Origin of the sequence: Nonomuraea sp. NPDC050153 (genome assembly GCF_044460125.1) — a bacterium.
In the GTDB taxonomy this organism is placed as follows: Bacteria; Actinomycetota; Actinomycetes; order Streptosporangiales; family Streptosporangiaceae; genus Nonomuraea.
Window position 1 is genome coordinate 1 of sequence record NZ_JBITJQ010000018.1, and the last position, 55,301, is coordinate 55,301.

Annotated in this window: 55 protein-coding genes, 2 pseudogenes and 1 riboswitch (1 of these 58 running past the window's edge); of the genes and pseudogenes, 24 read left to right on the plus strand and 33 right to left on the minus strand. The window is 68.0% G+C overall.

Annotated elements, in window-relative coordinates:
• Positions 1-374: 374 nt before the first annotated feature.
• On the minus strand, positions 375-1,121 hold the full coding sequence (locus ACIBQ1_RS35395; RefSeq protein WP_397283670.1) for a BTAD domain-containing putative transcriptional regulator: 747 nt from the start codon (positions 1,119-1,121) through the stop codon (positions 375-377).
• 243 nt (positions 1,122-1,364) lie between these two features.
• Positions 1,365-4,541 carry a BTAD domain-containing putative transcriptional regulator gene (locus tag ACIBQ1_RS35400; protein ID WP_397283671.1) on the minus strand — a complete coding sequence of 1,059 codons (3,177 nt, stop codon included), beginning with the start codon at positions 4,539-4,541 and terminating at the stop codon, positions 1,365-1,367.
• A 237-nt stretch (positions 4,542-4,778) separates the two neighbouring features.
• Between ACIBQ1_RS35400 and ACIBQ1_RS35405 the strand changes: the two genes are divergently transcribed.
• Both ACIBQ1_RS35405 and ACIBQ1_RS35410 read left to right on the plus strand, forming a co-directional pair.
• Positions 4,779-5,840, plus strand: coding sequence for a LuxR family transcriptional regulator (locus ACIBQ1_RS35405; RefSeq protein WP_397283672.1), 1,062 nt, complete (start codon positions 4,779-4,781; stop codon positions 5,838-5,840).
• Between the two features lie 108 nt (positions 5,841-5,948).
• On the plus strand, positions 5,949-7,037 hold the full coding sequence (locus ACIBQ1_RS35410; protein WP_397283673.1) for a phosphotransferase family protein: 1,089 nt from the start codon (positions 5,949-5,951) through the stop codon (positions 7,035-7,037).
• Here the strand turns inward: ACIBQ1_RS35410 and ACIBQ1_RS35415 are convergent.
• The 8 genes from ACIBQ1_RS35415 to ACIBQ1_RS35450 form a co-directional block, all read right to left on the minus strand.
• Positions 6,979-7,980, minus strand: a complete 1,002-nt coding sequence (locus ACIBQ1_RS35415; protein WP_397283674.1) for a hypothetical protein — start codon at positions 7,978-7,980, stop codon at positions 6,979-6,981. The genes ACIBQ1_RS35410 and ACIBQ1_RS35415 overlap by 59 nt on opposite strands.
• Before the next feature lie 10 nt (positions 7,981-7,990).
• Positions 7,991-8,650 (minus strand): transaldolase family protein, encoded by a 660-nt coding sequence (locus ACIBQ1_RS35420; protein ID WP_397283675.1) that lies wholly within the window; start codon positions 8,648-8,650, stop codon positions 7,991-7,993.
• A 205-nt stretch (positions 8,651-8,855) separates the two neighbouring features.
• Complete coding sequence (locus ACIBQ1_RS35425; protein ID WP_397283676.1) at positions 8,856-10,232, minus strand: condensation domain-containing protein; 1,377 nt, start codon at positions 10,230-10,232, stop codon at positions 8,856-8,858.
• Positions 10,233-10,271: 39 nt separating this feature from the next.
• Positions 10,272-11,066, minus strand: coding sequence for an ABC transporter permease (locus tag ACIBQ1_RS35430; RefSeq protein WP_397283677.1), 795 nt, complete (start codon positions 11,064-11,066; stop codon positions 10,272-10,274).
• On the minus strand, positions 11,063-11,866 hold the full coding sequence (locus tag ACIBQ1_RS35435) for an ABC transporter permease (RefSeq protein WP_397283678.1): 804 nt from the start codon (positions 11,864-11,866) through the stop codon (positions 11,063-11,065). Before ACIBQ1_RS35435 ends, ACIBQ1_RS35430 begins: the two co-directional genes overlap by 4 nt.
• Positions 11,863-12,846: an ATP-binding cassette domain-containing protein gene (locus ACIBQ1_RS35440; RefSeq protein ID WP_397283679.1), complete on the minus strand. Its 984-nt coding sequence runs from the start codon at positions 12,844-12,846 to the stop codon at positions 11,863-11,865. Before ACIBQ1_RS35440 ends, ACIBQ1_RS35435 begins: the two co-directional genes overlap by 4 nt.
• A gap of 61 nt (positions 12,847-12,907) precedes the next feature.
• Positions 12,908-13,900, minus strand: a complete 993-nt coding sequence (locus ACIBQ1_RS35445; protein WP_397283680.1) for a glycosyltransferase family 2 protein — start codon at positions 13,898-13,900, stop codon at positions 12,908-12,910.
• 27 nt (positions 13,901-13,927) lie between these two features.
• Complete coding sequence (locus ACIBQ1_RS35450; protein WP_397283681.1) at positions 13,928-15,070, minus strand: nucleotidyltransferase family protein; 1,143 nt, start codon at positions 15,068-15,070, stop codon at positions 13,928-13,930.
• Between the two features lie 282 nt (positions 15,071-15,352).
• On the opposite strand from ACIBQ1_RS35450, the gene ACIBQ1_RS35455 reads away from it, so the two are divergent.
• From ACIBQ1_RS35455 to ACIBQ1_RS35490, 8 genes are all read left to right on the plus strand, one after another.
• The gene (locus ACIBQ1_RS35455; protein ID WP_397283682.1) at positions 15,353-15,610 is read left to right on the plus strand and encodes a phosphopantetheine-binding protein; all 258 of its coding nucleotides are present in this window, start codon (positions 15,353-15,355) and stop codon (positions 15,608-15,610) included.
• The gene (locus tag ACIBQ1_RS35460; RefSeq protein WP_397283683.1) at positions 15,607-16,710 is read left to right on the plus strand and encodes an acyl-CoA dehydrogenase family protein; all 1,104 of its coding nucleotides are present in this window, start codon (positions 15,607-15,609) and stop codon (positions 16,708-16,710) included. The genes ACIBQ1_RS35455 and ACIBQ1_RS35460 overlap by 4 nt, the downstream gene beginning before the upstream one ends.
• Complete coding sequence (locus tag ACIBQ1_RS35465; protein WP_397283684.1) at positions 16,707-17,465, plus strand: hypothetical protein; 759 nt, start codon at positions 16,707-16,709, stop codon at positions 17,463-17,465. Before ACIBQ1_RS35460 ends, ACIBQ1_RS35465 begins: the two co-directional genes overlap by 4 nt.
• Positions 17,466-18,363: 898 nt before the next feature.
• A complete protein-coding gene (locus ACIBQ1_RS35470) occupies positions 18,364-18,654 on the plus strand; it encodes a hypothetical protein (RefSeq protein ID WP_397283685.1) in 291 nt (96 codons plus the stop codon).
• Between the two features lie 652 nt (positions 18,655-19,306).
• Positions 19,307-20,431: a serine hydrolase domain-containing protein gene (locus ACIBQ1_RS35475; RefSeq protein ID WP_397283686.1), complete on the plus strand. Its 1,125-nt coding sequence runs from the start codon at positions 19,307-19,309 to the stop codon at positions 20,429-20,431.
• Between the two features lie 55 nt (positions 20,432-20,486).
• Positions 20,487-20,789, plus strand: a complete 303-nt coding sequence (locus tag ACIBQ1_RS35480) for a hypothetical protein (RefSeq protein ID WP_397283687.1) — start codon at positions 20,487-20,489, stop codon at positions 20,787-20,789.
• A gap of 108 nt (positions 20,790-20,897) precedes the next feature.
• Positions 20,898-22,313 carry an MFS transporter gene (locus ACIBQ1_RS35485; protein WP_397283688.1) on the plus strand — a complete coding sequence of 472 codons (1,416 nt, stop codon included), beginning with the start codon at positions 20,898-20,900 and terminating at the stop codon, positions 22,311-22,313.
• An 84-nt stretch (positions 22,314-22,397) separates the two neighbouring features.
• Positions 22,398-23,402 (plus strand): saccharopine dehydrogenase NADP-binding domain-containing protein, encoded by a 1,005-nt coding sequence (locus ACIBQ1_RS35490; RefSeq protein ID WP_397283689.1) that lies wholly within the window; start codon positions 22,398-22,400, stop codon positions 23,400-23,402.
• Positions 23,403-23,822: 420 nt separating this feature from the next.
• Here the strand turns inward: ACIBQ1_RS35490 and ACIBQ1_RS35495 are convergent, their stop codons facing one another.
• A complete protein-coding gene (locus ACIBQ1_RS35495; RefSeq protein ID WP_397283690.1) occupies positions 23,823-24,764 on the minus strand; it encodes an NlpC/P60 family protein in 942 nt (313 codons plus the stop codon).
• 207 nt (positions 24,765-24,971) lie between these two features.
• Positions 24,972-25,205, minus strand: coding sequence for a hypothetical protein (locus tag ACIBQ1_RS35500; RefSeq protein ID WP_397283691.1), 234 nt, complete (start codon positions 25,203-25,205; stop codon positions 24,972-24,974).
• Between the two features lie 101 nt (positions 25,206-25,306).
• Between ACIBQ1_RS35500 and ACIBQ1_RS35505 the strand changes: the two genes are divergently transcribed.
• Genes ACIBQ1_RS35505 through ACIBQ1_RS35520 form a run of 4 tightly spaced genes read left to right on the plus strand, consistent with a single transcriptional unit; the run spans position 25,307 to position 29,016 of the window.
• Positions 25,307-25,588, plus strand: a complete 282-nt coding sequence (locus tag ACIBQ1_RS35505) for a metal-sensitive transcriptional regulator (RefSeq protein ID WP_397283692.1) — start codon at positions 25,307-25,309, stop codon at positions 25,586-25,588.
• Positions 25,589-25,612: 24 nt separating this feature from the next.
• Positions 25,613-25,822, plus strand: a complete 210-nt coding sequence (locus ACIBQ1_RS35510; protein WP_397283693.1) for a heavy-metal-associated domain-containing protein — start codon at positions 25,613-25,615, stop codon at positions 25,820-25,822.
• Complete coding sequence (locus ACIBQ1_RS35515) at positions 25,819-26,760, plus strand: hypothetical protein (protein WP_397283694.1); 942 nt, start codon at positions 25,819-25,821, stop codon at positions 26,758-26,760. Before ACIBQ1_RS35510 ends, ACIBQ1_RS35515 begins: the two co-directional genes overlap by 4 nt.
• A gap of 21 nt (positions 26,761-26,781) precedes the next feature.
• Positions 26,782-29,016 carry a heavy metal translocating P-type ATPase gene (locus ACIBQ1_RS35520; protein WP_397283695.1) on the plus strand — a complete coding sequence of 745 codons (2,235 nt, stop codon included), beginning with the start codon at positions 26,782-26,784 and terminating at the stop codon, positions 29,014-29,016.
• Positions 29,017-29,494: 478 nt separating this feature from the next.
• Here the strand turns inward: ACIBQ1_RS35520 and ACIBQ1_RS35525 are convergent, their stop codons facing one another.
• Genes ACIBQ1_RS35525 through ACIBQ1_RS35535 form a run of 3 tightly spaced genes read right to left on the minus strand, consistent with a single transcriptional unit; the run spans position 29,495 to position 31,014 of the window.
• Positions 29,495-30,445, minus strand: a complete 951-nt coding sequence (locus tag ACIBQ1_RS35525) for a M56 family metallopeptidase (RefSeq protein ID WP_397283696.1) — start codon at positions 30,443-30,445, stop codon at positions 29,495-29,497.
• Positions 30,442-30,816: a BlaI/MecI/CopY family transcriptional regulator gene (locus ACIBQ1_RS35530; protein ID WP_397283697.1), complete on the minus strand. Its 375-nt coding sequence runs from the start codon at positions 30,814-30,816 to the stop codon at positions 30,442-30,444. Before ACIBQ1_RS35530 ends, ACIBQ1_RS35525 begins: the two co-directional genes overlap by 4 nt.
• Positions 30,817-30,876: 60 nt before the next feature.
• Positions 30,877-31,014 (minus strand): hypothetical protein, encoded by a 138-nt coding sequence (locus ACIBQ1_RS35535; RefSeq protein ID WP_397283698.1) that lies wholly within the window; start codon positions 31,012-31,014, stop codon positions 30,877-30,879.
• A 425-nt stretch (positions 31,015-31,439) separates the two neighbouring features.
• Between ACIBQ1_RS35535 and ACIBQ1_RS35540 the strand changes: the two genes are divergently transcribed.
• From ACIBQ1_RS35540 to ACIBQ1_RS35550, 3 genes are all read left to right on the plus strand, one after another.
• Complete coding sequence (locus ACIBQ1_RS35540; RefSeq protein WP_397283699.1) at positions 31,440-31,850, plus strand: hypothetical protein; 411 nt, start codon at positions 31,440-31,442, stop codon at positions 31,848-31,850.
• 80 nt (positions 31,851-31,930) lie between these two features.
• Positions 31,931-32,539, plus strand: coding sequence for a DUF305 domain-containing protein (locus ACIBQ1_RS35545; RefSeq protein ID WP_397283700.1), 609 nt, complete (start codon positions 31,931-31,933; stop codon positions 32,537-32,539).
• 205 nt (positions 32,540-32,744) lie between these two features.
• Positions 32,745-32,900 (plus strand): hypothetical protein, encoded by a 156-nt coding sequence (locus tag ACIBQ1_RS35550; RefSeq protein ID WP_397283879.1) that lies wholly within the window; start codon positions 32,745-32,747, stop codon positions 32,898-32,900.
• 349 nt (positions 32,901-33,249) lie between these two features.
• Here the strand turns inward: ACIBQ1_RS35550 and ACIBQ1_RS35555 are convergent.
• The 7 genes and pseudogenes from ACIBQ1_RS35555 to ACIBQ1_RS35585 all read right to left on the minus strand — a co-directional run.
• Positions 33,250-33,471 (minus strand): annotated as a pseudogene (locus ACIBQ1_RS35555) (hypothetical protein); the annotation flags it as partial.
• Positions 33,387-34,142, minus strand: coding sequence for a (2Fe-2S)-binding protein (locus tag ACIBQ1_RS35560; RefSeq protein WP_397283701.1), 756 nt, complete (start codon positions 34,140-34,142; stop codon positions 33,387-33,389). The gene ACIBQ1_RS35560 and the pseudogene ACIBQ1_RS35555, both read right to left, overlap by 85 nt.
• 2 nt (positions 34,143-34,144) lie before the next feature.
• Complete coding sequence (locus tag ACIBQ1_RS35565; RefSeq protein ID WP_397283702.1) at positions 34,145-35,854, minus strand: ABC transporter ATP-binding protein; 1,710 nt, start codon at positions 35,852-35,854, stop codon at positions 34,145-34,147.
• Complete coding sequence (locus ACIBQ1_RS35570; protein WP_397283703.1) at positions 35,851-36,702, minus strand: ABC transporter permease; 852 nt, start codon at positions 36,700-36,702, stop codon at positions 35,851-35,853. Before ACIBQ1_RS35570 ends, ACIBQ1_RS35565 begins: the two co-directional genes overlap by 4 nt.
• Positions 36,699-37,670: an ABC transporter permease gene (locus ACIBQ1_RS35575; protein ID WP_397283704.1), complete on the minus strand. Its 972-nt coding sequence runs from the start codon at positions 37,668-37,670 to the stop codon at positions 36,699-36,701. Before ACIBQ1_RS35575 ends, ACIBQ1_RS35570 begins: the two co-directional genes overlap by 4 nt.
• Entirely contained in the window at positions 37,667-39,262 is a 1,596-nt protein-coding gene (locus ACIBQ1_RS35580) for an ABC transporter substrate-binding protein (RefSeq protein WP_397283705.1), read from the minus strand. Before ACIBQ1_RS35580 ends, ACIBQ1_RS35575 begins: the two co-directional genes overlap by 4 nt.
• Positions 39,263-39,580: 318 nt before the next feature.
• Positions 39,581-40,342: an AraC family transcriptional regulator gene (locus tag ACIBQ1_RS35585; RefSeq protein ID WP_397283706.1), complete on the minus strand. Its 762-nt coding sequence runs from the start codon at positions 40,340-40,342 to the stop codon at positions 39,581-39,583.
• A gap of 232 nt (positions 40,343-40,574) precedes the next feature.
• Between ACIBQ1_RS35585 and ACIBQ1_RS35590 the strand changes: the two genes are divergently transcribed.
• Positions 40,575-40,802 carry a hypothetical protein gene (locus ACIBQ1_RS35590; RefSeq protein WP_397283707.1) on the plus strand — a complete coding sequence of 76 codons (228 nt, stop codon included), beginning with the start codon at positions 40,575-40,577 and terminating at the stop codon, positions 40,800-40,802.
• Between the two features lie 272 nt (positions 40,803-41,074).
• On the opposite strand, the gene ACIBQ1_RS35595 is transcribed toward ACIBQ1_RS35590, so the two are convergent.
• Both ACIBQ1_RS35595 and ACIBQ1_RS35600 read right to left on the minus strand, forming a co-directional pair.
• Positions 41,075-41,767: a DUF305 domain-containing protein gene (locus ACIBQ1_RS35595; protein WP_397283708.1), complete on the minus strand. Its 693-nt coding sequence runs from the start codon at positions 41,765-41,767 to the stop codon at positions 41,075-41,077.
• Between the two features lie 84 nt (positions 41,768-41,851).
• Complete coding sequence (locus ACIBQ1_RS35600) at positions 41,852-42,202, minus strand: hypothetical protein (protein WP_397283709.1); 351 nt, start codon at positions 42,200-42,202, stop codon at positions 41,852-41,854.
• Between the two features lie 146 nt (positions 42,203-42,348).
• Between ACIBQ1_RS35600 and ACIBQ1_RS35605 the strand changes: the two genes are divergently transcribed.
• Positions 42,349-43,551 (plus strand): GNAT family N-acetyltransferase, encoded by a 1,203-nt coding sequence (locus ACIBQ1_RS35605; RefSeq protein WP_397283710.1) that lies wholly within the window; start codon positions 42,349-42,351, stop codon positions 43,549-43,551.
• A gap of 479 nt (positions 43,552-44,030) precedes the next feature.
• Here the strand turns inward: ACIBQ1_RS35605 and ACIBQ1_RS35610 are convergent, their stop codons facing one another.
• The 3 genes from ACIBQ1_RS35610 to ACIBQ1_RS35620 are packed head-to-tail and all read right to left on the minus strand — an operon-like array spanning position 44,031 to position 45,825.
• Complete coding sequence (locus tag ACIBQ1_RS35610; protein WP_397283711.1) at positions 44,031-44,474, minus strand: hypothetical protein; 444 nt, start codon at positions 44,472-44,474, stop codon at positions 44,031-44,033.
• Positions 44,475-44,503: 29 nt separating this feature from the next.
• Complete coding sequence (locus ACIBQ1_RS35615; protein WP_397283712.1) at positions 44,504-45,457, minus strand: M56 family metallopeptidase; 954 nt, start codon at positions 45,455-45,457, stop codon at positions 44,504-44,506.
• Positions 45,454-45,825, minus strand: coding sequence for a BlaI/MecI/CopY family transcriptional regulator (locus tag ACIBQ1_RS35620; RefSeq protein WP_397283713.1), 372 nt, complete (start codon positions 45,823-45,825; stop codon positions 45,454-45,456). The genes ACIBQ1_RS35615 and ACIBQ1_RS35620 overlap by 4 nt, the downstream gene beginning before the upstream one ends.
• A gap of 197 nt (positions 45,826-46,022) precedes the next feature.
• On the opposite strand from ACIBQ1_RS35620, the gene ACIBQ1_RS35625 reads away from it, so the two are divergent.
• Entirely contained in the window at positions 46,023-46,577 is a 555-nt protein-coding gene (locus tag ACIBQ1_RS35625; RefSeq protein WP_397283865.1) for a methyltransferase domain-containing protein, read from the plus strand.
• Between the two features lie 53 nt (positions 46,578-46,630).
• On the opposite strand, the gene ACIBQ1_RS35630 is transcribed toward ACIBQ1_RS35625, so the two are convergent.
• The 4 genes from ACIBQ1_RS35630 to ACIBQ1_RS35645 all read right to left on the minus strand — a co-directional run bounded on the left by ACIBQ1_RS35630 (position 46,631) and on the right by ACIBQ1_RS35645 (position 49,800).
• A complete protein-coding gene (locus tag ACIBQ1_RS35630; protein ID WP_397283714.1) occupies positions 46,631-47,452 on the minus strand; it encodes a M56 family metallopeptidase in 822 nt (273 codons plus the stop codon).
• On the minus strand, positions 47,449-47,805 hold the full coding sequence (locus ACIBQ1_RS35635; protein WP_397283715.1) for a BlaI/MecI/CopY family transcriptional regulator: 357 nt from the start codon (positions 47,803-47,805) through the stop codon (positions 47,449-47,451). The genes ACIBQ1_RS35630 and ACIBQ1_RS35635 overlap by 4 nt, the downstream gene beginning before the upstream one ends.
• 46 nt (positions 47,806-47,851) lie before the next feature.
• Positions 47,852-49,375, minus strand: coding sequence for a multicopper oxidase family protein (locus ACIBQ1_RS35640; protein ID WP_397283716.1), 1,524 nt, complete (start codon positions 49,373-49,375; stop codon positions 47,852-47,854).
• Between the two features lie 68 nt (positions 49,376-49,443).
• Entirely contained in the window at positions 49,444-49,800 is a 357-nt protein-coding gene (locus ACIBQ1_RS35645) for a hypothetical protein (RefSeq protein ID WP_397283717.1), read from the minus strand.
• A 188-nt stretch (positions 49,801-49,988) separates the two neighbouring features.
• Between ACIBQ1_RS35645 and ACIBQ1_RS35650 the strand changes: the two genes are divergently transcribed.
• The 4 genes and pseudogenes from ACIBQ1_RS35650 to ACIBQ1_RS35665 form a co-directional block, all read left to right on the plus strand.
• Positions 49,989-51,158 (plus strand): DegT/DnrJ/EryC1/StrS family aminotransferase, encoded by a 1,170-nt coding sequence (locus ACIBQ1_RS35650; RefSeq protein ID WP_397283718.1) that lies wholly within the window; start codon positions 49,989-49,991, stop codon positions 51,156-51,158.
• A gap of 208 nt (positions 51,159-51,366) precedes the next feature.
• Positions 51,367-51,512, plus strand: a riboswitch (cyclic di-AMP (ydaO/yuaA leader).
• A 14-nt stretch (positions 51,513-51,526) separates the two neighbouring features.
• Positions 51,527-52,207 carry a CHAP domain-containing protein gene (locus ACIBQ1_RS35655; protein WP_397283719.1) on the plus strand — a complete coding sequence of 227 codons (681 nt, stop codon included), beginning with the start codon at positions 51,527-51,529 and terminating at the stop codon, positions 52,205-52,207.
• A 938-nt stretch (positions 52,208-53,145) separates the two neighbouring features.
• A complete protein-coding gene (locus ACIBQ1_RS35660; RefSeq protein ID WP_397283720.1) occupies positions 53,146-53,679 on the plus strand; it encodes a carboxymuconolactone decarboxylase family protein in 534 nt (177 codons plus the stop codon).
• An 87-nt stretch (positions 53,680-53,766) separates the two neighbouring features.
• Positions 53,767-54,515 (plus strand): annotated as a pseudogene (locus tag ACIBQ1_RS35665) (serine hydrolase domain-containing protein); the annotation flags it as partial.
• Here the strand turns inward: ACIBQ1_RS35665 and tvaA are convergent.
• Positions 54,515-54,754 (minus strand): thioviridamide family RiPP peptide, encoded by a 240-nt coding sequence (tvaA, locus tag ACIBQ1_RS35670; protein WP_397283867.1) that lies wholly within the window; start codon positions 54,752-54,754, stop codon positions 54,515-54,517. The pseudogene ACIBQ1_RS35665 and the gene tvaA sit on opposite strands and share 1 nt — an antisense overlap.
• Before the next feature lie 74 nt (positions 54,755-54,828).
• On the minus strand, positions 54,829-55,301 hold the 3' portion of the coding sequence (locus ACIBQ1_RS35675; RefSeq protein ID WP_397283721.1) for a LysR substrate-binding domain-containing protein. Its footprint extends 454 nt past the window's final position; only the last 473 of its 927 coding nucleotides appear in the window; the start codon falls outside the window, past its right edge — the gene reads right to left on this strand; the stop codon is at positions 54,829-54,831.

A 55,301-nucleotide genomic window follows, 5' to 3' on the forward strand; every position in this document is an offset into this window, starting at 1 on the left:
CTACCAGGAGCTCTGCTACGTCATGGGGCTAACACCGGACTTGCGATCATGCTGTGACCAGGGCACTCGCTGGGAAGCCTGAAATGGGTTCAGTGTCGACTCTGGCGAGAAGACACGATCGTGCGAAGGCCGCGTCCCGGCTCGCGGGCCGGCTTCTCCTTCTCCTTGCGCAGCTTTCGGCGTGGAGTCTGATGTCAGCCGCTGGCCGGACGGCCGACGAAGCCCAGGACTAGGAAGATCAGGCCGCGTGACCTGCTGGAATCGGGTGTCGAGCAGGTTGCTGTCCTCGATGAGGAACGCGTCGAATGCGCGGGATTGTCATTGCGTCAGGAGTGAATCAGGCGGCTCAACGGCCCCTTGAGCGATAGCTGTGGTCACAGCTCCCGGAGCGTGTGGTCGTCGTGGAGAATGCGGAGATGCAGGCGCCTCAGCGCGGCGCCGGGCTCGTTGCCCAGGCTTTCCACGAGGCCGGTGCGGATCCGGGTGTACCAGGTGAGGGCCTCGGCGCGCTGTCCGTTGAGGTAGAGAGCGAGCATCAGCATGGCCGCGATGCGCTCATCGCGCGGATACTCGTGCATCAGGCTGATGAGCGCAGGCGCCACCTCAGCGTGACGGCCGAGGCGCAGATCCACCTCGATGGCGGCGATGCGCGCGGTGAGCCACTCGACAGTCATGCTCTCGCGGGCGCCGCGGGACCAGGCGCAGTCCACGTCGGCCAGCGGAGTTCCCGACCACAGCCGTATCGCCTGTTTGTACAGGCCCGACCGCCGGTCGTCCCGCTCGGCGGCGCGGGCGGCGGCGGTAAGGCGGCGGAATCGGTGCAGGTCGATGCGGTCGGGTTCGGTGCGCAGCAGGTATCCGCCACGCCTGCGCACCAGGCAGTCCGTGGCGGAGATCTCCCTGATGCTGCCGCGGAGCCGCTTGGCAGAGGTGTAGAGGGCGTCGCGTGGATCACTGGGCACGGACGGCCCCCAGATCCGCTGGATGAGGACCTCGTCGGCGACGAACCCGTTCGGCTCCCAGGCCAGCACCGCCAGCAGGCTCCTGGCGCGGCCGGAGGCGGGGCGCACGGTGCTGTTCCTGCTCTGCAAGCAGACGGGCCCCAGCAGTCGCACGCGCATGGCGATCACTCCCCGACAGTCCCGGACGATGTCAGCGGCCACAGGTCAGCTTCCGATCAAGGCGCATACGGGACGCATACACACCGGCCGGCGAACATGCCGCGAGATGCGGCGCCGGGATCCGGTCGGCGTGGCGGTGCCCTCGTGGCCTCACGGCTCGCGGGCCGTGGGTCCCGGGCGGGGCGCGGTCATCTCTCGGCCGGGACCATCGCGGGGCGCGGTCATCTCGGCCGGTGCGGTCGCTCAGAGCCCCGCGAGAACGCCGTGCTGCGCCGGCGCGCCGATCTCTGCCAGCACGGTCTGAGCCCGCCGCCGGGCGGAGCGAGCGCCACGCTCATTTCCCATCCGCTCACGTGCCCGGCCCAGAACGATCAGCGCACGGGCGTGGCCGAGCCGCTGGCCGGTGCGGGCGAACGTGCGCAGGGCCCGCTCGCACTGTCCGGCGCACTGGTCGTATTCGCGCTCGCCGAGGTCGGCGATGGCCAGCGCGACCCGCGCCCTTCCCGTGCCCAGGGCGCACCCCTGAGCCGCCAGGCGCAGCGCGGACTCGGCGTGAACGCGGGCCTCCTGGTAGTGGCCTTCGCGGGCGGCCAGCGCCGACAGCGCGAGCGCGGCCTCCATGCTGCCCTGGCGGTGGCCGATGCCTTCGGCCTGGCTCAAGGCAGCCCGAAGCCGGTCGCTCCCCGGCCGCCCGAGGCCGATCTCCGCCCGTGCCAGGCCGATGAGCGCGAGGACCTCGTAACCGTGGTCCTCGATCTGCCTGGCGAGGTCGAGCATCTCCCTTCTGGCCCGCAACGCCTGCACGTGCCGATCGGTGTCGGCGTGCACGGCGGCGATCGCGTCCAGCGCGCTCACCTGCCCGTACGCCATTCCGGCCGATCTGCCAAGGCGCAGCGCGCGCCGCAAGATGCGCAAGGCGTCGCCAAGCCGCCCCTGCTCATGCCAGACCCCGCCGAGCCCCGTCAGCGTCAGGACCTCCAGCTCCCTGGGGCCGATCTCCTCGGCCATGGAGATCGCGCGTTCCAGGCAGTCCTCAGCATCCGCAAGTTTGCCCAGGTTGCGTAGCATCGCTCCGAGATTGTTAATGCTGGAGGCCTGGCGGCTCCGGTCGCCGATCGACTCGTAGATCCGCAGGGCCCGGAGGGCCTTGGTCACGGCCTGCCGGGGTGAGCCGGCCACGGTGAGCGCCACACTGGCGGCTCGCAGAGCGTCAGCCTCACCGCTGCGCCATCCGGCGCTGCGGCAGAGCGCCGTCGCCCGGTCCAACTCCTGGACCGAGAGCCGGTAGTCGCCGGTGCACACGTGCGCCAGACCGAGTGACAGGCGCATCGCGGCCTGGCCCAGCACGTCGCGGTCCCGCTGCGCGCTCGCCAGCCCGAGCCTGGCCAGGCGCAGCCAGACGGGAAGCCAGCGCCTCCGATAGAGCACGGTGCGCATGGCATGCGCCAGCCGCCAGACGATTCCGTCCAAGCCGAGCTCGGCGGCGTGCTCGATGGCCGCGGTGACGTTTGCCCATTCGCTCCCGAGCCACGCGTCCCCCTCTTCGGGGGATCCGAAGTGTACGGGGGGCGGGTCGCCGAGCAGGTCGACCGGGCGGGAGTAGACCACGTCCGCCACCGCGGCGACGTGGTGCAGGTAGAACTCCAGCAGGCGGAGGACGGCGGCGCACTCGTCCCCTGCCGACGTGCGCCCGTTCTCCGGGCCGCCCGTCTCGCGGGCGAACTCCGCCACCAGGTCGTGGCAGGCGTAGCGGCCCGCGCCCGTCTCCGTGGCCAGGTGAACCCGGGTCAGGGCGTTCAGCAAGGTTTCCGCCTCGGCGGCGCCAACGCCTGCGAGGGCCGCGGCGGCGCCGGTGGCGATGCCGTCGCCGGCGACCAGGTTCATCAGGAGGAACATTCTGCGGGCCGCTGGGGAGAGCGCCCGGTACGACAGCTCGAGCGCCCGCCGCATGGCCGCCCCGTCGTCTCCCTCGATGCGGAGCCCCGCCAGCCGCCCGCGCTCGATCAGCTGTGTCACGTAGCCGGCGATCGTCAGGTGTGGATGATCGGCGAGCCGGGCGCCGGCGATCCGGAGAGCGAGTGGCAGCTGCCCGCACAGGCGGACGAGCTCGATGGCGGCGTCCGGCTCCGCGTCGATCCTGCGCTGGCCGGCGGTGCTCGCGAGGAGCATCAGGGAGGACTTGGAAGTCAGGCAGTCCAGCGCGATGCGTTGCGCCCCCTCCAGCGCCACCAGGCCGCTGAGCCGGTCGCGGCTCGTTACGAGGGTCATGCAGCGCGGCTCACCGGGCAGCAAAGGACGGACCTGAGCCGAGCCTGCGGCGTTGTCCAGCACGATGAGCATCCGCAGCCCGGACAGTGAGGACCGGTAGAGGGAGAGCTGCGCCTGCGGGTCCACCGGCACGTCCCGAATGGAGTGGCCCAGGGCGATGAGAAGCCGCGCGAGCGGGTCCGCGGTGGCCGGGCTCTTGTCGAAGCCATGCAGGTCCAGGTAAAGCTGCCCGTCGGGGAACAGGGTCGCGTGCTCGTGCGCCCAGTGCAGTGCCAGGCTCGTCTTGCCGACTCCCGCGGCTCCGACGATCGTCACCGTTCTGGCCGGGCCCCGGCTGATGGCGGTGAGCTGGTCGAGCTCGGTCCGGCGGTCGAGCAGAAGGCCGGGGGCGAGCGGCAGCTGGCGAGGCCTCACAGTCACTGCCGGCCGCACCACGCGAAGCAGCCGGTCGTACAGCTCTCGGAGCGGAGGGGCCGGCTCCACGCCGAGATCCTCGCGCAGATGGTCGCGCAGCCGGTGGTAGACGTCCAGGGCCTCGGCAGTCCTCCCGGTCGCGGCCAGGGCCACCATGAGCTGGCCGTGCGGGCGCTCTCTCGAAGGGTGTGCGACGACGACGGGACGCAGGTCCGTGACGACCTCGGCCGTCCGCCCCAGGGCCAGCATCAGTTCGGCCCGTTCCTCGACGGCGGCGGCGTGCAGCTCCAAGAGCCGCGCGACCTCGGCATGGGCGAACGGGTGGTCGATCCCCGGCAGCGGCGGGCCGCTCCACAGGGCCAGCGCCTTGTCATAGAGGGGCGGCGCGTCTTCCGCGGTGGCGTTCCGCGCCCGGCCGACGAGGTCGCCGAACACGTCGGCGTCGAGCTCGCCCGGCCTCACGTGCAGGACGTAGCCGGGATCGCGGGTGGTGATCAGCGTGCTGCCGCAGGCGGCCCGCACCTTGGAGATCAGCATGCGGATTCTGGATCGGTACGTGCCCGGCACGGCGTCGCCCCACAAGACGTCTGCGAGGTGATCGACCGACACGGTCGCACCGGCGTTCAGCAGCAGCACTGCCAGTACCGTCCGCTGCTGAGGCGGCAGCATGATCTCCTCGGCCTCGATGATGACCGTCACGCCGCCCAGGATCCGGAAGCCGCAGCCCGTTCCCGACATACCCGGATAGTAAACGATCATTATTCCGGTCGTAAGATCCTCACCGGATGAGATCCGTCGCGGATCGGTCCGTGATCGGTCCGCCGGAGCCACCCGTACGCTCGCCGTTCCCGTAATCACCGGTGAAATTAGGACGGCGTGGAGATTTTTGCCCTTGACGAGGTGGGGGGTGAAGTTTACCTTCCCGAAGGAGGTGGCAACGAAATCACTTCACGGAGTTGACTGCTCGGAGAAAATATGCTCGAACCTTTGGGCCTCGATCAGGCAGCCGAACGCGCGTATCTCATCCTTCTCCAGCATCCCGGATGGGGTGCGGTCGATATCGCCGCGCAATTAGGAGTTTCCGAGGAGAAAGCCCGTCTATTGCTCGACCGTCTCGTCGACCTGTCGCTCGTACGTGCGGACCGCACGGCATGCGGCGCCTTTCGCGCGGTTCGCCCGCAATTCGGCTTGCCGGCCCTCCTGGCCAGGCGTCAGGCCGAGCTACACGAACACCAGCAGCAGGTGGAGCACATGCGCGCCGCCATCGCTTCGATTTCCGACGAGTACGCCTCCATGACGCAGTCGGGCGACCATGTCATCGAACGTCTGGATGGCCTGGAGAACGTCCGGGCCAGGCTGGAGGAGATCGAACGCGAGGCGCGCCGGGAGTGCCTCTCCTTCGTGCCCGGCGGACCTCAGCCGGCCGACGCCCTGGCTGCCAGCCGGCCGCTGGACCAGTCCGCACTCGAACGCGGGGTGCGCCTGCGCAGTGTCTACCAGGACAGCTGCTCCAACGACCCGGCAACATGGAGATATCTCATGTGGCTGCGCGAGCTGGGCGCGGACACCCGGACCACGCCCACTTTGCCCACGACCATGGTCATCGTGGACCGGCGCACCGCCCTGATCCCGCTGGACCCCGCCGATGCCCGGGCAGGCGCGCTGCAGATTCACCATCGAGGGATCGTCGCGACGCTCTGCGTGCTCTTCGAGCACGTGTGGCAGACGGCGGCCGTGCTCGGCGTTCCCCAGGCGCGGGACGGAAGCGGGCTTTCGGTGCAGCAGCAGGCCCTGCTCGGCCTGCTGGGAGAGGGTTACACGGATGAACGGGCAGCTCGCAGCCTTGGCCTGTCGCTCAGGACGACCCGTCGCATGATGTCGTCGCTGATGATGAGGTTGGAGGCGCAGAGCCGGTTCCAGGCAGGAGTGCGCGCCGTGGAGGCCGGCTGGCTCGACAGGGTCTCGTCGGGTCCTGGGCGGGGACGGGTGTTCGAGATCGCGGATCTTCAGCGTCCGGCTGCGGGCGGTCGCCCTTGACGCGGGGCCGGCCACGCCGCCTGCCGATCGGGGCGAGCAGGGCGTACAGCTTGCGGTGGCCCCAAGGAGCCAGGGGCATCGGCGGTCCGCCGCTCGTAAAGGAGGCCCATGTTCGATCCGCGATCCCTGTACGAACGCGCGCTCATCGAACGGCGCGGGAAATTGTCGGGCAACTACCACAACAATGTCCCGATGGCGGTGGCGGACGTGGGCGAAGTCGTCGTCCGGGTTCCCATTGACGGGATGGACGTCCGTGATCTGCGGATATGGCCGGAGCACCAGACGCTGGCCGTGCTCGGGCCATTGCTGGCCGGGCTGCCGAGGCTGTTGCATCACTCTGAGTCGCCGCGGTTCCAGGTGCAGGCGTTCATCGGCGGGGCGGTACTGGACGAACTCGCGCCTCGCGGCACCCGCGTGCCCGCTCATGTGATCGGCGATGTCGTGGAGCTCATGGCCGGCTTGTGCCGCGTACCGCAGGACCGGCTCCCGCCCGCGCCCGACTGGTGGCCGGGCACGGGGCCGGCGTTCGGCCGCCTGGTATCGGGGGCGACGGGCCATGTGGTCGAGACTGTTCGAGCCGGCGCATACGCCGAGTTGTACGACAGGCTCGGCATCCCGGCGGCGCCGCTCGCCGTGCTGGACGGCCTCTGGTCAGGGCTGGCGGCGCGCAGGTTCGCGCCGATCCATTGCGACCTGCACAGGAAGAACATGATCGTCCGCGGAGGGCGGACCCGCTTCCTGGACTGGGAGTTGTGCCTTCTCCATGGCGACCCTGTATACGATCTCGCGATCCATCTGACGAAGATGGGATATCTCGCGGACGAGGAGGATGATCTCCTGGGGCGCTGGGCGGAGGCCGTCCCGGCCGAGTGCTCGGCCGGATGGTCGCACGATCTGCCCGTCTATCGGGCACACGAGCGCATCAAGGCCGCCGTGGTCGACAGCGTCCGCTACACCAAGCTCATCGCGGCCGGTGACACGGCGGGCCGGGGAACGATGATCGCGTCGTTGACCGGGAAACTGAACGCCGCGCACGAGGTCTGGGCAACCGGGATCTCGCTGGGGCGAGAAGCGGTCGAGAAGGCGGTGGCGGCGGTTCTGGCGTCGCCACCGCCGTTCCTGTCTGCCTGGACTCCGCTCAGACACCCAGCATCAAGCCCTCGCCGGCCAGCCATCGGCGGCGGCCCGTCTCCTTGATGAGGGTCTTGGAGCCGGCGTGGTCGTGCTGGATGTAATGGCTCGCCGCGAGCACCGGCTCCCACTCGGTGGGCGAGACGCCGGCCGCGGTGAGATCCGCCGCCCAGCTGCGCCAGTGCAGGTTCTCCCCTCGCCGCGCCCGCTGTAACGCCGCGGCCGCCCGGGTGGCCGCGGCGTTGTCCCTCGCGTGCAGAAGGGCCGTCCGCACGCCATCCACCGCGTGGTCGACGTCGAGGCTGAGCTCCGGCGTGCCCTTGTAGAGCTCCTGCGTCGTCGCCGTCAGATCGGCGGGTACGGCGGATCTCAGGGCGGCGTGGGCGATCGCGTAGATGTTCGCCAAGGTCGGCTGGTCGAAGACGACGCCCAGCTCCCTGACGATGTCCATCGGCTCGTCGGGACAGTGGACCAGCACGGCCACCCGGTTCGGCGCCCGCAGGACCTCGCGGAGCTGGAACGCGGAGCGATCCGAGGGAAAGGCGGAGCCCTTCAGCCGGATCAGCCGGGGCGCTGCGGGGATCTCCAGCGGGTCGCTCGTGTCAAGCAGAACGATCGTCATGGCCTGCGTGCGATAGAGCATGAGATCCGTGACGTCGATGCGGTCGAGGGTGGCCACGTTCCACTGGAAGCGCCACAGCTCGCGGGCCATCGCCCGGTCATACCAGAAGAGCTCCGCGTGGATCGGCACGAACCCATGTGCGGCCAGATAGTCGACACATGCCTCAGCCTTTCTCGACAGCACCGCGTCCGGTTTCACGGTCAGGATGGCCAGCCGCTGGAAAAGTGCGAGGGCTTCATCGCCGACAACGTCGACGGCGGTTTGCCAGCTCTGCCTGAACACCGTGTCCGTCTGGAAGTAGGTGAATTTGTCCCGCAGCGTGCTGAGCGCGCGCCAGGTGCCCCGCCTGTCCAGCTCGGAAATGCACGGATCGAGCGCTTCCTCCATTATCCGTCCCCTAACTGAGAGGCAGAAAGCATTCGGCGAACAGATCGACCGCCTCCGCAGTCTTGGGATGCTCGGCCAGCAGCCCGAAGAAGCGCGGGGGCACAGTCACGACATGTGCACCCGCGCTGGCGAAATCCGTCACGTCGTAGGCCCTTCTGAGGCTCCCGACGATGATCTCGGTGCCGTGTTCCTGGATGAGCGGCGCCGTGTCGGCGATGACCCGGCGCGGATCCATGCCTGCGTCGCTCATCTTGCCGGCGAAGAACGACACGTACCTGGCGCCCGCCTGGGCCGCCAGCAACCCCTGCGCGACGGTCATGCAGGCCGTGGCGTTGACCTGCGCACCGTTCGCCGTCAGGTCGTGGATGACCCGCAGAGAATCCCACTCGCAAGGGATCTTGACGATCAGCGACTTGTAACCGAGCGCGTCGGAGATGACCCGCGCATGCCGGGACATCTCATCGGGTGTCCTGGCCATCACCTGCACGGACAGCGGAAATTCTCGCCCATCCTTCTCCAGAAGGCCGACGATTTTCCGGAGGTGGGAGACGGGATCGCCTGCTGTTTCCGCCTTGAGCGTGGTCGGGTTCGTCGTCACGCCACGGACGAGCCCGCGGGTGAGAACGCTTTCGAGTTCGGCGATGTTTGCTGAGTCTGCGAAAAGTTTCACGGCTGATGCTCTTTCTCTTTTTTAGCCCCAGGTGAATCCTCGCCGGATGACCACGGTGCTCTCCATAATGTGCGGCTGTCGCTTTTCCTCTACATATTTTTCACGGCTTCGGGACCGGCGTCATCACTGATGTCTGACAGGTTCTGGCGCTGGCCGGAAGCTGCCTGGGCGCGTCCCCGGTTCGTCTTCGCCGTACCCGGGTCTCCTATGCCGGCGGGGTGAGCGGTAATGACCGAGTGTCAGGATCGGTGGCCATGAGCAGGACCACGTGCGCGATGCGCTGGAGCAGCGCCTCTGACATGGCCGGCCACCTGGTTCCGTTGCGCGACCGCAGGTTCAGCCGGACGGAATTCGCGAATTGGACCACTTCCAGATGCAGTGCCAAGCCGCGGCGGCGGGTGGGGCCCTGGCGGAATTCGGTCAGGATCGCTTGGCCCGGGGCCGGCGAGATGGTCCAGGGCGCTGTCGCTCCCGAATCCGGCGGGATGCCCTCCTCCTTGAAATTGAGATGTACTCCGGAGACGCTGGGGGCCTGGGCGTTCGGAAGCTCCTCGGCCCGGATCGTGTCGATCGCCGTGCGATCCACGTGCGAGAAACGGCCGGCAGGAAATATCTGCCGCATGCAACGCGTGGTGACCTCGGAGAGGCTGACCGGCCCGGGACGGGTGACGACTATCGGCGCCTGCATGAACATCTTGCTCACGGAGCCGCGAGAAGCCAGTGTGTACCGGTTGCCGAACAACATCATGATGCCGACGGCCGGAGTGGCGTTCGCCAGGCACAGGGAGATGCCCAAGGCGGACAGGAACACGCACGGAAGGGAGACCTCCAGTTTCGCCGAAGCCGCCCGGGCCACGTCGAGCAGGCGGTTGGAGCTCACCGAGATCGAACCGTAGCTCGCATCGTTGTCAGGCCGGGTGAAAGGCATCTCCTCGGCGCCGAAGGCCTTGCCGAGATGACCGCCGATCTCGGCGAACTGCTTGTGCCAGAAGTCGAGCCCCCTTCTCAGGTGCGCACGTCCCTTGGCTGAGAGCTCCCAGTCGCTGAGGTCGAGCGGCTGAAGGGCGGGACGGTCGATCGTGAGCGGAGCGCCGGTTCCGAGCCGTCCGGACAGCGTCACGATGTCTTCGGCGAGCACGTCCGCGCCCCATCGATCTGCGGCGAAATGGTCCAGCACCGCGGTGATGCCGACGACGTCATGGCCTGATGTGGAAAGCAGGAACTCGACAGGCCACGACCGCGTCAGATCGAACGAAGTGGCACGGATGATCTTCTCTGCCTCGCCTGCCCGGGAGACGTCGGCGACAGACGTGTGGGCTTCCAGTCGCGAAGCTATCTGGGACACCGGTGAGACCCGCTGGACGCGCTCGGGTGAGTCGGAGACAAGCGTGCGAAGTGCCTCATGGCGCTCAATCGCAGCGGCAAGGATCCGTTTGGCCTCGGCCACCCCCAGGCCGCCCATGGGGATTCGCACAGCGATATTGTCCTCGTGCGAGGTCAGCCGGTCTGCGGGCTGTCCGATCAGCCAGTCCAGCTGTGGCCAGTTGAGCTTGCCTGCGCGGCCGTCCTTGTCCATGAGCATTGCGCACTCCTTCGGATCCGCCGGTTCAGTCCGGGATGCTCAGCCGCCGACGCTCTCATAGCGGCTCAGCCGCCAGTTCCACCAGCGGCGCGCGACGAGGAAGAGCAAGAGGTTGATGCCTGGGGCGGCGACCGCCATCCAGGCAGGGAGCGGAAGCTCGTCCGCGTGCCCGGTGAGCACCGCGGCCGGCAGGTATCCCGCGAACGCGATGGGGAGGAGGAAAGTGAAGATCGCTCGGGCGAGGCCGGGAAAGATGTGCTGAGGATAGCTGCCGAAGGTCGACATCAGCTCCTCGGCCCATTCTTGCCACTGCCCCGTGCTGACCGCCCGGAGCGCGAATCCGCCGAGAAAGGTTTGCACCGCGGCCTCCAGGAACATTGCTCCGCCGAGGGCCAGGACGAGGTAAACGATCCGCCCAGGAGACCACTCCACGGTCACCTGCGAAAATGTCACACCGAAAATCAGGAAGGCGACCGCCAGGTCGCCGAGCACAGGCACATGGAAATGATTCATCAGGGCCTGGCGGTAGACGGGGAGCGGCCGAAGCAGGAACACGTCGATCTTGGCGTCCTGCACCATGGACACCATTTCTCGCATCCCTATGAAAAACGCGACCGCAAGGGCGTGACCAGTCATTCGTATGGCGGTGATGAGCAGCACGTCGCCCGGGGACCAGCCGCCCATGCCGGGGAAGTTCGCGATCAGCACCGTGGCGAAAATGATCACGGATACCTGCCATGCCGCCCCGATCCCGATCTGCGACAGGAAGTCGACGCGATACTCGGCTCGCGATTTGATCGACAAGAGCAGGTACCGGACGGTCAACATCGTCATCCCCCCTGGACCACGACGCGCTGGTCGGCCCTTGACCAAAGGAACCGCAGGGCAAGCGAGAGGAGCGCGACCCACAGGATCTGCACGAGGACGTCGTGGAGCGCGGAATCGGCGGGAATCCGGCCGACGTAGATCGAAACGGGGATGTGGAATGTGCTCTGGAAGGGCAGCCACGCGGACAGGCCCTGGAACCAGGCGGGGAAGAACCAGAGCGGCGCTATCGCCCCTGCGAACACGCTCTGCACGAAACGGATGATCGACACGATCCCGGTGTTGCTCATCGTCCAGAAACAGGCGACATCGGCGATCGCCAGAAGATGGTAGAGCACCACTTGGCCGAGGACCAGGGAGATCGTGAAGACTCCGAAGGCCGCGGGTGAGGCCGGCTTCTCGATCATTCCCAGGAGCAGGCATATCAGATATGCCGCCGCGGCCGAGGCGAAGCCGTACACCTGATCCCCGATCGCCCGCAGCCGGTGATAGCGGCGTGGACTGAGGGGGCGGAGGTACCAGTAGAGGATGGTCCCATATCGGACGTGCTGAACCGTCTGATCACGGGCCGCCATGCGGTCGGGGCCGCGGAGCCGTGTATACAGCACGCCGAGCAGCGCGTAGGTGACCGCCTGACCCCTGCTGAGCTCGGCGTTGACGGGCATCACCTGGTAGAGCGCTCGCCACAGGCACCAGGTCAAGAAGATCTGGGTCGCCGTCTGCGCGACGACACCGGCGATCCGTCCAGGTTGCAGCGTCTCGTACAGGGCGGAGATACGAGCTATCCGCCAGCCATGGGCGATCCTCATGCGAGCATCGCCCCACGCTTGCGATAGACGGTGGTCATCACCTCTTCGAGGTCGTCACCGTGAATTTGCACGTCCCGGACATCGTCCCGGTCCAGGAGCAGCCGGACCAGACGCCGTTGCTCGTCATGATCCTCCCCGCCGAAGACCATCGCCTCTCCCTCGTTGCCGAGGAACCCCGGAAGCTCGGGCAGAACCCCGTCCACAATGACTTTGACCTTCCAACCGTTGCCGTACTCACGGTGCAACTCCGCAAGCCCGCCGTCGTACACGACCCGGCCTTGGTTGATCAGTACGGCGCGCTTCGCCAGCCGGGAGACCTCGCCCATGTCGTGGGTGGTGAGGACGACTGTTCGGCCGCGCTCGGCAACCTGGTGGCGAAGAAAGCCGCGGATCTGCTCTTTCGCGATGGCGTCCATGCCGATGGTGGGTTCGTCCAGGAAGACCGTAGGCGGATCATGCAGGAGCGAGGCGGCCAGGTCGGCGCGGACCCGCTGGCCCAGTGACATGTGCCGGGGGCGGAGATTCCAGAACGAGCTCAATTGCAGGAGGCCGTCGAGCTCCTCCAGCCGGCGCTTGTACGCGCCGTCGGCGACTTCGAAGATGTCGCGCAGCACGGAGAAGGACTCCAGGGCCGGGAGGTCCCACCAGAGTTGCGTGCGCTGCCCGAAGACGGCGCCGATCAGTTTCGCGTTCGCGATCCTGTCCTGTTGCGGAACACGTCCGCCGACTCTGACCTCGCCGGCCGTGGGGGTGAGGATCCCGGTCAGCATCTTGATGGTGGTGGACTTACCCGCGCCGTTGGGACCTAGCAGCGCGACCAGCTCTCCTTCGGCGACGCCGAACGAGACCTCGTCGACGGCCACTTTGCTCTCTCGCTCAGGTGCCAGAAGGGATCGGACCGCTCCCGCGAGGCCGGGTTTGCGGACCAATGTGGTGAAGACCTTTCTGAGCCCGCGTGCTTCGATCGCCGATTCTCCCACTGCGCTCCTTCGCCGGCCGGTAGGTGCTGCTCGAATATTTGCGACGCCATTGCCTCCCGGCCTAGTCGTAGAAACTCTGGACCTGTCTGGCGGTGAGTAATTCAATGAGCTCTTCGTGATCTCGCCTCAGCACCAGCTCGTACATCTCCTGAATTTTAGGGTCCATCCGGCCGGACACGTCCCGGTCGGCGTCCCGCAGCAATCCATGGACGAAGTCGAGGACCTGCGCCCGGAGTGACGAACCCACATTCGGCAGCGCGGACAGCAGGATCACCGCGTCGTGCTCGAGCACCGCCGCGTCATAAGTCTTCTTCAGGGTGCGGCTGTGCTGCCGCAGGAATTCCGACACGAACGCAATCTGCCGCATCCGGCCGCTCAGATTCTTCGCGTTGTAGAGGTCCTGCGTGATGGATGGTGGACCTTCGTCCCGGTGGCGCCAATAGTAGACCGGCTCGGATATGAGATCCACGGCTCCGGCGAAGAAATGGGCGGGAACGGTCACGGGAGCGTCCTCGAACGGATGCTCGGGGAAGGTGAAGTCATGCTCGAGCCAGTACGAGACGCGATACACCTTGTTCCAGGCGGTACGGTCTCCGATGAGATCGGGGCGAACGGCGATGTGCGTCCTCCGCGCGTCCTCGTCGAATATGCCACGGTGCAGCGGCGAGTCTGACAGCATGCCGCCGCTCAACCTTTGCACGCGGCCGCAGGCGATATCCGATCCGGTGTCCTCGAGAGAGGCGACGAGAAGTTCGAATGCTCGTTCCGGAACCAGGTCGTCACCGTCGACGAATGCGAGATAGCTCCCATTGACGTGGCTTAGCGCGCTGTTTCTCGCGGCGCCCACGCCTCGGTTGGGCTGAGCCAGGAGCTTGAATCTGCCGTCGATCCGACAGCATTCCTCCGCGATTTTCCCGCTTCCGTCGGACGAGCCGTCATCGACCATGATGACCTCGAAATCCGCGTATGTTTGCCCGGCTATCGAGTTCAGGCAGTCCTGGAGGTAGTGCGCCACGTTGAAGAACGGAATGACTATGCTCAGGTCGCGGCCCATGGAGGGTTTCCTCACGCTCGACGATGATTACACGCGGGGCACGATCGAAGTGGCGGAGGTCTTCTTGCGATCGCCGTGGAACAGGCGCCGGAGGAGCGGCTCGTCCCATGTGCACGTTTGCCCGTCGACGGTTCCGTACTCGTTCAGGAATCCGACGTCCCGGGGCTGAACGTCGGCGACGAGCTCCACCGGCACGAACTCCGGATAGAGCGTCCGCGCGTGGTGCAGCGCATAGTAGACGCTCTCCGTGGCGTTGTACGCGCCGGCTCGCTGCCTCACCTTGCGCCACGACGACGGTGTCAGCCGGGCGGCGCTGAGCGCTATGTCGAGGAACTTCAGCACCTGAAGATCCGCGCCGGCTTCGATGTAATGCAGGCTGGTCGCCTCCTTGTGGAAATGCAGGCACAGGTCGATGAACTGGTCGTCCGGCGAAAGCGCGTAGGTGTCCTGTCCGCACAGCCGGGCCTGCCTGCGACGGTCGAGCAGCTCCTGTGTCACTCCACGATCACGCTTGTGCTGGAAGACACTGAGGCAGATGTCCACCGAGAAGACCTCCACCTCCAACCGGTCCGAGACCTTCACGAACGGCAGCTCATTGTTGATGTTCAACCGCCAGAACGCCCGGGTGGCCCGGCGGAACGGCACGACCTCCCGGCCGTCGGCGGAAAGGCGCCCCTGCGCATAGCCGTGCTGCCGGAGTATTTCCGCCAGGTGCTTCGCATCGGCGGGCGCGACCAGCAGGTCGAGATCGGCCATGCGCCGGAGGCCGGGATCGCCATACAGGTTCTCGACGAGGACCGGACCCTTGCGCACGGCGTACGGAAAACGAGCGTCGGAGAGCGCGAGAAATATCCTGCCGAACTCCTCCGCGAGGTGTTCGTTTCTCGTCTTGTTCGTGAGATAGACGCCGGTGTACAGCCAGCGGTAAGGAATGAGCGAGGTCGCCTCGGCGGAGTAGTGCAAACGGTGGCGGGCAATATTACGGCCGACCAGAGGCAGGACGCGGTGCCGCCCCGCCTGATCGATGAAGTGTCCCCAGTCGAAAGCGCCTCCGTGTTCCCGGAGAAGAGCCCGGCACTCGTCGACCTGGGCATCCGTCAGATGAGGTCGCGAAAGTGACAGAAGCAGGACGATCTCCTTGGCGAGCGCCGGGTCCCGGCCGGTCGACACAGTCAATCTTCATCCCCGATCCACAGGCTTCATTCACATCTGCGCGGGTGTGCGGACACCCTCTGCGGAAAGTCTCCACGTGGTCGGGCGCCGCGTCATCATTCTTGTTCGGCACCTTGGTGCGCTGGCCACAAGATGCCAAGGCTCCGTCCTCGGATCGACGAAGGCTTCCGCCATACTCGACACCATGCCTGCCATTCACTTCGCCGGACCGGTACGAGAAGACGCGCGGCATCGCATATCGCGGCGAGTTCAGCCGTCGATCTCTCACGGAGACCAATCGTGAACGACGTGGAAGAGCGAATCCTGGGTCTACTCGGACAGATCGACATCCTGCTGGCGGGTCCCCGGCAGCAATTGCCCCAGCAGCGACTGTGGGAAAACGGAATGACGTCGCTCTCGAGCGTTCGACTCCTGCTGCTCGTGGAGGAGGAGTTCGACGTCGAGCTTCCGGATGAGGCGTTGACCAGGACGACGTTCGAGAGTGTGGGCTCCTTGGCGGCCGTTGTTCGCCAGGCCGCGGGCGGGAGCGGGTCGTGACGCTGTCCGAGATCGACGAGCTCGTGATGCCGGTGTTGCGCAGGACCTGCGACGAGGTGGACCGCGATGCCCGCCTGCCGCTGGAAGCGCTGGCCGCCATCGAGGACATCGGCCTGTTCGATCAGGAGCCTGCCGTTACGCGTGCATGCGAGATCGCAGAGGCTCTTGCCAAGGGATGCGGTGCCACAGCCATGATCTGGGCGATGCATCAGGCACAGCGAGCCAGTATCGTTCACCATGCGGGAAGCGGCAGGCAGAGAGAGCTCATTCTGGAGCTGCTGCGCCCCTTCCCCGGCCGGGCCGGACGGCTTGTCGCATCGGTTACGAGCGAGGTCGGCACAGGGGGCGACATCGGCCGGAGCGTCGCCCAGGTCGAAGGATCCAATGGGTGCCTGGCCCTGCGTAAGAGAGCGACCACCATCTCGTACGCCAGCATTGCTTCGACGTTCCTGGTGAGCGCCGGAAGGAGTGGTGAGTCCCGCCCGACGGACCAGGTCGGCGTGGTCCTCGGCAGCCGGCAGGTGACGCTGACGGACGCGACCGGCTGGGACACCTTGGGCATGCGCGGGACATCCAGCCCGGGATATACGCTCACCGCCGAGTTCGAAAACTGGCAAATACTGCCGGCGCCTTTCGCGGAGATCGCCGCCGAGACCATGTTGCCCTGGTCTCACTTGCTCTGGTCCGCCGTGTGGGTCGGCCTCGCGACCGAGGCGCTCCATCGAGCGAGCAGGATTCTCCGGCACAACAAGACGACCGATTCGCGCCTGGCCGAGGCACACGGCCGGCTCTCCGTCGTCCGCTCGCTGTTGTACAGCGCGGCAAAAGAGGTCGAGCAGGCGAGGCAACGGGGTCACGGCCTCTCGATCCCGATGACGGTTCGTCTCAACGACCTCAAGGTGACGAGTTCCACGACGTGTGTTCGCGTGGCGCTCAGCGCGCTGGAGATCTGCGGGATGCGAGGTTATGCGGAGCGGAGCGAGTTCTCTGTTTCGCGGATCCTGCGGGATCTGCTTTCCGCGCCTCTGATGGTCAGCAACCGCCGCCTCCTCGAAGCCAACTCCCAGTTCCTCGCCGCCGGCAAGGTGTTCGTCTCATGAACCATGGGCTCCCGTCCCGGGGAAACGATTCACGAGAGGTCTTCGACCTCCTGCGCAACGGCTTGTCCAGGCTTTTTCTGGACAGCTCGCAAGAAGTGGTCCTGATGCCTCCTGTCATCCCGCTCGAGGTTGTGAGGCGGGCGGAGTACGATCAGCTGTTCCCGCACCTCCTGGGCATCGTGAGGACCGGCGCGGGCTCCAGCGGCCCCGAGCTGGCCCTCACGCCGGCAGCCTGCCATCACGTGTACCCGGAGTGGCAGGGCGCATCGGTCGACGGGCCGAAAGTCAGGGCGGTCGAGGCGGATTGCTTCCGTTTCGAAACAAGCACGGAGCTCGGTCGCCTGCGTTCCTTCCGCATGCTCGAGTTCGTGTGCCTCGGCTCTCCTGAAACCTGTGACGCCTGGCAGAAGGGCGTCCGGTCCGCAGCCCGCGACTTCTTCGCGTCCCTGGGCGTCGACGTGCGCATCGCCCTCGCGTCGGACCCGTTCTTCGGACGGGGAGGGCGGCTGCTCGCGAACAATCAAGTAGAGGAAGGTCTCAAGCAGGAGTTCGTCGCACCGGTCTCGTCGGAGCTGTACCAGGCCATCGCATCGGTCAATATGCACCGAGAGCACATGGCCAAGGTCTTCGACATTTCCGGCCCGAACGGCGAAGCCTGGCACACTTCGTGCTTGGCCTTCGGCCTGGATCGTGTCTATCTCGCCCTCGAGCACGCCCACGGTCCGGACATCCGGAAGTGGCCGCTTCGGGAGTGACCACGTCATCGCCGACCTGGGTGCGCACCCAGGTCTGGCAATCCGGTTACGAATCTACACTGTAAAGGCGTGGCGATCATCGCCCAAGGGCAATCGTGGGCGATGGCTCTCCGTCCGGATGAAGAGGAAACGGGCTTCGCCCGTGCGCTTTGGCTCGCGTCGGCCAGGTCGGAAGGGTCCTGTGCGGTGGTACCGCTGAAGGAGGAGGCGACCGGCACGCGCCCTCGGCCCGCGCGGTGGCCGTGCTGACTGAGGCAGCGGGCCGGGCTGAAAGGGCTGCCTGGCGACCGGCGCCGACGGCCCGTCGCACGGGTGCCCACCGCTGAAGGGGTAAACCGCCGCTTCACCAGGAGCGCGCCCCATGAGTTGTGGGTTACCGAGCACCCCACGCGTGAGGGCCAGGTGTGTTGCCGCGTGATACTGGACGCCTGCTCGACCGCGGTCAGTTCTCCGGTAAGCCGGGCGCGCCGGCGTTCGTCCTGCACCAGCGCCGTGGCCTGGTCCAGTCGGTCGCGGCGCGAACTTCTCGTCAAGGAAGCGCGGACGGCAGCGCTATGCCCGGTTCTTGCCCGGCCCCATCTGGAAGGGACGAGATGCCCTCCGCACTGCGAGGAGTGGCGCCGCCTCGGTTCGTGCCGAGGGACATGTCCGTTTCGGCGGCTGCAGACAGGACTGTGCTCCGGCCGCGACCAGGACCGATCGCTGGATGAGGACATCGAGGAAGCGTTCGAGGACCTTGCCCGTCGAGTGAGCCGGGGATTGGCGAGGGCGGGATGACAGGGCGGCGACAGAATGACGCGAGAGCCCTTGAATACCGTGACAGGTGAAGTGTTCAGCCTCCGGCCGGGGCGCGACATCAAGGTTTCACCCTGACTCCAGGGTTCTCGAAGGGATGTCCATGCGCAAGCTCATCCAAGCCGGTGTCCTCGCCGCCGCCTTAGGAACCGCCGTCGCCCTCGCTCCTGGAACTGCTCAGGCAGCGCAGCCGACCGCTGCGTCCGAGTGGCGCTTTGAAACTTACAGCAGCAACCTCTTCTGCAATGTGGCTCTGGCCGCCAAACGCGCGGCGGGCTATCAGACGGATCCTCCTAGCGGAGGCTGCTGGTACAGCGACACCCCGTACTGGTACTACTGGTACTGCTATCCCCAGGGTGCGGCCTGCCCCTGGGTGGCCTCGCGCGAGCCCTGACCTGCTCGCGTGTTCGCTCCCGGCCAGGCGGGCGGGAGCGAACACGCCCGCCGGCGGATGAGGCGCGGAGCCGACTGGCGTCTCCGGACAGCTTCCGGCCCAACCATGGTGCCCGGTACCTGCCACAGGCAGTATCCAGACGTCGCACGATGCCATGGTGACGGCGACCCTACTCGAGTCGACCGCTGGTTCGGTGAAAGGTCAGCGCGCTCACCCGATTACTCGAACCCATGAGCCGTATCAGAAGGCTGTTCAAGCGCCGTATCTGAGGCCGCGAGTGTCGGCTTCGTTCATCCCAAGAGGCGATGGCAAGCGACGTTGCGTAGCCGAAACTCCTGTTGGTGAAGCGGGAACAATTCATCGCACTTCATGTCGATCAGTGATCGGCTTCCGCCGCGTCGGGAAGCGTCCGGAGAGAGTGACGGTCGGCTGAGGGCTTGGCCACCAGTCGTGGCCGTACCAGTTCGCGGTGGCCTTGCGGCCCATCGATGCTCACACGATTCCTGACTACACCTCTGTGCTTGGCGTTGCCGCCGCTACCGTCCTGTTCGCCTGTCTTCCCGTGAGGGCGGGCGGGCTGCCACGCCGATAGCAGATACCCTATGTGGGTATATTTCGAGGAAAGGGAGCCAATCCACAGGAGGTATGCGAAGTGAACGAAGGATCTGAGATATCCGCTGCGGTGCAGGTGGAGGGGTTCGTCGCGGACGGATACGACAAGGTGCGCGAGGTGTTCCAGAAGCTGGTTGACGAGGGCCGGGAGACGGGGGCGGGGGTGTCGGTGTGGCGGGACGGCCGTGAGGTCGTCCGGCTGAGCGGGGGATGGGCCGACGCCGCGCGGCGCCGGTCATGGCGCACTGACACCCTCGTCCAGCCGTACTCGCTGTCGAAGTCTTTCGTGACCCTCGCCGCCCTGGTGGCGGTGCGCGAGGGCGCGCTGGCACTGGACGAGCCGGTGGCCGCGTACTGGCCTGAGTATGGTGCCAGAGGCAAGGAGCGCACCACGTTGCGCCAGGTGCTGACACACCAGGCAGGGCAGCCGCGCTTCCCGGCAGAGGCGGCGGCCCTGGACCTCCTGGACGACGACGGGCTGCGTGAGAGCCTGGCACGGGCGGCGCCGGAGTACGTTCCGGGAACGTCGCTCGGGGAGCACGCGCTGACCTACGGGCACCTGGTGGACGGCATCCTGCGCGCAGGTGCCGGCACCACGCTGGGGGAGGCGTTCAACGAGGTAGTGCGGCCCGCGCTGGGGCTGGACGCGTGGTTCGGGGTGCCGGATGACGCGCTGGACCGCGTCGCCGACCTGGAGTACGCCGATCCCAGCTGGTCGCTGCAGTTGCATGCGGCGCCGTGGCTGCAGATTCCGGACGGGACCTTGGATGTCGAGCGGGCGAACTCCACGGCCTGGCGGCAGGCGGTGTTCGGTGCGGTCAACCTGCACACGACTGCCACCGCCATGGCGCGCTTCTTTTCCGAGCTGACCGGCGAGGACGGCCCTGTGCGCGCGCTGCTCGGGCCGGAGTTGCACGCCGAACTCCTCGCTCCCCAGGTCACGGACTTCGACGAGGTTTTCGGCACCAGGATCACCTGGACACTTGGGTTCGTCCGGGACCGCGGCAAGATCGCCAAGGGCGGGATCGGTGGTTCGGCCGCCTGGTGGTCGCGCAAGCACCACCACGGGTGCGCCTACGTGACGCGACGGCTGGATGATCATTCCCGTGCTGCGGAGATCGCCGCCGCGCTGGGCGACGACCTGGCCGTGGTTGGCGAGGATTGACGCGGCCGCTCTCTTGGTGCGGCGCTGCAGCCGCCGTCTTCACTCAACGGATTCCGTGACGGCGCAGGAAGTTTCCGCCTCCCAGGGGCACGGTCACCAGTTCGAGCGGGTGCTGGCCACGGAGCGGATCAGGGAGCATCACGACAAGCCGTTGCGGCGGGTGGAGCGGCTCATCGTGCGCGGGCAGCGCGAGGGCGGCTTCCGTACGGACCTGCCGCCGGCATGGCTGGTGACGACGTTCTTCTCGATCATCCACAGTGCCGCGCAGGAGCGCGAGGCCGGGCGGCTCGCGCCCGACGAGGTCGAGCCGGTGCTGGTCAAGACGATGCTCTCGCTGCTCACGCCTGCCCGGCCGTAGTCCCACCGGCCCGCGTCGCGCGGCCCTCCCGGCGTCCATCAAGCCCTACCCCGGTATGGTTCATGCGTGCTAACTTGAACACCACTGTTCGAGTTTAGGAGATTTCGGATGAACCTTCACACGGCTCCCCCCAAAAAGCACACCGGCAGGTGGAGCCTGCTGGCGCTGCTGTGCCTGGCCCAGTTCATGCTGATCGTGGACATCACAGTCGTACAGGTGGCGTTGCCGACCATCGGCGCCGACCTCGCGCTCGACCGCGAATCCCTCACCTGGGTCGTGACCACCTACACGCTCTGCTTCGGCGGCCTCATGGTGCTCGGCGGGCGACTCGCCGACGCCCTGGGCGCCCGCCGCACACTCCTGGCGGGCCTGGGACTGTTCACCGCGGCCTCGCTGCTGTGCGGACTGGCCGGCAGCGGCACCACACTCATCACCGGGCGAGCGCTGCAGGGGACCGGCGCGGCACTGCTGTCCCCCGCGGCACTGGCCGTCATCACCACCACCTTCACGGGCGAGCGACGCGGCCGGGCACTCGGCGTCTGGGCCGCCATCGGCGGCACCGGCGCGGCCATCGGCGTACTGGCCGGCGGCCTGCTGACCGCCGGGCCGGGGTGGACATGGGCCTTCTTCGTCAACGTCCCGATCGGGCTGGCCGTGCTGGTAGCGGTGCCCGCCCTGGTGCCGCCCGCGCCCGGCAATCGCGAGCGGGTCGACGTGCCCGGCGCCCTGCTGGTCACGCTGGCCACGGCGCTGCTGATCTACGGGCTGGTGACGGCCGGCGACACCGGCTGGGGCGCGACGGACACGCTGCTGCCGCTGGCCGGGTCGGCGCTGCTGTACGTGCTGTTCGTCGTGGTCGAGCGGTCGGTACGATCCCCGCTGATGCGCCCCGAGACCCTGGCCAGGCGGCCCGTGCTCTCAGGGACGTTCGTCATGCTGGTGGCGACCGGGCTGATGCTGGGGCTGTTCTTCCTCAGCTCGCTCTACCTCCAGCACGTGCTGCGGTTCAGCCCGCTGGAGACGGGACTGCTGTTCCTGCCCGTGGCGGTCGCGATCACCATCGGGGCGCAACTCGGCGGGCATCTCATCGGCAGAATCGGCGGACGGCCGGTGGCGGTGGCCTCCTTCGCGCTGACGGCGGCCGGAGCGGCGCTGATGACCCGCATCTCACCGGAGGCGAGCGCGTACACCACGCTGCTGCCCGGCTTCGTGCTGGCGGCGCTGGGCATCGGGCCGGCGTTCGTGACGGCCACCACGACGACCATGGCCAACATCCCGCCCGGCGAGAACGGCGTGGCCTCCGGCGTCATCAACACCTTCCACGAACTCGGCGGCTCGATCGGCGTGGCCGCCGTCTCGACCGTCGCCGCGGCCGGCCTCGCACCGGGCTCACCGGGCGGCGTCGGAGGTTTCGTCGCGGGGCTCACGCTGTGCGCCGTCGTCGCGGGCGTCGCCGCGGCCGTCTCTCTCGGGCTGGTACCGCCGGGCCGACCGGCCAAGGCGTTCGTCGGCCACGGCCACTGACGTCCCGAGCCCGCCGATCGCCAACGCGATTGGACCGTGGTGCCGCGGGCGGCGCAGCGGCTCGCATGAAGGAGAAACCCAGCGATGAACACCGTCCTTGTCCTCGGCGGATACGGCGCAGTCGGCCGCGAGGCCGCGGCCGTCCTGATCGGTTACCCCGGTATCCGAGTGATCGTGGCCGGACGCAACCCGGGCCTGGCCCGGCCCGGGCCGGCCACCACGGCGATGCGCGTGGACGCCGCCGACCCCGACCAGCTGGCCAGGGCGCTCGACGGCGTCACCACCGTTCTCATGTGTGCCGAGAGCGACAACGCCGGGGTAGCCCGCACCTGCCTGGAACGCGGCATCGGGTACGTGGACGTGTCGGCCTCCCATCACGTGCTGGCCGAAATCCAGCACCTCGACGACCTGGCCCGGGCACGCGGCGCGACCGCGGCCCTCAGCGTCGGCCTCGTCCCCGGCATCACCAACCTGCTGGCCCGCATCTGCGTCGAACGCTCACCGGCCACGGAACTGCGCATCGGGGTGCTGCTCGGCTCGGGGGAGCGGCATGGCCGAGCAGCCATCGCCTGGACTCTGGACGGGCTGGGTCGGCTCGACGGATCGTGGACGATGAACTTTCCCGCGCCGCACGGCACGCGTACCGTTCACCGCTTCCCGTTCTCCGATCAGTACACGCTGCCACGCACCCTCGGCGTGCCCGCCGCGCGGACCGGGCTGTGTCTGGACTCCCGCATCACCACCGGCCTGCTGGCCGCGGCCGGGCGGCCCGCCGCCGCCCGGCTGCTACGCCGCCGGCAGGTACGCGATCTGCTGCTCACGGCGCTGGAGAAGATTCATCTCGGGAGCGAAGGGTTCGCTGTGACGGTCGACTCGGGCACGGCCCGGGCATCCCTCAGCGGACGGCTGCAGAGCCGCGCCACCGGGCGTGCCGCCGCCCTGCTCATCCGCGATCTGCCCGGGTTGCAGCCCGGCGTCCGGCACATCGAGCAACTGGTGGACCCGGTCGTTTTCCTGACCGAACTCGCCGCCGACGAGTTCGACCTCCGCATCGACCACGACGACCATCTGGAGAACGGCCGTCGATGACTGACACCAGGCGCAGGGTCTGCTCGTCGCCTTGATCACCATCCGGGTCGGCTCCGCTCCTCACCATGTCGCCATACTCCACGGCATTGCGGCGGACGCTGTGCATGGTATCGGCGCGGTCGTGGTTTCGATGGAGTCAAGCCTTCGATTGGGGCGGGTCCTCGCCCTCACAGCGCGGCGCTCGTTCGGCTGCAGCAAACGTCCGGCAAGCCGGAGATCACGGAGAGTCGGGCGAGGCCGGCGAGAGGAACATCCGGGCCAAGCAGCCCGGCGTGCCGGCCCGACGTCTTGCGGAATCACCGGATTGGCTCGGCGAAACCGACAGAGCCGGTGCATCCACCCGATGGGCTCCGCAGACCCGGTGCGCTTGCCCGCGCCGTTGCTCGTCTGGGCGGCGGGTGTGACTCGCGGTGTCGACCTTTACGGGCGGACGGCGCCCAGCAGGCGGTTACGCCAGTAGTCGTCGAGGTCGCTGACTTTGATGACGTCTCCGGTCTGGGGGGCGTGGACCATCTTGCCGTTGCCGGCATACATGCCCATGTGTCCCAGACCCTTGCTGAAGAGCAGGTCGCCGGGTTGCAGCTGGTCCAGGGGAACGCGGCGGCCGGCGCCCCAGTCCCATTGCGTGTAGGTGGTGCGAGGGAGTTCGACTCCGGCCTGGCGCCAGGCGGCCTGGGTGAGGCCGGAGCAGTCGTAGGAGCCGGGGCCGGTGCCGCCCCATCGGTAGGGCTTGCCGATCTGGGCGAAGGCGAACTGGAGGGCTGAACGGGCGTTGCCGGAGGCGGGGCCGGTGTATTGGATGCCGGGGCTGTCGGGGTCGCCGGTCTTGAAGGCGCCGAGGCTGCGCAGGAGTTTGGTCTGCTCCTTGACCAGCTTTTCGACCGCGGTCTTCTCGTCGCGGACCTTGCCGCGTGCGGTCTCGGCCGCGGCCAGGGCGCTCTTGGCCTCGTCACGTCTGTCGCGCAGCTCCTTGGTGGCCGCCTCGTAGGCGCGGATCTTCGCGGCCCTGGCCTCGGCGATCTCCTGGAGCGAGGCCATGCTGCCGAGGAACGCCTGCGGGTCGCTCTGGCCGACAAGGCGTCCCCAGAGTGGTAACGGGCCCGCCTGGTAGTCGCTGACCGCCGCCGTGACGAGGTCGCGGCGGAGCTCGTCGGCCCGGACGTTCTTGCGGCCGAGCTCGGCGTTGAGCGTGGCGTACTTCTTCTTGGCGCTCTTGAACGTCTCGCTGGCCTGGTTGAACTTCTCGACCAGTTGGTCGGCTTGCTCGTTGAGCTTCACGAGCTTGGCTCGGGCCTTGGCGGGTGACGGTTCGGCGACGGCAGCGCCCGGGGCGGCGATCGACGCGGCCAGTGCCAGGGCCACGGGTACCGCTGTTCGCCCAAGCCATGTCGGCACGGCCACTACGACGCCTCCTCGTACTTCTCCAAACCTGGAGCGAAATAGTACAGACCTTGAAGGTCTGCCGGTCTCGTTCGTGACAATTCGGTTCACGAGGCCAGGACGTACTATGACGCATAGCGGATGGTCTGACGATCCGTATGGGAGATACGCGGGCCACCTCCACGGCGTTCATACGCCCCGGCCAGGAGCCCGGGGCGCGGGTGCATCAGCGGACGACGCGATCGAATAGACGGCGACGATCAAGGCCGGCGTTGTCGGCCCGGGTTGAAACCGCTCCAGCAACGTCGGCAGCAGGGCGCCCGGCATCGCGGTGATCGCGTCATTGGCCACGTGGACGGTGGCCAGGAAGTCGGCCGAAGACGTCCCTTCCAGCACGCCTGGCCTGCGGATCACGTGTGGCATGTCGGACTCCTCAGGTTTCTCTTCGTGGTGCTCTTGACGGCAGGAATACCATAGGGGGGTATGGTGTCGGCACGGGTGACAGACCCGAGGGGAGAGCTGACATGGCCGGATACACCGACGGCAAGCAGGACCACGCGATGCGGCTACGCCGTGTGGAGGGGCAGATTCGTGGGCTGCAGCGGATGGTCGAAGAAGACAAGTACTGCATCGACGTCCTCACTCAGGTGTCCGCGGCGACCAGCGCGCTGAGGTCGTTCTCCCTGTTGTTGCTCGAGGAGCACCTGGCCCACTGCGTGGCCGAGGCCACCCTCAAGGGCGGTCCGGAGGCTGAGGCGAAGGTCAAGGAAGCCTCCGACGCCATCGCCAGACTTGTTCGTTCCTGACCCGGATGTGAAGGAGAGATTGCTATGAGCACCGCCGCCTACACCGTCAAGGGCATGACCTGCGGCCACTGCGTCAGCTCGGTCAAGGAAGAGGTCGGAGAGGTCGCCGGCGTCACGAACGTCGAAGTCGACCTGGCCACCGGGCTGCTGACCGTGGACAGCGACGGTCCCATCGACGCGGCGAAGATCGCTGCCGCGGTCGAGGCGGCCGGATACGAGGTGGCGAACCCATGAACACCGCAACGAAGCTCGGTTCCTACGTCCTGGGCCTGGCCGTCGTCTTCGGCGGTGCCTTGGGAGCGGGAAAGGCGGTCGGCCCGGTCGCAGCACCGTCGGTGGAGGACCACAGCGCCATGGCGGCACCCGCCGCGAGCGCGGGCCATGGGGAGCACGCCACCCAGCAGGCGACGAACGATACCCCTGGGGGGCTCCAAGTGTCCGAGAACGGTTACACCCTCAACCCGCTCACCGAGACGATCAAGCCGGGCGAGTCGACCGACGTCCGCTTCACCGTCACCGGACCCGATGGCCGGCCGGTCACCGACTACCAGGTCGAGCACGACAAGAAGCTGCATTTCATCGTCGTCTCCCGCGACCTGGAGAGCTTCCAGCACGTACATCCGGAGATGACGCCTGACGGGACCTGGTCGGTCAAGCTGGCGCTGCCGAAGGCGGGCCCGTACCGGGCGTTCGCTGACTTCGCCCCCACCGGTGGTGACGGGCTGACGTTGGGCGCCGATCTGTCCGTGGCAGGCGACTACAAGCCCGAGGCGCTGCCGGAGGAGAGCCGTACGGCGAACGTTGACGGATACACCGTGACCTTGGACGGGGAGCTGACGCCGGGGCAGGCGAGCAAGCTCACCCTGAAGGTCAGCAAGGACGGCAAGCCGGTCACCGACCTGCAGCCCTACCTCGGCGCCTATGGCCACCTGGTCGCCCTGCGCGCCAGGGACCTGGCCTACCTGCACGTCCACCCGGACGGCGCGCCCGGCGACGGCAAGACCAAGGCCGGGCCCGAGATCGTCTTCTACGCCGAGGTGCCCAGCACCGGCGACTACAGGCTGTTCCTGGACTTCCAGCACGAGGGCGAGGTCCGCACCGCCGACTTCACCCTCGGCGCAAGCCGGCAGCCCGCGATCCCGACGCCGACGCCCAGCGGGCACGGCCACTGAACGAGAGAAAGGAGAACGGTGATGTCCTCTGTCACTGACGACCGGCAGAACGCGGTCGAGCTCTCGATCGGCGGCATGACGTGCGCCTCGTGCGCCAATCGCATCGAGCGCAAGCTCAACAAGATGGACGGCGTGACGGCGACGGTCAACTACGCCACGGAGAAGGCCAGGGTCACTTTCCCCGAGGATGTCGACCCGCAACAGCTCATCGCCGAGGTGGAGAAGGCCGGCTACACGGCCGCTCTGCCCGCGCCGCCCAAGGCGGAAGCGGCCGAGCAGGAGCCGCAGGACGAGCTCCAGCCGCTGCGGCAGCGGCTGGTGACGTCGGTGGTGCTGGCCGTGCCGGTGATCGCGATGGCGATGATCCCGCCGTTGCAGTTCACCAACTGGCAGTGGTTGTCGCTGGTGCTGGCCGCGCCGGTGGTGGTGTACGCGGGCTGGCCCTTCCACAAGGCCGCCTGGACCAACCTGAGGCACGGCGCCGCCACCATGGACACGTTGATCTCGATCGGCACGCTCGCCGCACTCGGCTGGTCCCTGTGGGCCCTGTTCTTCGGCACGGCTGGGACACCGGGCATGACGCACCCGTTCGCGTTCACGATCGAGCGCAGCGACGGGTCGGGCAACATCTATCTGGAGGCGGCGGCAGGGGTGACGGCATTCATCCTGGCCGGCCGGTATTTCGAGGTGCGCTCCAAGCGGCGGGCGGGTGCGGCGCTGCGGGCTTTGCTGGAGCTGGGCGCCAAGGATGTCGCCGTGCTGCGCGGCGGTGTGGAGACGCGTATCCCGAGCGACCAGCTCAATGTGGGAGACCGGTTCGTGGTCCGGCCGGGCGAGAAGATCGCCACCGATGGGGTGATCGAGGATGGCACCTCGGCGGTCGACGCCTCCATGCTGACCGGCGAGTCCGTACCCGTCGAGGTCCGGCCTGGTGACACGGTCACGGGCGCCACCGTGAACGCGGGCGGGCGCTTGATCGTCCGCGCCGCGCGGGTGGGCGCCGACACGCAGCTCGCCCAGATGGCCAAGCTGGTGGAGGAGGCCCAGACCGGAAAGGCGCAGGTGCAGCGACTGGCCGACCGGATCTCCGGCATCTTCGTGCCCGTCGTGATCGCCCTGGCCATCGGCACCCTCGGGTTCTGGCTGGGCACCGGCGACGGCGTGGGCGCGGCTTTCACCGCGGCGGTCGCGGTGCTGATCATCGCCTGCCCGTGCGCGCTGGGGCTGGCCACGCCGACGGCGCTGCTGGTCGGCACCGGGCGGGGCGCCCAGCTGGGCATCTTGATCAAGGGCCCTGAGGTGCTGGAGTCCACCCGCCGGATCGACACGATCGTCCTCGACAAGACCGGCACGGTCACCGAGGGCAAGATGACCCTGACCGATGTCCACGTGGCCGAGGGTCAGGACGAGGATGAGGTGCTGCGCCTCGCCGGGGCGCTGGAGCACGCCTCCGAGCACCCGATCGCCCAGGCCATCGCCAGGGGCGCCACCGTCCGCGTCGGTGAACTCCCCACGCCGGAGGACTTCGCCAACGTCGAAGGGCTCGGCGTGCAGGGCATCGTCGATGGGCACGCCGTGCTCGTGGGTCGGCCCAGGCTGCTGGAGGAGTGGTCACAGCACCTCACGCCCGACCTCGAGCGAGAGCTGCACGCCGCTCAGGCCGCCGGCCGGACCGCGGTGGCGGTCGGCTGGGACGGCCAGGCCCGCGCGGTGCTCGTGGTGGCCGACGTGGTCAAGCCCACCAGCAAGGAGGCCATCGAGCGGTTCCGGGCGCTCGGCCTCACTCCTGTGCTGCTGACTGGCGACAACGAGGCCGTGGCCAAGACGGTGGCCGCCGAGGTGGGTATCGCCGAGGTGATCGCCGAGGTATTGCCCGCCGACAAGGTCGATGTCGTCAAGAAGCTGCAGACCGAGGGCAAGGTCGTGGCCATGGTCGGCGACGGCGTCAACGACGCCGCCGCGCTCGCCCAGGCCGACCTCGGGCTGGCGATGGGCACCGGCACCGACGCGGCCATCGAAGCCTCCGACCTCACCCTGGTCCGCGGCGACCTGCGGGTGGCCGCCGACGCCATCCGCCTGTCGCGCAGGACGCTCGGCACGATCAAGAGCAACCTGTTCTGGGCGTTCGCCTACAACGTGGCCGCCCTGCCGCTGGCCGCCCTCGGGCTGCTCAACCCGATGATCGCCGGAGCCGCGATGGCGTTCTCCAGCGTCTTCGTGGTCAGCAACAGCCTGCGGCTACGCCGCTTCAAGTAGGTCCAGGCGCAATGGCTCCGAGCCGATCGGCTCGGAGCCATTCACAGCCCCTATGTTGTGACGAACATCCATAGCCCCTGGCCGACGCACATCACGAGGCTGGTCGCGGCGGCCAGACCGGTTGGTGCTGGCCACGGGCGTGCGAGACGTGCTGCCCTCGGTTCCCGGGTTGGTGGACCGCTGGGGAGACGGCGTGGTGCACTGCCCGTACTGCCACGGCTGGGAACGCCACGGGCGGCTTGGATGGAGTGGAAGTCGGCGGAGCCGTCCGCCGAGATCGACTTCCAGGTGAGCCCAGAGTCGGACGATCGGATGAGGCCGAGGGATGTGACCTTGAACAGCCCATAGTGCCCCGCGGCGTAGAGGCCGTGGACATGGCCCACACCGAGGTCGGGCTTGCCCGTACCGCTGGGCTCCGGCGACGCCTGACCACAGCTCGCCAGAGCTAGGCCAACTACTAGCCCTCTTCGTAGAGGGGCTAAAGGGTGAGGAAGGAATGGCAGTGGTGGGCGAGGAACGCGCCCACGCCCGGGGCCACGGCAAGCGTGGCGGGACCGGCGAGCAACACCGTCACAGCCAAGAGCCCGGCGAGACGCTCTCGCCGGTCGAGCGGTTCCTGTGGATGCAGCATCCGGCGCACGCGGGTGAGCGCCGTCTCGCCGCCCGCGCCCAGCGCGAAAGCCGGAACCCGTCCCGTAGCGAGTCGGACCAGGGCCGCTGCGATGTGGACGCGCGGGTGACGGCGGGCGGCCATGTCGTCCGCCAGCAACTCGACCAGGCGGGCGATCTCGGCCCGAGCCTGCTCGAACAGCGGCACGCGAGGGAACGCCCGCGCCAGTGTCTCGGCGCCGGCCAGCACCAGGTGATGGCGCCCGCGCAGATGGGCATGCTCGTGGGCCAGCACGGCGGCGACCTGCTCCGGCGCGAGCGAGCGCAGCGCGCCGGTGGTGATGACCGTGTGCCCCTTCCGGCCGGGCAGGCAGTATGCCAGGCGCTCGTCGTAGTCGACCACGAGCGCGCCGAGATCGAGGTCGTGCTTGCCCAAAAGGGAGAGCGCCTCGCCATGCCGGCGCCGTTCACGGCGCGCGCCCAGCAGCACGACTCCACCGATATGGGCCAAACGCGCCAGGACGAGCCCGCCGACGACGAGGCCGGCCCGCGTGCTCGTCGAACTCAGTGTCGCCCCGTCGCCCAGCAAGGCGGCGCAGGCCTCGAACAGCCCGGCCAGGCCGTGCCCCACCACGGAGGCGGGTACGGCCACGGCGAACGCCGACAGCAGCACCGACACGACCACCGACACGCTTGCCGCCTGCCACATGACGATCGCCAGCCGGGGTGCGCGGTCGGCCCACCTTGCTCGCCGCAGGAGCCTCGGCAGCAGAAGGGCCGCAAGGGCGCCGTAGAGTGCGAGGGCGATGGCCACCGTCATGAACTGCGGCCTCTCGCCGGGTACACCCGGAGCGCCGCCTCCAGCGCGCTCGCCTCCTCGGGGGTGAGTCGTTCGAGGAAGTGCACCAGCGTGGCCGCCCTGTTGCCGCTGCCGGCCAAAGACTGGCGCATCACATCGGCGGTGTAGGCCTCCTTCGACGACACCGCCTCGTAGATGTAGGCCCGGCCGACCGGTCTGCGCTTGAGCAGGCCCTTGGTGTGGAGCTTGTCCATCACGGTCATCACGGTCGTGTAGGCGATGACGCGGTCTTTTCGGAGATGCTCCAGGACGTCCCTGACCGAGGCGGGCTCCTTGACGGCCCACATGCGGTCCATGATCGTGGACTCGAGCTCTCCCAGGCCACGCGCCATCTGCCAGCCTCCTCCGCCCGCCGGTCCACTCAATGCTACCGGCGATCGTAGATCTTCCCGTCATGGCAGGGCGTCCAAAGGGTCTGCGGTCACAAGGGTGCGCTTGATGCGGATCAGGTCCTTGTGGGAGTTCGCCGCGACCGCGCCGACGAGCACCCCGTCCTTGGCGAAGCGGGCGACGTCGCCGGCGGCCACCACGTCCGAGGCGCCCAGAGCGAGCAGACGCTCGTCGCCGATCAGTGTGATCGTGCTGTCGAAGCCTTCTCGTCGTAGCGCTCAGCTCAGATACCCGTAGGGGGTGGCCACCGGCAAGGTGACCGTGACGGGGAACGAGCCCATTGAGGAGGCTCTTGTGCGTGAGGCCGTTGAAGAGGCCGGATACGAGCTGACCGCCGTGTGACCGGAGCGGCTCCGCATCGCCGGACTGCGGCACGATCCCTTTTTTGGACCCGCAACGCCCGGACCGGCGTCGCCGGTCCGGTGACGGCTGTGGCGCTTCGGCTTCCTGGTGAACGTCTACGTGCCGGGGGCCGTACCCCTGTGTGGCAGCGCCCGTGAGGCACTACGAGGCTTCGTAGTAAATTGGTGGGGCTCGGGAAGTTCCGATTGCCAAGGGAGAGCCGATGGGGGTTGCGCGGCGACGCCTCGCATTGCGGGTCGTGCGCGGCTTCCTGCTCGTCTTCCTCGCCTTGGGCGTGTGTGGCATGCACACGCTGGGACATCTCGACGGCGGCCACGGCGGCACTTCGTCCGATGTCCGTGGCATGGGCGTCGCTCCGGAGCCCGTTCCCATGGCTCCGGCGGGGCTGCAGGCATTCGTTCCCGAGCATGACGCGCCCGGGTTCGACCCGACGGACGTGTGCCTGGCCGTATTGACCTCGTTCATGGTCATGATGATGCTGGCCGCCTGGATCAAAGCGCGGCGGCGAACCGGCGGCCGAGGCTGGTCCCGTCCACCCGTCCGGCAGGTCGCCAGGCCTCCTCCCAAGACCACATCCTTGCGCCTGGCAAGTCTCTCGATGTTGCGCATATAGGCCGATGTTCCGCGCGGACCTGCCCCGAGTCGGTCCGCATACAGGCCGACAGTCCCAACACATCGAGAGACCAGACAACCATGCGTATCAACCGCAAGATTTCCGTTGCCGTCGCCGCGGGCGGGCTCGCTCTGCTGACCGCGTGCGGTGGCAACAGCGACTCCATGGCCGGGCACGAGGGGATGACCAGCGCCGGCGCGCCTGCCGCCACCAGCGCGAGCGCGCAGCCGTCGGGTGCGTCCAACGACGCTGATGTCATGTTCGCGCAGATGATGATCCCGCACCACGAGCAGGCGGTCGAGATGGCCGACCTGGCCTCCACCCGGGCGAGCGACCCAGAGGTCAAGGAACTCGCGGCGAAGATCAAGGCAGCTCAGGACCCGGAGATCCAGACCATGAAGGGCTGGCTGACGGAGTGGGGCAAGCCCGCGTCCGAGGGTGGCATGGGGCATGACATGCCGGGTGTCATGTCCGAGGAGGACATGAAGAAGCTGGAGGCGGCCAAGGGCAAGGCCTTCGACAAGCTGTTCGTCCAGCAGATGATCGCCCACCACAACGGCGCGATCGGGATGGCCAAGACCGAGCAGACGGGCGGCTCGGACCCGCGGGCCAAGGAACTGGCCAAGACTATCGAGGCCACCCAGCAGGCCGAGGTGGAACAGATGCAGAAGATCCTCGACCGGCTCTGATCCAGGGATCCGCCCGGGCGCGCCGAGTGCCCGGGCGGTCTCATGTCCGCGTATGCAGGGAACGGCCAGGCGTGCGGCCGGCCCTTCATGGATCGGTTGTCGCCGGCGGACGAAGGCGACCATGATGCCCATGACGCCGTCATAGGCGGCGGGTTCGTTGTACCGGGTGTGGACCCTGATCTTGTCCCCTAAGGAGAAGGCGAGGTTGGGGTCGCAGGTGGTGAAGTCCGACACCGATCCCATGTACGCCATGAGCGGCGCGTTCGGATGGCCGTCGGAGGTCACGGTGCTGGCGCCGGCCAGGTGCCCGTCGGTCCCGGCTCCCGGTCCGGCGGGCAGGTACATGGAGTCGGGCGCGTGAAGTTGACGTTGATGACATGGTGGAGCAGGCCGCCGGTGTCCATGAAATCGGAGAGGAACTGCTTGATCCGCTGTCGGGAGTACTGGTCGGGGTGCTCCAGCCAGAAGGCCGCGATGTGCTGGTTCAGGTCGAGTACGGCCTGCGCGAGCAGGCCGGGATCCTCTTCGCGGATCGCTCCTTCGCCCATGGCCGTCTCCAGAAGGGGGCGCAGGTCGTCCGCTTGCTGCTCGAAGGCCCAGGTGGACAGCGGGCCGACGGTGGTCTCGACGTTGCCGGCGTTCCTGAAGTGCAGGCTTTCGGTGTGCTGGACGAAGAGGTCGGCCTTGTTGTCGAAGTACAGGTAGAAGGTGCCGACCGACAGCCCCGCCCGCCGGACGAGGTCGTCGATGCGCAGGGCCGGCCGTCGGCGGCGACGATCTCGCCTGCGGCATCGAGTAATCGCCGCTGGACCTCGGGGTTCTCGGTGCTTATTGGACGTCTTGTCTGTTAGTGCGGTACGACGCCGTCGGCCAGCACTCGCCGATAGTTCGCGATGCGATCGTCGACGGAGTCCAGGCAGCAGCTGGAGCACTTCACCTGCTCGGCCGAGGTGTAGTAGAGGCAGCAGGTGTTACGCAGGTAGAAGAGCCCTTCCCGATCGCCCTCCTTGAGCCGGATCACCGTGCCCAAACGCTCCAGGTCTCCGGTGGCCGCGGCCAGGAAGGTCTTGTACGCGCTCTCCAGCTGGTCGACGTCTCCTCCTCGCCGGCTCGCGATGCAGAAGGCCGCCGCGCACCCATGGGCCACACCGCCGTAGAGCTGCCGCAGGCCGGCTCGGGTGCGTACACGCATGGCCCGCGCCAGAGGCAGCAGATGCTCGTCCACCACCCATGCGACCAGCCGCTCCACGGGCGCCTGCGTGAACGCGGGCTCGCGCAGCCCGACTGCCTCGAAGCCATGATGGGGAGAGAGCCGGATGGCGACGTTGCCCGGACGCATGTCGATCACCGCGCCGTCGACGGCCCAGGCCAGCATGGCGGCCGCGGTCACCGTGCCGGCGTAAACCGCCATCACGGTCAGCGCGGTCGCGTGGTCGGAGACCTGGCCGCTGGCCCGGCGCTCGGCGTCGAGCACCCGGCCCAGTTCGTCGGACCACGGATCCAGCAGCCGATCGCAGCCGATCCAGTCGTCTCCCGGCGTGAGCCCACGCTGGAGGCGGAAGCGGTCGCCGAAAGATTCGAGCCGCGCGAAGACGTCCGTCACTCTTACCCGTCCTTGTTCGTCAATGCTGCTTCGAGGAGTTGTGCCGTATATGCGTGGGAAGGGGCGCGGGCGAGGTCCGCCGAGAGTCCGTGCTCGACCACCGTTCCGTTGCGCAGTACCACGATCCGGTCGCACGACTGCACGGCTTCACCCAGGTCGTGGGTGACGAACAGCACGGCGAGCGCCCGGTCGACGGCCAGGGTGCGCAGCGTGGTGGCGATGCCGGCGCGGGTGGAGACGTCCAACATCGAGGTGGCCTCGTCGGCGATCAGGAGGGTGGGCTCGGCCGCGAGCGCCCGGGCGATGGACACGCGTTGCCGCTGACCGCCTGAGAGCTGGCCGGGAAAACGGCGCAGGAACTCGTCGGTCACCGGCAGCCCGGCGGCGCTCGCCACCTCGCGTACCCGGCCGGCCCGCTGTTCACGCGGCGTGCCGGCCAGCACCAGGGGCTCGGACACCAGGCTCTCGACGCGCATCCCGGGGTGGAGCGCGTCGTAGGGGTCCTGGTGGACGAAGCCGATCCGCTGCTGGAGGCGGCGGAGCGCACGGCCGCGCCGCGCGGTCAGCTCCTCGCCCGCGATCTCCACCCGGCCGCTCGACGGCCGCAGCAGGCCCAGGATGATCCTGGCCAGGGTGCTCTTTCCGGAGCCGCTCTCGCCGACGAGCCCGACGATCTCGCCTGCATGGACGTCGAGGTCCACGCCGCGCAGCGCCTCCACGGTCCTCGACCGGGCGCGGTAGACGTGCCGGACGCTCCGCACGCGGGCGACCGGCGGCCCCTGCGGGTGGTCGCCCCGTGGCACCACCGGGTACGCCGGCTTGTCGTGATGGTGGCAGGCCACCTGCGCCGCGCCGTACGCGCGTAGCGGCGGAGCTTCGTCCGCGCATCGGTCGGTGGCCAGGGGGCAGCGCGGGGCGAACCTGCATCCGCTCGGCAGCAGGTCGAGCGCTGGAGCGGAGCCGGGGATGCTGCCCCACGGCACCCGCCGGTCCGCGACGGGGGTGGCGGTGAGCAGACCGGCGGTGTACGGGTGGGCATGCTCGTCGGCCAGCGTGCGGGCGGGGCGCACTTCGGCCAGGCGCCCGGCGTACATCACCGCGACCCGGTCCGCGTACGGGATCAGCCCGGCGAGGTCGTGAGAGACGATGAGCATGCTGGTGCCGAGACCGGCCAGCAGCGCGAGGATCTGCCGCTGGGTGATCACGTCCAGCCCCGTGGTGGGCTCGTCCGCGACCAGCAGCCGGGGCTCGCCCGCCAGCGCCAGGGCGATCGCGACCCGCTGGCGCTGGCCGCCCGACAGCTCGTGCGGGTAGCAGCGCAACATGGCCTGCTGGAGGCCGACGCGTTCGAGCAGCTCGGCGGGCTGAGAATGGCCGCCGTGCAGGGCGAGCATCTCGGTGAGCTGGGCGCCGATCCTGTGCACGGGGCTGAGGCCGGTCATCGCGCCCTGCGGCACGATGGCCACTCGGCTGCCCCGTACGTTCCTCCAGTCGGTACGGCCGGCCAGCTCGTCCTCGCCGAGCAGCGCCGAGCCGGTCACGGTCGCGGTGCGGGGGAGCAGCCCGAGCAGGGCGCGGGCGAGTGAGGTCTTGCCGCAGCCGCTCTCGCCCACGAGCGCCACGATCTCGCCCTCGGCGACGTCCAGACTGATGCCGTCGACCGCGCTCAGCCCGCCGTAGCCGATCGTGAGGTCGCGCAGTGACAGCGTCATCGGGTGGCCTCTCTGAGCGCGGGGTTGAGGCGTTCCTCGACGGCGATGCCGATGAGGGCGAGGGCGAGCACGGTCAGCGTGATCGCGGCGCCCGGCGGGAGCGCCCACCAGAGCCACGCGTCGGACAGGAACACGCCGTTGGTCTGCACCCAGAAGAGCGTGGTGCCCCAGCTCGGCGCGGTCGGATCGCCCAGGCCGAGGAACGACAGCGTCGCGTCGTAGATGACCGCGCGCATCGCCGTACGGACGAAGACGGGGATGAGCAGGGGGCCGATCAGGTACGAGCCGTGCCGTAGGAGCAGCCACCAGCGCGGCGCCCCCATCGCGCGGGCCACCTCCAGATGGCCGCGGGACCACGCGGTCAGGACGGCCGCGCGCAGCACCCTGGCGGGGACCGGCCAGAGGATCAGTGACAGGATCGCCACGCGCGTGCCGAAGGACTGGCCGAGGAAGGCCGCCGCGAGGATGTAGAGGATCAGCTCCGGCAGCACCAGCATGACGTCGGTGCCGCGCATCAGGGTGGCCGACAGCCAGCGCGGGCCGATGCCGGCCGCCCCGCCGACCAGCGCGGCCAGCAGCGTCGTGCAGATGGCGACGATGAACGCCAGGCTCAGGGATGTGCCCGCGCCGACGACGAGTTGGTCGAGCAGGTTGCGGCCGAGGTCGTCGGCCCCGAGGGGCAGTCCCGCGCCTGGTGGGGCGTAGGGGGCCGCCACCCTGGCGCGTCCCGCGTCGTCGGGCAGCGCCGCGCCGTACAAGGAGACCCCGATGACGACGGCAAGGATTCCAGCCCCGATCAGACCCTGGGTGCCGAGGAGGTTGCGACGAGGTGCACGCAGGAACATCATCGGCCGCCTCCGGCCCTGGCGCGGGGATCGAGCAGCGGGTACGTGGCGTCGGCCAGCGCGTTCATCAGCACGACCAGCACCGTCAGCACCAGGAACGCGCCCTGCATCAGCGGATAGTCGCGGGCCGCGATTGCGGCGAAGGTCAGCCGCCCTAGCCCCGGGTAGGCGAAGACGGTCTCGACCACGATCGAGCCCGCGGCCAGGAAGCCGATCTCCATCATCAGGATCGTGTGGACGGGCAGCAGCGCCGGTCGCAGCGCGTGCCGCCGGACGAGCCGCCCGTACGGCACCCCGCGCGCGTGCGCGTGCTCGATCGGCTCGCTGGTCAGCACGGTCAGCAGCGACGACCGGGTGTAGAGGAACAGGTAGCCCATCCCGGTCAGCGTCATGGTGCTCACCGGCAGGACCAGGTGCAACAGCACACCCGGGACGGTCACGCCCTCGACGCCCGACACGCCGAAGGTCGGCAGCAGCCGGAGCTGGACGCCGAACAGGACGATGAGCAACATCCCCAGCCAGAACTGCGGAAACGAGTCGAGCACGATGGCCGTGCCGAGCAGCCCCGAGCCCTTGCCCCGGCGCCTGCGCAGCGCGCCCAGCACGCCGAGCGTGACGCCCACCAGCGCGGTGCCCACGATGCTGGTGCCGACCAGCAGCAACGTCCACGGCAGCGCCTCGCCGAGGGCCTGCGTGACAGGCCGCCCGTCGGACAGGGAGGTGCCGAGATCGAGGGTGAACACGCCGCCGAGATAGTCGAGGAACTGCTCGTGCACGGGCTTACCGAAGCCGTACTGGGTGGCGAGCTGCGCTCGCTCGTCGGCGGTGAGCCGGGCGAGCGCCTCAGGGCTGCCGAAGAGCTTGAGCGGGCCGCCGGGCAGGGCCCGGGGCAGCGCGAAGTTCAGCGTGAGCGCGACCGCGAGCACGGCGGCGTACTCGGCGAGCCGGCCCGCTGCGTATCTCCAGGTCATTGGAGCTTGAGGTCGACGAGGGAGAACTTGTTGAGCACTGCTGAGCCGTTCTGCCAGCTCCAGCCACCGTAGACGTCCTTTCGGAAGGCGTAGGCGCCGTTGCGGTAGTAGAGCGTGAGGAAGGGCAGTTGCTCGGCGATCTGCGTCTGGAGTTGCTTGGCCGCCGCCGTCCTGGCCTCCATCGTCGGGGCCGAGGTCAGGGTTTTGACGATGGCGTCGACCTCGTCGTTCTTGAAGCCGACGATGTTCAGGGAGCCGTCGTCCGGGTCGGAGGCGAGCAGTTGGGCGATGCTGCCGCTGCTCAGCATGACGGGCGCGGACCAGCCCCACATCGACATGTCGTAGTTGCGGCCCTTGCGCACGTCGTAGTCGGGCCACACCTTCGCGTCCAGCGAGTCGGGGTCGAGCGAGGTGACCTTCACGCTCACGCCCACCGCCTTGAGCATGTCGCGGATCAGCTCGGCGCTGCGCAGCCGGTCGGTGGAGGTGCTCTGGACCAGGAGTTCGTACGACATCGGCTTGCCGTCCAGCACCCTGACCCCGTCGGGACCGGGCTTGGCGCCCAGGGCGTCGAGCTCACGCTTGGCCGCCTCGACGTCGTAGACCGGGGCGAGCCGGTCGGGCTTGACGGGGGAGTCGGCGTGGATGAACCCGGGGTTGCCTGGTGTGCCCTGGCCGAGCAGTGCGGTCTTGACCAGGTCGGTCACGTCGATCGCCTTGGCCAGGGCGCGCCGGACCTCCGGCTTGTCGAACGGCGCCCTGGTGGTGTTGAAGGCCAGCAGTGTGGAGGCGAACTCGGTGCCCTTCACGATGCCGATGTCCGGCTGGCTCTGCAGCGACTGGAGCTGCTGCGGCGGCACGATGCGGGTGGACATGTGCACCTCGCCCGTGCGCAGGGCGGCGAACTGCGTGGACTCCTCGGGGATGACCACGACCTTCACGGCCTCGACCTTCGGCTTGCCCATCGCGTAGGACGGGTTGGCGGTGAGCGTGTAGCCGCGGGCGTTGTCGTACTGGGTGAGTTTGTACGGCCCTGTGCCGACCGCCTTGTCGGCCCCGGCCTCACTGACCTTCTCCACCGACTCCCACACGTGCTTGGGCAGGATCGCCATGTCGGCCAGGATCCGCCGTGGGAACTCGGGGTCGGGAGCCTTGAGCGTCAGGGTCACCGTGTCGCCGCTCGCGCTCACCTTCTCCACCGGCCGGACGTCGATCGCGGAGTCGCCCTCCATGTTCTTCTTGTAGAAGTCGAAGCTGAAGACCACGTCGTCCGCGGTCAGCGGCTTGCCGTCGTGCCAGGTGACGCCGGACCTGAGCGGCATCGTGAAGACCTTGTTGTCGGTGGTCTCGATCTGCTTGGCCAGCAGCGGCGTGACACCGTCGCCCTGAACGATGACCAGGGTGTCGAAGATCAGCTTCACCAGGTTGTTGCCCGGGTAGCCGGTCTGGTTCGTGAAGGGGGTCAGCGTGCCCTCGTCGGACGAGATGGCGATCGTGACGCTCTTGGCGGCGGCCTTGGTCTGCTGCTGCGTCTGCGGAGGCTGAGTACCTGCGCCGCATCCGGCCAGACCTAAACAGAGTGCGGCTGCCATCGCGATGGATCTGACGGGTCGCCGGTACACGGAACCTCCCGGGGGTATAAGAGGTCGAGACTGCCGCCGCGCGGAGCGGGCGGTGTTGCATGCGACTCTATAGAGGTTTTCCGTAGATACAAGAGCTCAATATGTAAACTCCGTAATTCGCCTACGTGCAACGGTCGATGGCGCACACATGCCTGTGACCTGTGAATATGGAGATCGCTGGATTGCTGGATCGGCTCTCCGGGCGGTGCGAGGCCGGGCATCCGAAACCGCCGGAAAGCCATAAGCACTATGGATCATAGGAGTACGTTCGCGCCGCCAGGGGTGGGCTCAACCGCTGTTGAGGTAGCGTCCGGGAGAGGTGCCGACGGTCCGGCGGAACGCCGCGAGGAACGCGCTCGGTGTCGCGTAGCCCACGGTGTGTGCGACGCGGGACACGGGCCGGCCCTCGGCGAGGAGGGCAAGGGCGGCCCGCAGCCGCACATGGGTGCGCCAGCGATCGAAGCTCATGCCGGTGTCATGGGCGAACAGCCGAGTCAAGGTACGTCGGCTCACCCCCACGGCTCGCGCGTGCGCTTCGAGGCTCCGCGGGTCCGCCGGGTCGGCGAGCAGGGCGTCGGCCACGGCGCGCACGCGTTCGTCCACGGGATCCGGAACGTCGATGGGCATGGCGGGCAGAGGCCGCAACAGGTCCAGCACCACGGCCTCGGCCCGCAGTCGCGCGTCATCGGCGAGATCCTCGCGAGCGAGGTAGGCGATCAGATGAGCCAGCAGCCCGTCGACGCCGACCGCGGTGGGCTCGGTCCAGTTCACGGCGCACCGCTCTGGCTTGAGGTAGAGGCTGCACAGCACGGCGTCGCGGGTCGCGCCGGTCCGGTGGACGACTCCCGCCGGCAACCACAGGGCCCGCGTCGGCGGCAGGACCCAGTAGGTGTCGGCCACGGCGACGCTGAGCACACCACGCCGCGTCCAGGCCAGTTGGTGGTGGGTGTGGCTGTGCGGGGAGATCCACTGCCCTGATGCCAGCGGGAAGTGCCCGACAACGATCACCCCCACCCCGGGTGGCACGGCGGTTTCGACGGCCTCGATCACGCATTCCACGGTATGTCCTCAAAGCGATATGCCTCGGCCTTATCCCGGACTGTGGCCAATGTAGGCGGTGAACAGCGTCGTCGGGTGTCGATCAATCCTTTGCTCCACTGCCGAACATCGGTGCCGTCCACTCCAGCGGGACACCTGTCATGACGCCGGTGTCTGCCGATGTCACAGGCCGCCGCTGGGCGGCCGGCCGGGCCGGCGGCGCGTCTTCCTCGTCGGAGTGGCGTTGGGCCAGGTTCAGCTCGACAACGGCTCCGGAGAGGACTTCCTGTTAGGGGCCAAGAGCGCGGCAGCACTCGTGCGGCTGCGCCAGGACGATGCCGAGGCCGCCGATCCGGCGAGGTTGCGGGGAATGCCGCTCGATCTCCTGCGGGCAGCAGTCCACGGAAGTGGTGCCGGCCTGGGCAGGGCAGGCCAGACGGCCGGTTTCCTCGCGGTCGAACGAGGATCTTGACCTCTTCAAGCTCCTGAACTCATCGATGCCTGCGAAACGCCTATGGGATATGGCCGCCGTCTCGAAACTGATCGCGTCCGGCGGGCTCGCGGCCCGCGGGATCCTCGCGATCCCCTCGGCCGCCGTCGCCGCGGACTGCGTGCAGCCTCCTCCGCCGTCCCTTGATGTCTTCACCGGCACTGTTGTCGCCGTCGGGTCGTTGGGACCCATCCCCGTACGGCGGTCTCGGTGTCGTACGGGGATCGAGTCGTACGGGGATCGATCGGCGCGGTTCAGAGCGTCGGAAGCAACTGCTTCATCTGGGCGAGTTCCGTTTGCAGGCTCGTCCGAATGGTCTTGGCCATGGACTTGACCTTGGAGTTGCCGCCTTTGGCGATCTCGTCCTGGGTCACCTTGAGGGCTCCCTGATGATGGGTGATCATCGTCCGGGCGAACATGCGGTCGAACGCAGAGCCCTTCATCTTCTTCATCTTGGCCATCTCGGCCTCTGACATCATGCCGGGCATCGATGTCATCATCGGGTCGTCGTCCGCCAGTGGCTGTTTGTCCCAGGCGGTCAGCCAGCCGTTGAGCTTGCTGAGCTGCGGCTGCCCCTGCATCTGGATCTTCATGGCGAGATCCTTGACCTCGGCGTTGGCGGCGTTGGTCTGGGCCCACCTGGCCATCTGCAGGGCCTCCTGGTGATGCGGGAGCATCATCTGGACGAACATCACGTCGCCGTCGTTGAAGCCTGCGGCGGGCTTCGAGGACGACATGTCCATGCCGTCCATGTCATCGTCGGTGGGCGCAGACGTCGACTCGTCCGTGGTGCCGTAGTCCGAGTCGCCCGGCTTTGACGGCATGTCCATGCCCTTCATGTCGCTGCTGGCAGGTGCCGCGGCCCCCGCGCCCGCGGTCGTCGTGCCTGACGCGCCGCCGCAGCCGGTGAGCAGGGTGGTGGCGCCTATTCCGGCGATCGTGGCCATGGTGAGGCGGTGAACAATGGTCATGGTGAATCTCTCCTTCGGAATCTGGAATCGGATAAGGCAGGCCGGATGTGACCGGCCGGCCTAGATCCGCAGAACCGAAAGGACGGACAGATCGGGAGCCGACCACGACGGCGGCCCTCTCCCGTGCCAGGGCAGCAGCGCGCCCCGCCTCTCGCCGGTGTCACTCCGCCGCCCGGCCCACAGGCCCAGGGCCAACAGCAGAACGAGCACCGAGGTCAGTACGGCGGGACACGAAAGAGACGGATTGAACGCCATCACGCAGGACACGGTGTCGTCGGCGGCGATAGGCGTCGTCTCGTACTGGGAAATGGGTGCGAAGTGCAGGGCCGGGTCACCTGACGGGCCATGACAGCGCAAAGTGTGCACGGCCCCTGCCCCGAGTGCGAGGGCGACGAGGAGCAGCCAGATCATCCGTTGCCGGTTGCTCCCGCGCATGTCACCCCCCGACCTCTCCGGCTTGACGCCGTGCTGAACAGGTATCAAGAGGTACGCGGGTCGATGCTTCCGGGTTCATCGGGGCTGGAGGACCGCCGTACGGCTCGGAAAGGGAGCACTTGATGACTTCCTTGGCCACTGTCAGAAACTTATCTACTATCTTTGATCGTAGATGGTTGCCGAGTCGTCCGAGGAAGCTCATGGAGATCACTGTTGTCCATCCCAGCGATCTTGGGGAGTCGGAGACGAGCGCCTGGCGCACGTTGCTGCAGTCCTCGTACGAACTCGCCAGCCCTTTCCTCTGCCCCGAGTTCACGATTGCGGTGGGGAGGCTACGCGCCGATGTGCGAGTGGCTGTCATCGAGGACGACGGAAAGATCGTCGGCTTCTTTCCCTTCCAGCGACACGCTCTGGGGGTGGGCAGGCCGGTAGGGGCCGGGCTCACCGACGTTCAGGGAGGGGTTTTCCGCAGAGAGGTGGAGCTTGACATCTTTCACCTGCTCAAGGCGTGCGGGCTGAGCGTATGGGAGTTCGACCACTTGCTGATCGACCAGTTTCCGGCGCACCATGCAGGCCATTACCCATCTCCGATCATGGATTTGCGCAACGGGTACGACGCCTACATGAGCGAGGTCAGGCGGAGTTCCGGCAAGACCATCAAGAGCACCCTCTACAAGGAACGCAAGCTCGGCCGCGACATCGGCGAGCTGCGACACTGCTACGCCACCACCGATCTGACCTCCTTCGGAACGCTCCTGCGCTGGAAGAGCGAGCAATACCGCCGGACCGGACGCACCGACCGATTCGCTTGGCCGTGGGTCGTCCAACTGGTGGAGGACCTGCTCCACATCGACACCCCCGGGTTCGGTGGCGTGCTGGACATGATCTACGCGGGAGACCGGCCGGTCGCCGGTCACTTCGGCCTGCGTAGCGACACCGTCCTGGCCGGCTGGTTTCCTGCCTACGATCCGGCCTTCGCGCGTTACTCCCCGGGTCTCGTTCACCACCTGGCCATGGCGCGAGAGGCGGCCGAGCGCGGGATCGCCGTCATCGACATGGGGAGAGGGGAGAAGGAGTACAAGGACAAGCTGAAGAACGGCGAGTTCCTGGTCGCCGAGGGACGGCTCGCCCGCTCGACACCGGTGGCCGGGTTGCAGTGGTTGCTCCGCACCCCCTTGCGTGGAGTCCGTAACACGGTGCTCGCTCATCCCGCGCTGCGCACGCCGGCCGACCGGATGCTCAAGACATACGGACGTTTGAGCTCCTCGCTGCGCCGACCGCCTGCTGTCGAGCGAGGCAAACCTCCTATGGACGCCTTCCCCTGATTACCGGAGGCTCGCGAGCGGCATTGGATCGGTGACGCCAAGCGTGATCAGGGGCCATCGTCGAACCAGCACGGCCGCGTCCGTGGCTTCACCATTCGGCTGCACGGACAACTTCCGCCGAGGTTCTCACGTGCGCTGACGTGGCCCATCACGTCGGCGCACGCTTAAGTGACCGCTGGTTCAGCACCCCCAGGCGGTGCCCGCAGCAAGTTCAGCGATGCGGCGGTCGACACCGCCGTTCATGTTGGGGTGTGTCCGGCCTCGCGGGGGCGGATGCCGGACACACTGGAATTCGCAGCCCTGATGCTGCGAAGGCGGGCGGTCTTCTCCCGAGGTCGTCGGGTGTGCCTGCCTTACAACTATATTCAATAGTAGTTAGCTACGGGCTGCAACGGGTGTCACGTCGGTCTTCCCTCTCCGGTTGAGCGCCAGGACGGCTGCGGTTTGGATTGGTGATTGCCTCGATTGCCGAAGGCGGTTCAGGCGCCGCGTCCGGCCGGGACGGCGCAGGAACGCAGGGCGCGCAATCTGCGACGGAGAGCCTCGGCCAGAAGCAGGAGCGATCCGACGGCCAGCACGGGCTGCAATGGCGCGAAATAAGTGAGCGCGCCGCTGGCCCCCAAGGCCATCACCACGAGCTTGTTGCAGATCGGGCAGCCTACGGCGAACGCGGACAAGGCTCCCCCGATCAGGGTCTTCTTCTGCTGGCCAGGCGGCGGCTGGACGGGGGCCACGTAGGTGGCGACGATCAAGCCGGTGAGCGCGGCGGTCACGATCCACACCGGGTAGTTCCACCACAGCACCGGCGTCATCCGGGTGAAGAAGGGTGTGGAAATGATGCTGGTGGGAACCCCGACGAACAGTGCCGTGACGATTGCACCCCCGAGTCCGACGAGCCATTGCCGAGTTGTCCACGTACGCATCACTACCTCCTACCATTCATAGTAGGACGTTATTGAAGCGTCGGACAGCCGGACAGGAAAGCGATCAGCGGGGGCGCCAGGAGCACGCCCGCCGGGCCTGCCAGCAGCCCGCTCACTCCGAGGGCGGCAAGCAGTCGTTGTCTCTTGCCCAGGGGTGCCGGTGCCGGGGAGAGGAGGCGCACGATGCGGGCCACCGCGGTGTCGCCGCCGACACCCAGGGCGTTGGCTGGAGTCGACGCCCTGGCGACGGACACGAGTGCGGTGGCGATCGTGTCCCGTCCGTGCTCGCGTGCCGCCGTGTCGTCGGCCAGGATCTCCACGAGACGCGGGATCTCCTGGCCCAGCCGGGCGAAGAGCGGCAGCTGAGGAAGGGTGCGGGCGACGGTCTGGGCCGCGTTCAGCAGCAGGTGATGGCGACCGTTGAGATGGGCACGCTCGTGGGCGATCACCGCACGCACCTGGCTGGGGTGAAGGCTGTTGAGCGCACCCCGCGTGATCACAATCAGCCCCTTGCGTCCTGGGACGCAGTAGGCGGCCGGCTCGTCGTACTCCACGACCAATGCGTCCAGATCGCCATGGTGGCGCCCGACGAGCAGGAGTGCGCTGCGGTGAGCGCGTCTACCTCGCCAACCACCGAGGAACGCCGACAGGGCACAGTGAGCCGAACGCGCCACTGTCAGTCCTGTGATCGCCAGCCCGGCGAGAATCGCGAACGGGCGAGGCGGGGCCGAGGAGGGGTGGCCGGAGAGTGCCTCGCTGCAGGCTGTCACGAAGGCGGCGAGCTCGTCGCGGAAGGCGTGGGTGGGAAAGGCGAGTTCCACACCCGCGAGCACGGCCGACATCACGACCGAAGCGGCTGCGGCCAGCCAGATGGCGATAGCGGCGCGTGGGGCCCGGCTCAGCCAGCGCGCCCGTTCGATCAGGAGATGGAGCGCGCAGCCGGCACCGATGGCATAGGTGGCCAGGATGATCGCGGCGGTCACTCGAAATAGGCTTTCCGGGTGACCCGGTGGCGTGCCTCCTCCAGTGCGGAAAGCTCCTGGGGCGTGAGGCGTTCAAGGAAGTGGATCAGGGTGAGGGCCTGGTTTCCGCCGGTGGCCAGCGCCTCCTGCATGAGGCCGGCGCTGTAGTCCTCGTGGGTGGCGGTGGGTTCGTAGACGTAGGCCTTGCCCGATGGATGGCGGCGCAGCAGGCCTTTCTTGTGGAGCTTGTCCATGACCGTCATCACCGTGGTGTAGGCGATCGACCGGTCGTGTTGCAGGTTCTCCAGAACCTCGCGAACGGAGGCGGGCCGCTGCCACGACCACAAGCGGTCCATGATCGTGGCTTCGAGATCGCCGAGACTCCGCATGCCGTGCCTCTCCCATGGCTTGATGCTATTACTGATAGTAGCTGATCTGGTGTGGGGGCCTAGGGATTGGCCTTGCCCCAGCGGGTTCTCTGCCTTGATCCGTCAAAATATACTATTGACCGTCGTAGCCTGTTCGGGTGAACGGAAAGCTCGTCATGAAACCTGCCGGGATGCTCGCCATCGCGGGGTTGGCGGTGATGGGCGCGGCATGGTTGCGCCGACGCCGCTCCACGTCGTGCCGATGCGGCCGGCGTGCCTTCGTCCGACTGTTCGTTCCGCGCGCGTTCGCCGCGCGTCACCGGGTGTGTGATGTGCTCAACCCTCGACCAGGGGAGCGAATCCTGGCGGTTGGCCTGGGCGCCGGCTCATACGCCCTTGACGTGGCCAAGAGACTCGGCACCAACGGCAGGCTCGACCTCTTCGACGTCCGGCAGGAGAACCTCGACCGCACCATGGCGCGCGTCCGACGTCAAGGCCTGACCAACGTGGCCACGTTCAGAGGCGACACGCGACGCCTTCCGTACGTCGACCACTCCTTTGACGCCGCATGCGTCATAGCTGCTCCCGGCAGTGAGGTCTCCCCGCAGGAACTGGCTCGTGTGCTACGCCCCGGCGGGCGACTCGTCATAGGTCTCCATGTCGGCACGCACCGACTGGTCTTCGGGGCGGTTCCTCCGGCGGACGGCCGCCGTACTGCCCGCCACGGGTCCGGTGACCGAGCCGTTCTCCCTGCCCGAACTCGTGCTTCGTGATCTTCGGCGACGTCCGGGCGGACTCGTGCCTTATCCCTCGATCGCGCGGCTGTCTAGGCGAGCAGGAGCAAGAGCCCGAGATGGTGCAGTTGCAGGGCGGAGGTGACGGTGCCGCCCATCATCATCCAGCTTCCGCCGAGGAGCAGCGGGCCCGCCACTCGGCTGTCGGGGGGCGTCTCGCTCAGCAGCGCGGCCACGCGCCGGCCGGTGTGGCTGGAGGCGAACCCGGCCTGCGGCGTGGCGCTTGAATACGCGAGGGCGACCTTGGCGATCGTGCGCGCGGTCAGCTTCCGGTCGCCCACGGCCGCGGCGGCGTCCTCGTCCGCCCACCGTTCCAGCGTGTAGCGCAGTGCGCCGGTGGCGAGGGCAAGGGGTGGGAAGATCTTGGCGGTGACGGTTGCCACCGCGAGATACAGGTGGTGGCGGTGCCTGAGGTGGGTCTCCTCGTGGCGGAAGACCACCTCGAGCTCTCGGCCGGACAGCAGTCCGAGCAGGCCGGTCGAGACCGCGACACCGCCCTGCCTGCCCGGTACGGCTATGGCGAACGGGCGCTCATCGTTCACCAGACCGGTGGCCGTTCTGAGGTCACGCCGCCAGCGCCAGGCCGCGGCAAGGGCGTGGACGATGGTGAGAGCCAGCAGGGCCGCGGACGTGAACGCCAGAGGGAGCGGAGCAGAGCCGTGCCCGCCCTCGTTCGGGTAGGCGGCGACCACGATGATCAGCACGAGCGTGCCGATGACCGCCAGCGCCGTGCTGGCGGAGAGGATGACCACGGCCCGTGCGACCCACTTCGGATGCAGGCGTGGCTGTCGCCGGCTCAGCAGCAAGGTCAGTGCCGCCAGCACCAGCGCCGGGAGGAATGACTCCGGGCTCATGAGCGGTCGTCGAGCACGGCCCGGAGCACGGCCCGGAGCGCGGCCTCTTCGGCTGGGCTCAGCCCGTGGACGAAGTGGCTCAGGACATCCGACGGATCGTGGGCCAGGCGGAGGTGGCCGAACATGCGCTCGGCCGCCAGCCCGGACTCGTTGGCGGTGAGGCGGTAGGCGAAGCCGCGCCCGCGCCGCTCCCGTATCACCAGGCCCTTGTCCAGCAGTCGGAACAGGATAGTGTTGATCGTGGTGTGCGCGGGCGCGCCGCCCAGCCGCTCGCCGGTGGACAGGAAGGCGTCCGCACCCGCCAACACGGCGAGCACCTCGGCTTCCAACTGTCCCAGCTTGCGCCGCGTCATCGGGATCCTCCCGGCGATCCGTCCGTTCAGCCGAATGTTAGCCGGATCAGGTCGGCTGGTATCCGAGCAGCGTCATCATGCCGGACTCTGCGTGGTAGACGTTGTGGCAGTGGATCATCCAGATGCCCGGATTGTCGGCCTGGAAGTCGACGTCGAGGGTGGAGTTCGGCAGCACGATGGCGGTGTCCTTGCGGACGCCGGTGGGCAGGGCGAAGGTGTGGCCGTGCAGGTGCATGGGGTGCCACATCGCCGTGCGGTTGACGAACGACAGCCGCACCCGTTCTCCTGACCGGATCGGGGTGATGGTCTTCGGGTCGTACTTGCGGCCGTTGATCGCCCAGTCGTAGGCCATCATTCTCCCGGTGAGCTCCAGTTTCACGGTGCGGTCCGGCTGTTCGGGCGCCAGCCGTACCGACTCGTGAGGGTGCAGCTTGGCGTAGCGGATGACGTCGCCGTCCAGCTCACGGGGGCGCAGGTCCGGCTTGGGGACGGCGGTCCGCTTGCTGGTACGGATCAGTGCGCGGGCGAGGGCGTTCTTGCCTTCGGCCAGCGCGACCAGGGGGAAGACGCCGTCCTTGAGCGTGACGAGCACGTCGTAGCGCTCGCCCATGCCGATGAGCAGCGCGTCGGTGTCGGCGGGCACGGTGGGGAATCCGTCGGTGTGGGTGACGGTCAGCCGGTGAGCGGCCAGGGCGACTCGGAAGGCGGTGTCGCCGCCGGCGTTGATCAGGCGGATGCGCAGCCGGGTGCCCGGCTTGGCGGTGAGGGTCTCGGGGTCGGTGGGGAGGCGGCCGTTGATCAGGAAGTGCGGGTAGCGTACGTCGCCCGCGTCGCCGCCGAGCAGCAGGCTCGTGGCGCCCATCAGCATGTGCTCGCCCATCCCGGACGACGGGCTGGGCGTCGTGCTCGTCATGCCGGGCATGCCGCCGTGGTCCATGCCCCCCATGCCGCGGGACAGCTCGGCCAGGACCTCGTCCGGGGTGCCCGTGACACCGTCGAGCCAGTCGTCGAGAACGATCGTCCATTCCTCGTCGTAGCCGAGCGGCTCGCGCGGGTCCTCGACGATCAGCGGGGCGTACAGGCCCCGGTCGAGCTGGGTGCCGGAGTGCGGGTGGAACCAGTACGTGCCGGGGTGGGCGGCGGTGAACTCGTAGGTGAACTCCGTGCCCGTCCTGACGGGTGGTTGGGTGACGCCGGGCACGCCGTCGGCGTCGTTGCGCAGGGCGAGGCCGTGCCAGTGGACGGTGGTGTCGGCAGGCAGCCGGTTGGACAGGCGGGCCCGCACCACTTCGCCTGCGGTGACGCGGATCGGGGTGCCGGGGACGCGGCCGTCGTAGGCCCAGGTCCGCACCGTCACACCGCCGAGGTCGGCCTGGGTCTCGGCGGCCACCAGCCGAACGTCCTTGACCACGCCCGGCTTTCGGGCCTGCTCGACGGCGCGCACCTGCGCGCCGGTCGGGCTGACGAATGGGGATGCCGTGGTATTACGGCTCGGGCTGCAGGCGGCCAGAGCCGCCCCGCCGAGCAGGCCGATACCGGTTCTGAGCATGGTGCGTCGATCGATGTCCACAGTGATTCCTCGCTTGAAAGATCGTGCCGGAAGGGAGACCTCGGGCCCTCAGGGGGCCGGATCCCCGTCTAGATCCGGAGCACGACCGTGCGCGTCAGCGACCGGATCGGCGGCGCGCGAAGGAACCTGGACCAGAGCCGAAGCGACAGGCTGGCGGGGCCCGACGCACCGAGGACGTCACGGGTGCCCAGCCGGAACAACAACAGGGTCAGAGCCGTGCCGAGGATCGCCAGGCACACCCAGCCGGCACCGGCGCCCTCATGGGACTCTTCTCCGGCGGCGATGCCGGCCTCGGAGGGAACGGCATGCATGGCGACGTGGCTCCCGGCAGGTGGCAGGTCCGCATGCCCATTGATGTGGCCGAGCGTATGCATCGCCACGACGCCGAGGGCCACGACCACGAGCAGCATCAGGCGCAGGATCACCCGTTCTGCTCGCGTCATGCCACCAGCATAGACGCATCGCCTATGGTGCGTAGTAGTTCAGGACCATCATCCCCTGTGCATTTCGCTCCTGAGATGCCCCGATTGTCACCTTGCTCCAGCTAAATACTATGTTTCATAGTTGTATGATGCGGGGCCCTCCGCCGCGAGCGCGTGACTCGAGGTGACCGGTGTTCGAACGAATCGAAGCGGAGTTCGCCTCCCGGCTGGGCCGAGAGTGCCTGTACGTGCCCTCGAACAGGTTCGGCCTGTTCATCGCGTTACGGCACTGGATGTCGCCTGGGCAGCGCCTGCTGATGTCGGCGATCTCGCCGGACGAAATCCTGTTCCTGGTGCTGGCCGCGGGGCTGCGACCGGTCATCGCCCCGACGAATCCCCGCAACGGCAACATCGACACCCGAGCCGTGGACGGGCTGCGTTTCGACGGGGTGCTGTCCACTCACCTGTACGGCCTGCCGGACGACATCATCGCCCTGGGCGGAATGTGCGCCCAACGCGGCATCCCTCTCATAGAAGATGCCGCGCACGCCATGCAGACGACGGTGATGGGAGTGCCGGTCGGAGCATTCGGCGATGCCGGTGTCTTCAGCCTGTCCAAACATCCAGGCGCCGCCCCGGGCGGAATCGTGGCGATGGCGCAACCGGATGATCGCCCGGCATTGCAGGCACTGCGTACGCGCTGGCTTTCGCGGAGATTCCCGCTCGCCGAGTTGGGTGTCATGGCCAAGATGATCGCTCGCAACGCCGTTTCGGCCACAGCCCTCAGCGGCCCGGCCTGGTGGCTGGCCCAGGCGCTGGGCCTGAACGAGCGGCGTGAAGGCCACCGGATCGCGCTTCGGCGCATGGCGCTCGCGCCGCGACTGGCCGTCGGAGGCATGGAATGCCCCGGGCTGGACGCCTTGGACGCCTGGGTGTGCGCGGACAACCATCGCTATCGCATGCGCCAGGGATCACTGATCGAGGCCTACGGACTGCGCCGGATGAAGACGCTCGAGGCGCAGCGTGGGCGCAGGCTTGCCGGCGTACACCGGCTCGCCGAGTTGAAGACGGTCGCGCCGGCGGTGCTGGAGCAGCTGGAGCAGCCTCTGTTCCGGGTGCCGCTCCTTGTCGAGGATCGTGAACGTGCGATCCGAAAACTGCGCCGACACGGGGTCATCGTCGGGTACGTGTACGACCCTCCCTTCGACGAGTACGCGCCCGGCCTCACCGAAGCGTCTCCGGCTCCGGAGACGTCCCGCTGGTGGGCACGCCACGTACTCCCGATCGACCCGTTGCGGGCGGAGCGGGCCTTGCCGATCCTCGCGAAGCTCTCGCCCCCTTCTCTGCACGATGTGACCTGAAAAGCACGGGAGTAGGTAAAAATTCTCTCGTATTTGGCCTACAGGATAGGAGATCCTGTTTCCTGTTCCCGAACGTGGCTTGCATCTTTCTATGCGATTCGCTTACCTTCAATGACCCAAGGCGTACGCCTGGCAGCACTCGATGCCGAGCGACGCCTCCCGTATTGCCGAGACCGCGTCTCACCAGCGTGAACATCGAGTCCACAAGGTGGCGCGGCCGCCGAATTCGCGATCTCGCGGAGCCGGGGACCCAATCTCCCTGGGGTGAATCGGCGCGCACCGTATGGGCGCTCCGTAGGGCACTTCCACGCCCGAACCCGTCAGCTAACCCGGTAGGCGGCATGGAAGCAAGGAGCAATCTCTCAGTAATGGTCAAGAATGTCTTCGCCGGTGCCGTGACGTCCGCAAGGCTTTCCCGCTTCGCCGTCGGGATGAGCGTCGTGGCCGGCGTGGTCCTCGCCGGCACCCCGGTCTTCGCCGCCGGCCATCAGACCGATGCGCAGTCTTCGCGATCTAATGCCGTCTCCTCCCATGCCGCGCCGCAGACGGCCGCCCGCCAGGTGACCGCCCAGGCGGTGCTGAAGATCGCCGAGTCGCAGATCGGTGTGACCGAGAACGCCGCGGGTGGCGGAACCCTGTTCCACCGCTGGTACATGTCCTCGCCGCGGGCGGCAGAGACCTTGGCTCGCGACGGCGGCACCCTGCAGCTGTACGCCAACGCCCCGTGGTGCGCCATGTTCGTCTCCTGGGTGGGTGCGAAGGCCGGCGCCCGGACCACCATGGGCTGGGACGCCTACACGGTCACCTGGGCGAAGTGGTTCAAGGCCAACAAGCGCTGGGGCGCCCTCGCCAAGCCCGGCGCGGTGGTCTTCTACGACTGGAACGGCAAGAGCGTGACCGGCATCGACCACATGGGTCTGGTCAAGCAGGACAACGGCAACGGCACGATCACCACGATCGAGGGCAACACCGGCAACGGCAGGGTGGAGCAGCGGATCCGGCCCAAGTCCCAGGTTGTCGGCTACGGCTACCCCGAATACAAGGCCTGACGGGAAGACACCTTGCCGGTGCGATGGTCAAGGGAGGACGGGCGGTGCGGGGAAATCCCGGCACCGCCCGTCGTCGTATAGCGTCGAAGCGTGGCCTCTGTGGCCCTACGCTGGGATTCATCGGATCGGCATCGGTTGTGGACGCATGCCGCCGTAGCCGGTCTGCTCGTCGGCGCCCTGCTCCACCACCGGTCGCAAGTATCTACGCGCTCCTCGCGGCACAGGTCTGATCTATGTACGGCGTGCGGCGCTCGACCGGCTCGACCCGCCTTTCCTGGACCTGCACGGCGCCCGCTGGACAGCGCCGTCGCGCTACAAGGCGCAGCCAGGCGCGCGCCCGCTTCGAGAACTGGGAGTACAGCGTTGCCGCCCGGCTCGGCCTGGGCGCGGCCATCGACGAGGCGCTCGCCAGGGGGCTCGAGAACGTCCGGGACCGGGTCTACGCGCCGGCGGACCACCTGCGGGAGCAGCAGGCGGAACTGCTCGGCTGCCACGTGCACGACCTGGGGGCCGAGCGGTGCGGCATCGTCACCTTCACCCTGGACGGCATGCCTGCCGAGGAGGTCAATGCGCGGCCGGCGACTCGATCGATCAACGTCAGAGTTTCGCGCGTGCCGTCCACGCGGCTCGACATGACGGACCGTGGGCTTGAAGAGCTCATACGTGCCTCCGTACGCCGAGGAGGAAGTCGCCCAACTCTGCGCGGGTCTGCGCGGAGGGTAGATCTCTCCGCTGGGAAAGGCGGCGCCGGAAGCGTAAGCCGAGCGGGCAGTACCCGCGTCGGAATGGTCCTATCGGCGCGCTTCTGGCCTCAGGTCGTACCCGCATTCGCCGACCGAAGCGCTCGGCCGGACAGGGCATGCCAAGGGGATCCTCCAGCTAAAGGTATACCCAGGGAGGGTATGGTATCTTCGACGCGACCTGAAGAGGGAGATGACATGCGACGGTTGAACGCGCTCGACCCTGCAGAAGCACCAGCGAAGTCCCGGGAGTTGCTGGATGACATCATCAGCCGCAGTGGTTCGGCCGGTGAGATGGTTTCCACCATGGCGCACTCGCCGGCCCTGCTCCAGGGCTACTTGGACCTGTCGCGGGCCATGAAGCGCAGCAAGCTGCCCCGCGCTCTCAGCGAGAAGATCTCACTCGCCCTGCAGGAATGGATCGGTTGCGGTCTCTGCCTCGACGCACACGCCGTGGCGGGCCGGGCGGCAGGGTTGAGCGAGGCCGACATCGCCCTCGCCCGTCAGGGCACCTCCACTGATGCTCGCGAAGCGGCGCTGATCGCGGTGGCCACCCGTGTGCTGGCCGAACCCTCCTCGTTGACGGACGAGGATGTCGCCGAGCTAAGGGGTCATGGCTGGAGCGATCGGATCATCGCGGAGATCCCCGGCCTGGTCGCCCTCAACTTGCTGACCGGCTCCTTCAACCTGCTGGCCGGTCTGAAACTGGAATCGGCCGGCAAAACCGCATAGGGAGCCGGACCTGCGGCGTGACGCTGAGAGGATCGTCGCCAGCGGAGCCGGCGGGTGCGGGTGCGCGTCATGGGCGAGGGCAGGAGCATGGTCGCGACGGCCGGCGTCGCTGATCTCCGGACGAGGAGCCCGCTGCCGCCGAACGGATATTTCCGGATCGGCTCCAGCAACAAGGCTTTCGTCGCCACCGTGGTAGTGCAACTGGCCGGCGAGGGGAAGCTGTCACTCGACGACGCCGTGGACAGGTGGCTCACCGGCCTGATCAAAGGGCGCGGCAACGACGGGCCCTTCGCAACCTCTTCCAGCACACCAGCGGGATCGTCGACGACTATCCGTACCCGACTGCCATCGCCTCCTCCCGCGAATACCGCCGCCACTGGCACGATACCTACACCCCGCAGCAGGTCATCTCCAGGGCGATGCGCCACAAGCCGGCTTTCGCACCCGGCAAGGGCTGGCTTTGCTCCGACAGCGGGTACGCGATACTCGGTCTGATCACCGGGAAGGAGACCGGACGCCCCTGGCATGTGAAGGTGGAAAGGCGCGTCGTCAAGCCGCTGGGCCTGCAGCACACGCGTTGGCCCGCGGGATCGGCCGAGCTGCCGCGACCGCATGCGCGCGGGTATGGCGTGTTCAAGACCAGCGAGGGATTCGTCGACACCACCCGGCAGCGCGACGCGGACGCCTCGGGCGGGCTCATCTCCACCACGGCGGACCTGGAGCGCTTCTTTGCAGCCCTGCTCGACGGCAAACTCCTGCGGCCCGCGCAGTTCGCCGAGATGCGCAAGACTCTTCCCGTCGACACGGAATCGCAGCGGGTCTGGCCCGGGGCCCGCTATGGACTCGGCCTGATACAACGCCCGCTGCCTTGTGGCGGCACGTATTTGGAGCACGGCACCCCGGCGGTGACGATAATGCCGGTGAAGCTGCCCTGGATGCCCTCGTCGGGAGACAGACCGACCTTCTCCTCCAGGAACTGCTGCAGGTCCTCCGGGGTGGCGCCGGCCAGCTCGCTGAACGCGGTTTCGGCCGACTCCTCGGCGCGAATCTGCGCGACGGTATTAGCTGGTCCCACGGCTCTGCCAGCGCCGAATAGTTCCCGGACGCCCTCGGATGGCCGGCCGCCGGCACCACTCGAGCCTTTGTCCTCTACTGGCGCGGTCGGCGGGTCTCCGCGCCTGTTGGAATCTCCGACCGGTGACGGGTGTCCTGGATGGAGCCGGTGGGGTTGGCGTGTGTGAGGATGGCGCTGGTCAGGGCCTCCGCGAGTTCGGAGGGGGCGCGCGGGTTGGTCAGCAGGACGAGGTCGAGTTCGCCCAGTTCGGGTAGTCCGGCACTCTTGGGAAGCTCGACCAGATCGCCGGGCAGCAGGCTGCGCGCAAAGATCGCGACGCCGAGGCCGGCGCGGGTGGCGGCCAGTACGGCGTTGACCCCGCGCGCCGTACAGACCACACGGTGTTTGACGCCTGCCTGCTCCAACGCCTGCACCGCCAGCGCCCGGCTCGGGCTGGGCGCCTGATACACGATCAGCGGCACCCGCCGTCCCTCGTCCCACCGCAGGCCGGTGCCCTCGACGGCAGCCCATACGAGCCGGTCCCGGCGCACCAGCCGGCCCCGTCCCT

Bases quoted from the DNA above. Each gene is read 5' to 3' on its own strand.
- ACIBQ1_RS35635 (WP_397283715.1), bottom strand. From the start codon at position 47,805: ATGACGCGGCGCAAGCTGGGACAGTTGGAAGCCGAGGTGCTCGCCGTG.
- ACIBQ1_RS35545 (WP_397283700.1), top strand. From the start codon at position 31,931: ATGCGTATCAACCGCAAGATTTCCGTTGCCGTCGCCGCGGGCGGGCTC.
- ACIBQ1_RS35625 (WP_397283865.1), top strand. From the start codon at position 46,023: ATGGGCGCGGCATGGTTGCGCCGACGCCGCTCCACGTCGTGCCGATGC.
- ACIBQ1_RS35425 (WP_397283676.1), bottom strand. From the start codon at position 10,232: ATGCTCATGGACAAGGACGGCCGCGCAGGCAAGCTCAACTGGCCACAG.
- ACIBQ1_RS35525 (WP_397283696.1), bottom strand. From the start codon at position 30,445: ATGACGGTGGCCATCGCCCTCGCACTCTACGGCGCCCTTGCGGCCCTT.
- ACIBQ1_RS35470 (WP_397283685.1), top strand. From the start codon at position 18,364: ATGCGCAAGCTCATCCAAGCCGGTGTCCTCGCCGCCGCCTTAGGAACC.
- ACIBQ1_RS35565 (WP_397283702.1), bottom strand. From the start codon at position 35,854: ATGACGCTGTCACTGCGCGACCTCACGATCGGCTACGGCGGGCTGAGC.
- ACIBQ1_RS35505 (WP_397283692.1), top strand. From the start codon at position 25,307: ATGGCCGGATACACCGACGGCAAGCAGGACCACGCGATGCGGCTACGC.
- ACIBQ1_RS35655 (WP_397283719.1), top strand. From the start codon at position 51,527: ATGGTCAAGAATGTCTTCGCCGGTGCCGTGACGTCCGCAAGGCTTTCC.
- ACIBQ1_RS35610 (WP_397283711.1), bottom strand. From the start codon at position 44,474: ATGCGTACGTGGACAACTCGGCAATGGCTCGTCGGACTCGGGGGTGCA.
- ACIBQ1_RS35465 (WP_397283684.1), top strand. From the start codon at position 16,707: ATGAACCATGGGCTCCCGTCCCGGGGAAACGATTCACGAGAGGTCTTC.
- ACIBQ1_RS35600 (WP_397283709.1), bottom strand. From the start codon at position 42,202: ATGATCTGGCTGCTCCTCGTCGCCCTCGCACTCGGGGCAGGGGCCGTG.
- ACIBQ1_RS35515 (WP_397283694.1), top strand. From the start codon at position 25,819: ATGAACACCGCAACGAAGCTCGGTTCCTACGTCCTGGGCCTGGCCGTC.
- ACIBQ1_RS35415 (WP_397283674.1), bottom strand. From the start codon at position 7,980: ATGGAGGAAGCGCTCGATCCGTGCATTTCCGAGCTGGACAGGCGGGGC.
- ACIBQ1_RS35400 (WP_397283671.1), bottom strand. From the start codon at position 4,541: ATGTCGGGAACGGGCTGCGGCTTCCGGATCCTGGGCGGCGTGACGGTC.
- ACIBQ1_RS35430 (WP_397283677.1), bottom strand. From the start codon at position 11,066: ATGACGATGTTGACCGTCCGGTACCTGCTCTTGTCGATCAAATCGCGA.
- ACIBQ1_RS35520 (WP_397283695.1), top strand. From the start codon at position 26,782: ATGTCCTCTGTCACTGACGACCGGCAGAACGCGGTCGAGCTCTCGATC.
- ACIBQ1_RS35620 (WP_397283713.1), bottom strand. From the start codon at position 45,825: ATGCGGAGTCTCGGCGATCTCGAAGCCACGATCATGGACCGCTTGTGG.
- ACIBQ1_RS35530 (WP_397283697.1), bottom strand. From the start codon at position 30,816: ATGGCGCGTGGCCTGGGAGAGCTCGAGTCCACGATCATGGACCGCATG.
- ACIBQ1_RS35510 (WP_397283693.1), top strand. From the start codon at position 25,613: ATGAGCACCGCCGCCTACACCGTCAAGGGCATGACCTGCGGCCACTGC.
- ACIBQ1_RS35405 (WP_397283672.1), top strand. From the start codon at position 4,779: ATGCTCGAACCTTTGGGCCTCGATCAGGCAGCCGAACGCGCGTATCTC.
- ACIBQ1_RS35490 (WP_397283689.1), top strand. From the start codon at position 22,398: ATGAACACCGTCCTTGTCCTCGGCGGATACGGCGCAGTCGGCCGCGAG.
- ACIBQ1_RS35395 (WP_397283670.1), bottom strand. From the start codon at position 1,121: ATGCGCGTGCGACTGCTGGGGCCCGTCTGCTTGCAGAGCAGGAACAGC.
- ACIBQ1_RS35570 (WP_397283703.1), bottom strand. From the start codon at position 36,702: ATGATGTTCCTGCGTGCACCTCGTCGCAACCTCCTCGGCACCCAGGGT.
- ACIBQ1_RS35595 (WP_397283708.1), bottom strand. From the start codon at position 41,767: ATGGCCACGATCGCCGGAATAGGCGCCACCACCCTGCTCACCGGCTGC.
- ACIBQ1_RS35580 (WP_397283705.1), bottom strand. From the start codon at position 39,262: ATGGCAGCCGCACTCTGTTTAGGTCTGGCCGGATGCGGCGCAGGTACT.
- ACIBQ1_RS35660 (WP_397283720.1), top strand. From the start codon at position 53,146: ATGCGACGGTTGAACGCGCTCGACCCTGCAGAAGCACCAGCGAAGTCC.
- ACIBQ1_RS35500 (WP_397283691.1), bottom strand. From the start codon at position 25,205: ATGCCACACGTGATCCGCAGGCCAGGCGTGCTGGAAGGGACGTCTTCG.
- ACIBQ1_RS35630 (WP_397283714.1), bottom strand. From the start codon at position 47,452: ATGAGCCCGGAGTCATTCCTCCCGGCGCTGGTGCTGGCGGCACTGACC.
- ACIBQ1_RS35540 (WP_397283699.1), top strand. From the start codon at position 31,440: ATGGGGGTTGCGCGGCGACGCCTCGCATTGCGGGTCGTGCGCGGCTTC.
- ACIBQ1_RS35575 (WP_397283704.1), bottom strand. From the start codon at position 37,670: ATGACCTGGAGATACGCAGCGGGCCGGCTCGCCGAGTACGCCGCCGTG.
- ACIBQ1_RS35605 (WP_397283710.1), top strand. From the start codon at position 42,349: ATGACTTCCTTGGCCACTGTCAGAAACTTATCTACTATCTTTGATCGT.
- ACIBQ1_RS35485 (WP_397283688.1), top strand. From the start codon at position 20,898: ATGAACCTTCACACGGCTCCCCCCAAAAAGCACACCGGCAGGTGGAGC.
- ACIBQ1_RS35435 (WP_397283678.1), bottom strand. From the start codon at position 11,866: ATGAGGATCGCCCATGGCTGGCGGATAGCTCGTATCTCCGCCCTGTAC.
- ACIBQ1_RS35445 (WP_397283680.1), bottom strand. From the start codon at position 13,900: ATGGGCCGCGACCTGAGCATAGTCATTCCGTTCTTCAACGTGGCGCAC.
- ACIBQ1_RS35410 (WP_397283673.1), top strand. From the start codon at position 5,949: ATGTTCGATCCGCGATCCCTGTACGAACGCGCGCTCATCGAACGGCGC.